52 protein-coding genes and 1 riboswitch (2 of these 53 cut by a window edge) are annotated in these 56218 nt (G+C 71.0%); of the genes, 24 read left to right on the top strand and 28 right to left on the bottom strand.

Annotation, left to right across the window (positions count from 1 at the left end):
• Nucleotides 1-939: the 3' portion of a regulator gene (locus EDD93_RS20260; protein ID WP_123526487.1), read on the top strand. The gene continues 672 nt to the left of window position 1, outside the view; 939 of the gene's 1611 nt are visible here — the last part of the coding sequence; its start codon lies off the left edge, out of view; it ends in the stop codon at nucleotides 937-939.
• A 14-nt stretch (nucleotides 940-953) separates the two neighbouring features.
• On the opposite strand, the gene EDD93_RS20265 is transcribed toward EDD93_RS20260, so the two are convergent.
• On the bottom strand, nucleotides 954-2303 hold the full coding sequence (locus tag EDD93_RS20265; protein WP_123526488.1) for an NAD(P)/FAD-dependent oxidoreductase: 1350 nt from the start codon (nucleotides 2301-2303) through the stop codon (nucleotides 954-956).
• A 261-nt stretch (nucleotides 2304-2564) separates the two neighbouring features.
• On the bottom strand, nucleotides 2565-3464 hold the full coding sequence (locus EDD93_RS20270; protein WP_123526489.1) for a TIGR01777 family oxidoreductase: 900 nt from the start codon (nucleotides 3462-3464) through the stop codon (nucleotides 2565-2567).
• 53 nt (nucleotides 3465-3517) lie between these two features.
• Here EDD93_RS20270 and EDD93_RS20275 point away from each other — a divergent pair, with 53 nt between their 5' ends.
• Entirely contained in the window at nucleotides 3518-4045 is a 528-nt protein-coding gene (locus tag EDD93_RS20275) for a GNAT family N-acetyltransferase (RefSeq protein WP_123526490.1), read from the top strand.
• 18 nt (nucleotides 4046-4063) lie between these two features.
• On the opposite strand, the gene EDD93_RS20280 is transcribed toward EDD93_RS20275, so the two are convergent.
• Nucleotides 4064-4693: a TetR/AcrR family transcriptional regulator gene (locus EDD93_RS20280; protein WP_260255798.1), complete on the bottom strand. Its 630-nt coding sequence runs from the start codon at nucleotides 4691-4693 to the stop codon at nucleotides 4064-4066.
• 139 nt (nucleotides 4694-4832) lie between these two features.
• On the opposite strand from EDD93_RS20280, the gene EDD93_RS20285 reads away from it, so the two are divergent.
• On the top strand, nucleotides 4833-5603 hold the full coding sequence (locus EDD93_RS20285; RefSeq protein ID WP_123526492.1) for an SDR family NAD(P)-dependent oxidoreductase: 771 nt from the start codon (nucleotides 4833-4835) through the stop codon (nucleotides 5601-5603).
• 42 nt (nucleotides 5604-5645) lie between these two features.
• On the opposite strand, the gene EDD93_RS20290 is transcribed toward EDD93_RS20285, so the two are convergent.
• From EDD93_RS20290 to EDD93_RS20325, 7 genes are all read right to left on the bottom strand, one after another.
• Nucleotides 5646-6167, bottom strand: a complete 522-nt coding sequence (locus EDD93_RS20290) for a DUF4240 domain-containing protein (protein ID WP_123526493.1) — start codon at nucleotides 6165-6167, stop codon at nucleotides 5646-5648.
• A 286-nt stretch (nucleotides 6168-6453) separates the two neighbouring features.
• Nucleotides 6454-7434: a YafY family protein gene (locus EDD93_RS20300; RefSeq protein ID WP_123526494.1), complete on the bottom strand. Its 981-nt coding sequence runs from the start codon at nucleotides 7432-7434 to the stop codon at nucleotides 6454-6456.
• A gap of 357 nt (nucleotides 7435-7791) precedes the next feature.
• Nucleotides 7792-10461, bottom strand: coding sequence for a pyruvate dehydrogenase (acetyl-transferring), homodimeric type (gene aceE, locus EDD93_RS20305; protein ID WP_123526495.1), 2670 nt, complete (start codon nucleotides 10459-10461; stop codon nucleotides 7792-7794).
• A 283-nt stretch (nucleotides 10462-10744) separates the two neighbouring features.
• The gene (locus EDD93_RS20310; RefSeq protein ID WP_123526496.1) at nucleotides 10745-11368 is read right to left on the bottom strand and encodes a GntR family transcriptional regulator; all 624 of its coding nucleotides are present in this window, start codon (nucleotides 11366-11368) and stop codon (nucleotides 10745-10747) included.
• Nucleotides 11369-11514: 146 nt separating this feature from the next.
• Nucleotides 11515-13338, bottom strand: a complete 1824-nt coding sequence (sucB, locus tag EDD93_RS20315; RefSeq protein ID WP_123526497.1) for a 2-oxoglutarate dehydrogenase, E2 component, dihydrolipoamide succinyltransferase — start codon at nucleotides 13336-13338, stop codon at nucleotides 11515-11517.
• Between the two features lie 61 nt (nucleotides 13339-13399).
• On the bottom strand, nucleotides 13400-14788 hold the full coding sequence (gene lpdA, locus EDD93_RS20320; protein WP_123526498.1) for a dihydrolipoyl dehydrogenase: 1389 nt from the start codon (nucleotides 14786-14788) through the stop codon (nucleotides 13400-13402).
• Between the two features lie 335 nt (nucleotides 14789-15123).
• Nucleotides 15124-16671 (bottom strand): leucyl aminopeptidase, encoded by a 1548-nt coding sequence (locus EDD93_RS20325; protein ID WP_123526499.1) that lies wholly within the window; start codon nucleotides 16669-16671, stop codon nucleotides 15124-15126.
• Nucleotides 16672-16940: 269 nt separating this feature from the next.
• On the opposite strand from EDD93_RS20325, the gene EDD93_RS20330 reads away from it, so the two are divergent.
• A complete protein-coding gene (locus EDD93_RS20330) occupies nucleotides 16941-17789 on the top strand; it encodes an endo alpha-1,4 polygalactosaminidase (protein WP_123526500.1) in 849 nt (282 codons plus the stop codon).
• A 19-nt stretch (nucleotides 17790-17808) separates the two neighbouring features.
• On the opposite strand, the gene EDD93_RS20335 is transcribed toward EDD93_RS20330, so the two are convergent.
• The gene (locus EDD93_RS20335) at nucleotides 17809-18588 is read right to left on the bottom strand and encodes an adenosylcobinamide-GDP ribazoletransferase (RefSeq protein WP_123526501.1); all 780 of its coding nucleotides are present in this window, start codon (nucleotides 18586-18588) and stop codon (nucleotides 17809-17811) included.
• Between the two features lie 88 nt (nucleotides 18589-18676).
• Between EDD93_RS20335 and EDD93_RS20340 the strand changes: the two genes are divergently transcribed.
• A complete protein-coding gene (locus tag EDD93_RS20340; protein ID WP_123526502.1) occupies nucleotides 18677-19438 on the top strand; it encodes a hypothetical protein in 762 nt (253 codons plus the stop codon).
• On the opposite strand, the gene EDD93_RS20345 is transcribed toward EDD93_RS20340, so the two are convergent.
• The 4 genes from EDD93_RS20345 to EDD93_RS20360 form a co-directional block, all read right to left on the bottom strand.
• The gene (locus EDD93_RS20345) at nucleotides 19381-20109 is read right to left on the bottom strand and encodes a hypothetical protein (RefSeq protein WP_123526503.1); all 729 of its coding nucleotides are present in this window, start codon (nucleotides 20107-20109) and stop codon (nucleotides 19381-19383) included. The two genes, EDD93_RS20340 and EDD93_RS20345, sit on opposite strands and share 58 nt — an antisense overlap.
• Nucleotides 20106-21908, bottom strand: a complete 1803-nt coding sequence (locus EDD93_RS20350) for a phosphatidylglycerol lysyltransferase domain-containing protein (RefSeq protein WP_123526504.1) — start codon at nucleotides 21906-21908, stop codon at nucleotides 20106-20108. Before EDD93_RS20350 ends, EDD93_RS20345 begins: the two co-directional genes overlap by 4 nt.
• A gap of 92 nt (nucleotides 21909-22000) precedes the next feature.
• Complete coding sequence (cobT, locus tag EDD93_RS20355; protein ID WP_123526505.1) at nucleotides 22001-23143, bottom strand: nicotinate-nucleotide--dimethylbenzimidazole phosphoribosyltransferase; 1143 nt, start codon at nucleotides 23141-23143, stop codon at nucleotides 22001-22003.
• Nucleotides 23144-23295: 152 nt separating this feature from the next.
• Entirely contained in the window at nucleotides 23296-24498 is a 1203-nt protein-coding gene (locus EDD93_RS20360) for a bifunctional adenosylcobinamide kinase/adenosylcobinamide-phosphate guanylyltransferase (RefSeq protein ID WP_123526506.1), read from the bottom strand.
• Nucleotides 24499-24626: 128 nt separating this feature from the next.
• Here EDD93_RS20360 and EDD93_RS20365 point away from each other — a divergent pair, with 128 nt between their 5' ends.
• Nucleotides 24627-24872, top strand: a complete 246-nt coding sequence (locus tag EDD93_RS20365; RefSeq protein WP_123526507.1) for a hypothetical protein — start codon at nucleotides 24627-24629, stop codon at nucleotides 24870-24872.
• 70 nt (nucleotides 24873-24942) lie between these two features.
• Here the strand turns inward: EDD93_RS20365 and EDD93_RS20370 are convergent, their stop codons facing one another.
• The 3 genes from EDD93_RS20370 to EDD93_RS20380 all read right to left on the bottom strand — a co-directional run bounded on the left by EDD93_RS20370 (nucleotide 24943) and on the right by EDD93_RS20380 (nucleotide 27575).
• Entirely contained in the window at nucleotides 24943-26034 is a 1092-nt protein-coding gene (locus EDD93_RS20370) for a S1C family serine protease (RefSeq protein ID WP_123526508.1), read from the bottom strand.
• Between the two features lie 99 nt (nucleotides 26035-26133).
• A complete protein-coding gene (locus EDD93_RS20375) occupies nucleotides 26134-26886 on the bottom strand; it encodes a methyltransferase domain-containing protein (protein WP_185092506.1) in 753 nt (250 codons plus the stop codon).
• An 89-nt stretch (nucleotides 26887-26975) separates the two neighbouring features.
• Nucleotides 26976-27575, bottom strand: a complete 600-nt coding sequence (locus EDD93_RS20380) for a DUF3043 domain-containing protein (RefSeq protein WP_123526510.1) — start codon at nucleotides 27573-27575, stop codon at nucleotides 26976-26978.
• A 319-nt stretch (nucleotides 27576-27894) separates the two neighbouring features.
• Between EDD93_RS20380 and EDD93_RS20385 the strand changes: the two genes are divergently transcribed.
• The 5 genes from EDD93_RS20385 to EDD93_RS20405 all read left to right on the top strand — a co-directional run bounded on the left by EDD93_RS20385 (nucleotide 27895) and on the right by EDD93_RS20405 (nucleotide 34393).
• Entirely contained in the window at nucleotides 27895-28680 is a 786-nt protein-coding gene (locus tag EDD93_RS20385; RefSeq protein WP_123526511.1) for a PspA/IM30 family protein, read from the top strand.
• A gap of 9 nt (nucleotides 28681-28689) precedes the next feature.
• A complete protein-coding gene (locus EDD93_RS20390; protein WP_123526512.1) occupies nucleotides 28690-28968 on the top strand; it encodes a PspA-associated protein PspAA in 279 nt (92 codons plus the stop codon).
• Nucleotides 28969-29118: 150 nt separating this feature from the next.
• Nucleotides 29119-30381 carry a sensor histidine kinase gene (locus tag EDD93_RS20395; RefSeq protein WP_123526513.1) on the top strand — a complete coding sequence of 421 codons (1263 nt, stop codon included), beginning with the start codon at nucleotides 29119-29121 and terminating at the stop codon, nucleotides 30379-30381.
• The gene (locus tag EDD93_RS20400) at nucleotides 30378-31073 is read left to right on the top strand and encodes a response regulator transcription factor (RefSeq protein WP_123526514.1); all 696 of its coding nucleotides are present in this window, start codon (nucleotides 30378-30380) and stop codon (nucleotides 31071-31073) included. Before EDD93_RS20395 ends, EDD93_RS20400 begins: the two co-directional genes overlap by 4 nt.
• A 164-nt stretch (nucleotides 31074-31237) precedes the next feature.
• Complete coding sequence (locus tag EDD93_RS20405; RefSeq protein ID WP_123526515.1) at nucleotides 31238-34393, top strand: efflux RND transporter permease subunit; 3156 nt, start codon at nucleotides 31238-31240, stop codon at nucleotides 34391-34393.
• 83 nt (nucleotides 34394-34476) lie between these two features.
• Here EDD93_RS20405 and EDD93_RS20410 read toward each other — a convergent pair whose 3' ends face one another.
• The 3 genes from EDD93_RS20410 to EDD93_RS20420 are packed head-to-tail and all read right to left on the bottom strand — an operon-like array spanning nucleotide 34477 to nucleotide 35748.
• The gene (locus EDD93_RS20410; RefSeq protein WP_123526516.1) at nucleotides 34477-34671 is read right to left on the bottom strand and encodes a DUF397 domain-containing protein; all 195 of its coding nucleotides are present in this window, start codon (nucleotides 34669-34671) and stop codon (nucleotides 34477-34479) included.
• A 58-nt stretch (nucleotides 34672-34729) separates the two neighbouring features.
• Entirely contained in the window at nucleotides 34730-34924 is a 195-nt protein-coding gene (locus EDD93_RS20415) for a DUF397 domain-containing protein (RefSeq protein ID WP_123526517.1), read from the bottom strand.
• Complete coding sequence (locus EDD93_RS20420; protein WP_123526518.1) at nucleotides 34921-35748, bottom strand: helix-turn-helix transcriptional regulator; 828 nt, start codon at nucleotides 35746-35748, stop codon at nucleotides 34921-34923. Before EDD93_RS20420 ends, EDD93_RS20415 begins: the two co-directional genes overlap by 4 nt.
• Before the next feature lie 105 nt (nucleotides 35749-35853).
• Between EDD93_RS20420 and EDD93_RS20425 the strand changes: the two genes are divergently transcribed.
• The gene (locus tag EDD93_RS20425; protein ID WP_398904301.1) at nucleotides 35854-36216 is read left to right on the top strand and encodes a hypothetical protein; all 363 of its coding nucleotides are present in this window, start codon (nucleotides 35854-35856) and stop codon (nucleotides 36214-36216) included.
• Between the two features lie 128 nt (nucleotides 36217-36344).
• Here the strand turns inward: EDD93_RS20425 and nadA are convergent, their stop codons facing one another.
• The gene (gene nadA, locus EDD93_RS20430; protein ID WP_185092387.1) at nucleotides 36345-37541 is read right to left on the bottom strand and encodes a quinolinate synthase NadA; all 1197 of its coding nucleotides are present in this window, start codon (nucleotides 37539-37541) and stop codon (nucleotides 36345-36347) included.
• A 237-nt stretch (nucleotides 37542-37778) separates the two neighbouring features.
• Here nadA and EDD93_RS20435 point away from each other — a divergent pair, with 237 nt between their 5' ends.
• Complete coding sequence (locus tag EDD93_RS20435; protein ID WP_024488899.1) at nucleotides 37779-38135, top strand: iron-sulfur cluster assembly accessory protein; 357 nt, start codon at nucleotides 37779-37781, stop codon at nucleotides 38133-38135.
• Between the two features lie 93 nt (nucleotides 38136-38228).
• Here EDD93_RS20435 and EDD93_RS20440 read toward each other — a convergent pair whose 3' ends face one another.
• Nucleotides 38229-39701: a hypothetical protein gene (locus EDD93_RS20440; RefSeq protein ID WP_123526520.1), complete on the bottom strand. Its 1473-nt coding sequence runs from the start codon at nucleotides 39699-39701 to the stop codon at nucleotides 38229-38231.
• Between the two features lie 183 nt (nucleotides 39702-39884).
• Nucleotides 39885-40082 (bottom strand): hypothetical protein, encoded by a 198-nt coding sequence (locus EDD93_RS20445; RefSeq protein ID WP_123526521.1) that lies wholly within the window; start codon nucleotides 40080-40082, stop codon nucleotides 39885-39887.
• Between the two features lie 154 nt (nucleotides 40083-40236).
• Between EDD93_RS20445 and EDD93_RS20450 the strand changes: the two genes are divergently transcribed.
• Nucleotides 40237-41211 (top strand): carbohydrate kinase family protein, encoded by a 975-nt coding sequence (locus EDD93_RS20450; protein WP_123526522.1) that lies wholly within the window; start codon nucleotides 40237-40239, stop codon nucleotides 41209-41211.
• Nucleotides 41212-41392: 181 nt separating this feature from the next.
• Here EDD93_RS20450 and EDD93_RS20455 read toward each other — a convergent pair whose 3' ends face one another.
• Complete coding sequence (locus EDD93_RS20455) at nucleotides 41393-42775, bottom strand: cysteine desulfurase/sulfurtransferase TusA family protein (protein ID WP_123526523.1); 1383 nt, start codon at nucleotides 42773-42775, stop codon at nucleotides 41393-41395.
• Between the two features lie 270 nt (nucleotides 42776-43045).
• Here EDD93_RS20455 and coxB point away from each other — a divergent pair, with 270 nt between their 5' ends.
• The 4 genes from coxB to EDD93_RS20475 all read left to right on the top strand — a co-directional run bounded on the left by coxB (nucleotide 43046) and on the right by EDD93_RS20475 (nucleotide 47512).
• Nucleotides 43046-44008, top strand: coding sequence for a cytochrome c oxidase subunit II (coxB, locus tag EDD93_RS20460; RefSeq protein ID WP_024488904.1), 963 nt, complete (start codon nucleotides 43046-43048; stop codon nucleotides 44006-44008).
• On the top strand, nucleotides 44005-45741 hold the full coding sequence (ctaD, locus tag EDD93_RS20465) for a cytochrome c oxidase subunit I (RefSeq protein WP_073735590.1): 1737 nt from the start codon (nucleotides 44005-44007) through the stop codon (nucleotides 45739-45741). Before coxB ends, ctaD begins: the two co-directional genes overlap by 4 nt.
• Nucleotides 45738-46136, top strand: a complete 399-nt coding sequence (locus EDD93_RS20470) for a cytochrome c oxidase subunit 4 (protein ID WP_123526524.1) — start codon at nucleotides 45738-45740, stop codon at nucleotides 46134-46136. The genes ctaD and EDD93_RS20470 overlap by 4 nt, the downstream gene beginning before the upstream one ends.
• 122 nt (nucleotides 46137-46258) lie before the next feature.
• Entirely contained in the window at nucleotides 46259-47512 is a 1254-nt protein-coding gene (locus EDD93_RS20475) for an Ig-like domain-containing protein (RefSeq protein WP_123526525.1), read from the top strand.
• 79 nt (nucleotides 47513-47591) lie between these two features.
• Here the strand turns inward: EDD93_RS20475 and EDD93_RS20480 are convergent, their stop codons facing one another.
• Nucleotides 47592-47993 (bottom strand): hypothetical protein, encoded by a 402-nt coding sequence (locus EDD93_RS20480; RefSeq protein WP_123526526.1) that lies wholly within the window; start codon nucleotides 47991-47993, stop codon nucleotides 47592-47594.
• Between the two features lie 202 nt (nucleotides 47994-48195).
• Between EDD93_RS20480 and EDD93_RS20485 the strand changes: the two genes are divergently transcribed.
• From EDD93_RS20485 to EDD93_RS20510, 6 genes are all read left to right on the top strand, one after another.
• Nucleotides 48196-48816 (top strand): heme-copper oxidase subunit III, encoded by a 621-nt coding sequence (locus EDD93_RS20485; protein ID WP_024494183.1) that lies wholly within the window; start codon nucleotides 48196-48198, stop codon nucleotides 48814-48816.
• Nucleotides 48817-48878: 62 nt separating this feature from the next.
• Entirely contained in the window at nucleotides 48879-49688 is an 810-nt protein-coding gene (locus EDD93_RS20490; protein ID WP_123526527.1) for a c-type cytochrome, read from the top strand.
• Nucleotides 49685-50737, top strand: a complete 1053-nt coding sequence (locus EDD93_RS20495) for a ubiquinol-cytochrome c reductase iron-sulfur subunit (RefSeq protein ID WP_123526528.1) — start codon at nucleotides 49685-49687, stop codon at nucleotides 50735-50737. Before EDD93_RS20490 ends, EDD93_RS20495 begins: the two co-directional genes overlap by 4 nt.
• Nucleotides 50734-52359, top strand: coding sequence for a ubiquinol-cytochrome c reductase cytochrome b subunit (locus EDD93_RS20500; protein ID WP_123526529.1), 1626 nt, complete (start codon nucleotides 50734-50736; stop codon nucleotides 52357-52359). The genes EDD93_RS20495 and EDD93_RS20500 overlap by 4 nt, the downstream gene beginning before the upstream one ends.
• Nucleotides 52360-52485: 126 nt before the next feature.
• The gene (gene trpD, locus EDD93_RS20505) at nucleotides 52486-53550 is read left to right on the top strand and encodes an anthranilate phosphoribosyltransferase (RefSeq protein ID WP_123526530.1); all 1065 of its coding nucleotides are present in this window, start codon (nucleotides 52486-52488) and stop codon (nucleotides 53548-53550) included.
• A 110-nt stretch (nucleotides 53551-53660) separates the two neighbouring features.
• A riboswitch (SAM riboswitch) is annotated at nucleotides 53661-53778 on the top strand.
• A gap of 172 nt (nucleotides 53779-53950) precedes the next feature.
• Nucleotides 53951-55327, top strand: coding sequence for an aminotransferase class V-fold PLP-dependent enzyme (locus EDD93_RS20510; RefSeq protein WP_123526531.1), 1377 nt, complete (start codon nucleotides 53951-53953; stop codon nucleotides 55325-55327).
• 73 nt (nucleotides 55328-55400) lie between these two features.
• Here EDD93_RS20510 and EDD93_RS20515 read toward each other — a convergent pair whose 3' ends face one another.
• Both EDD93_RS20515 and EDD93_RS20520 read right to left on the bottom strand, forming a co-directional pair.
• Nucleotides 55401-55682: an Lrp/AsnC family transcriptional regulator gene (locus tag EDD93_RS20515; RefSeq protein ID WP_123526532.1), complete on the bottom strand. Its 282-nt coding sequence runs from the start codon at nucleotides 55680-55682 to the stop codon at nucleotides 55401-55403.
• Nucleotides 55679-56218 carry the 3' portion of a rhomboid family intramembrane serine protease gene (locus EDD93_RS20520; protein ID WP_123526533.1) on the bottom strand. Its footprint extends 198 nt past the window's final position, so the window shows 540 of its 738 coding nt (coding positions 199-738); its start codon lies beyond the right edge, outside the window — the gene reads right to left on this strand; its stop codon occupies nucleotides 55679-55681. The genes EDD93_RS20515 and EDD93_RS20520 overlap by 4 nt, the downstream gene beginning before the upstream one ends.

Here is a 56218-nt window from a genome sequence, read left to right on the forward strand (position 1 = left end):
GTCCCCCGGCAGCGGCAGACCGACCGGGGCTCGGGCCAGAAGGTCAGCAGCGGCGACGTCGCCGCGCTCAGGTCGGTCGCCGAGCTCTTCCGCACCCTGGACAACGCCTACGGCGGCGGCCACGCCCGCCAGGCCCTGGTGCGCTACCTGGAGCACGAGACGGAACCGATGCTGCGCGGCACCTACGGCGAGGCCACCGGCCGGCGGCTGTTCGCCGCCGCCGCCGATCTGACCCGACTCGCGGGCTGGACCTCGTACGACATCGCCGCGCACGGGCTCGCCCAGCGGTACTTCGTGCAGTCCTTACGGCTGGCCCAGGCCGCCGGGGACCGCGCCTACGGCAGCTACGTACTGATCACCATGAGCCGGCAGGCCGTCTACCTCGGGCACGGCCGGGAGGCGGTGCAGCTGGCGCGCGTCGCCCAGCAGGGCATCGGCTCGGCGGCACCGAACGCGGTACTGGCCCTGCTGCACGCGGTCGAGGCGCGCGGCCACGGGGTGCTCGGGGAGGCCAAGGCCTGCGTGGCGTCGCTGGCGCGGGCCGAGCGCGCGCTGGAGGTCTCCCGGCCCGGCGACGAAGTGCCGCACTGGGCGCGCTACTTCGACGAGGCCCAGCTCGCCGACGAGTTCGGGCACTGCCACCGGGACCTCCAGCAGTACCGGGCCGCCGCCCAGCACGCGGAGCGCTCGCTGCAGCTGCGGGCCCCCGCGTACGCCCGCAGCCGGCTGTTCTGCCGGGTGGTGCTGGCCTCCGCGCGGCTCGGGCTCGGAGAGCTCGACCAGGCCTGCCGGCTGGGCGCGGAGGCCGCCCAGCAGGCCGCCGAGATGCGATCGGTGCGCGCCACCGAGTACGTACGGGACTTCGAGCGCCGCCTCGAACCGTTCCGGGACGCCGCCCCGGTGCGCGGGTACCGGGAGCGGGTCGCCGCGCTCGGGTGAGCGCGTCCCGCTCCCTAGGCGGCCTCGGGCAGCGCGGCGGTGCTTCCGTGTCCGGGCCGTACACCCAGGTCGGCGAGGATCGCGTCGGCCGCCCGGCGGGCCGAGGACAGCGCGCCCTGGACCGTGCTCGTGTCGCGGTGGTCGCCGCACACGTACAGCCCCGCGAGCAGCCGGACCTGGCGGTGGGGGTCGTGCGGGGCCGCCATCGCGGGCACCGCCTCCGGGTCGTGGTGGACGGCGAGCAGCTCCCAGTCGTCGGTCGGCGTGCCGTACAGCACGGCGAGGTGGGCCAGGACCGCGCGGTCCAACTCGGGCGGCGGGGTGCCGAGCACCGTCGAGCTGACCAGCGTCCGGCCGTGCGGGGCGCGCGCCGGGTCGACCTCGCTCATCACCGCGGTGTGCGCGACCGGGCCCGAGCGGTCGGCGTCCAGCACCAGTGACGCACCGGTCGGCGGGGGAGCGGGGGCGGTGTGGTGAAGCACCGTCACCGGGTGGAAGGACGGCACCCGCAGACCGGGCAGCAGTTCGGCGGCGGCACCCGCGCCGGTGGCCAGCAGCAGTGAGCGGCAGCCCAGTTCGCCGTGCTCCTTGGTGCGCACCGAGGTGATGTCGGCGGCCGTGACGTGCACGCCCGTGCGCACCGTGCCGGGCGGCAGCGCCGCCGCCAGCAGCTCGGGCAGGGTGCCCGAACCCCCCGACGGTACGCAGAGCCTGCCGCCGGCGTAGTCGCGCAGCGCGAGATCGGCGCACCGGCTGGACGTGGTGAGCGCGGGGTCGCTGAGCAGCGCGGTGAGCAGCGGGCGCACGAAGCCGTTGAGCGTACGGGGGGACAGGCCGCGGCCGGACAGGGCCTCCAGCGCGGTCCGTTCGGGCCTGGCCAGCACGCGGGCCCGGGGGGTGGCGGCGAGCCGGGACAGCGCCGCGCCGAGCCTGGCCTGTTCGATCGCGCCGCCCATGGCCCCGGTGATGGCCCCGCCGAGCGGCGCCCTGGGGGTACTCGCGAGGGCGCGCGCCGCCTTGAGAGCGCCCCGGGCGTTGCGCGCGCCCCGGGTGCTCCGTATCTCGCCGGTGCGCTGGCGGCGGCCCTCGCTGTGGACGAGCACGCCGGGGGAGAAGTTCCGCAGGACGAGCTCGCCGAGCCCGGGTGTCGCGTACAGCTCCGGGTAGGAGGTGTTGAGGAGCGGGCCGATGAGGTCGAGCCGGAATCCGTCCACCTCCTCGGTCATCATCCGGCCGCCGACCCGGGGGCCGGCCTCCAGAACGCTGACGCTCACTCCCGCGCTGGTCAGCTGGTGAGCCGCTGCCAGGCCGGCGATCCCGGCCCCGATGATGACGACGTCCGCGTGGTGTGCCGTGCTGAGCACGTGCCCTCCCCGAGTCGGCGCGATTGGTGGGAGGGTTTTGCCCTCAACAGGCCACCGCAATGCGCGAGTTCGGCATGAGGCTAGAAGCGCGGCCGGTTATCGGCGCAGTCGCGCGCACCGGGGCACCGGTGCACGGGGTCGCACATTCGTCTGAATCGGTCTACGGGTGGGGTCCCTGGCGTCGCTGGGGCTCGCGGGGCCCGGGAACCGCGGCGGCCGGGGCGGCGGCGGGCCCGCCGCCGTGGTTCGCGCGGGGCCGGATCAGCGCAGTGCCGCCCGGATGGCGGCGTCGATCCCCGGGAAGGCGAACGAGAAGCCCGCGTCCAGCAGCCGCCCCGGCAGCACCCGCTGACTGCCCAGCACATCCCCGGCGAAGTCGCCCAGGGCGATCCGCAGCGCCGGCGCGGGCGCGGTGAAGAGCGTCGGCCGGCGCAGCACCCGGCCCATCGCCGCCGTCACCTCGGCGTTGGTGACGGGGTCGGGGCCGGTCAGGTTCACCGCCCCGGACAGCTCCGGGGTGTCGAGGATGTGCCGCATGGCCGCGATGTGGTCGTGCAGCGCGATGAAGCTCCAGTACTGCCGCCCGTTGCCCATCCGCCCGCCGAGTCCCGCCCGGAAGAGCGGGAACAGCCGCCCCCAGGCGCCGCCCTCGCGGGCGACGACCAGTCCGGTGCGGGCGTGCACGGTCCGTACCCCCGCCTCCTCGGCGGCGGCCGTGGCCTCTTCCCACTCCACGCACACCGACGGCAGGAACCCGTCCCCGGGCGGGGCGCTCTCGTCGACCGCCCGGTCGCCGGTGTCGCCGTAGAAGCCGATCGCGGAACCGGCCAGCAGCACCTTCGGCGGGGTGTCCAGCGAGGCGACGGCATCCGCGATCGCGGCGGTGCCGAGCACCCGGCTGTCCCGGATCTCCCGCTTGTACGCCTCGGTCCAGCGGTGGTCGCCCACCCCGGCCCCGGCGAGGTGGACGACCGCGTCGCAGCCCACCAGCCCGGCCACGTCGACGTAGCTGCGCTTCGGGTCCCACTCCACCTCGTCGCCCGACCGGGCCGGGTGCCGGACCAGCCGGACCACCTCGTGCCCGTCGGCCCGCAGGGAGCGCACCAGGGCCGCTCCGATGAGTCCGGTCGATCCGGTGACGGCGATACGGGAGTGCGGCATGGGGCCATCCTGCCGTACCCGAGGCCCGGAAGGGGCGTGGCACAGTGGCCCGCATGTCCGAGATCCACGCCCATCCGGCCCATTCCGTCCGCCCCTCGGCCGCCTCCGACGAGGCCGCCCTCAGCGAACTCGACCGCGCCACCTGGTCGACGCTGCATGCCGTGTCGCCCCGGCCGCAGCCCCCGTACGACCCGTTCTTCGACGACACCCACCGGCCGCCGGACTTCCTGGTGGCCGAGGTGCGGGACGCGGCCGGCGGGATACGGCTGGCCGGGTACACCAGGCTGGTCCCGCCGACCCCGCTGGCCTGCAACGCGCACGTACGCCAGATACAGGGCCTGGCCGTGGCCGACTGGGCCCGCGGCCGGGGGATCGCCAGGGCGCTGCTGCGGGCGGCGATGGCGGCGGCGCGCGAACAGGGCGCGAACCGGATGACCCTGCGGGTGCTCGGGCACAACACGCCCGCGCGTGCGCTGTACGAATCGGAGGGGTTCGCCGTCGAGGGAGTGCTGCCCGGTGAGTTCTACCTGGCCGGCCGCTACGTCGACGACGTGCTGATGGGACGCTCGCTCGCCCCCTGAGCCGGCCGGTGTGCCCGGTCAGCGGTTGAACAGCCGCATTCCGCCGGTGAGTTGGTGCAGGCAGCGCACCGCGAGGTCGGCGGGGGAGCCGGCCCCGGTCGCCGGGGCGTCCGTACCCGCCCACGTCTCCAGGGCCACCCGGACCGCGTCCGTGGCGGCGGCCGCGGCGAGCCGGACCTCCAGGGGGTCCGCCGCGTCGCCCGCCAGTCGGGTCAGCACCGGCAGCAGCCGCTCCTCCGAGTCCTGGTTGACCCGGTACCAGACGGCCCGCAGCGCCGGATCGTCCTGCGCCGCCCGCAGCAGCCCGCGCGTCTGGCCGAGCTGCTCCGCGGCGTACTCGTCGCCCGGACCGAGCGCGTCCGTCACCGCCCGCTCCAGGACCCCGGCGAGCGGGGCGCCCGGCTCCGCCGCTTCGAGCAGCGCCTGCCAGCGCTCGGCGCCGCCGGTGAGCAGCGGCCCCACCGCGTCCTGCTTCGAGCGGAAGTAGCGGTAGAAGGTGCGCAGCGCGACGCCCGCCCGGCGGGCGATGTCCTCGGCCGTGGTGCCGTCGGGCCCGCGCTCGGCGAAGAGCGCGGCGGCGGCCCGTGCGATGTCCAGCTGGGTCGCTGCCTTGCGGCGTTCGGTGAGTGACGGCTGCGGCGGGTTCATTCCCCGCAGTTTACCCCGGCCGGGCCCTCCCTGCATCGATTGGGTACACACAATGCCGTCGTGGCAAAACGTGCCACCTAGGCGTACGGTGGACAGGCAACTGACTGTCACCGGGGGATTCGAGATCGGGAGACCTCATATGAACCGCTACGAAGGCCGACGCGTACTCATCACCGGCGCGGGCTCCGGCATCGGGCAGGCCACCGTCCACCGCGTCCTCGCGGAGGGCGGCCTCGTCGTCGCCGCCGATGTCAGCGAGGCCGGGCTGCGGGCCACGTACGCCACGGCCGAGGCCGACGGCACCGCCGGCCGCCTCACCACCGCCGTCCTCGACATCTCGGACGAGACCGAGGTACGCACCGGTGTCGCCGCCGCGGTGGCCGCCCTCGGCGGGCTGGACGTGCTGGTCAACGCCGCGGGCATCCTGCGCTCGGAGCACACGCACAAGACCTCGCTGGAGTTCTTCAACAAGGTCATCGCGGTCAACCTCACCGGCACCTTCCTGATGATCCGGGAGGCGATACCCGCACTGCTGGCGGGCGACAGGCCGGCCGTCGTGAACTTCTCCTCGACGTCCGCGAGCTTCGCGCACCCCTACATGTCGGCCTACGCCGCGAGCAAGGGCGGCATCCAGTCGATGACCCACGCGCTGGCCGCCGAGTACAGCAAGCAGGGGCTGCGCTTCGCCGCCGTGGCGCCCGGCTCGATCTCCTCCGACATGACCAGTGGCAACGGCCCGGGACTCCCGGCCGACGCCGACATGTCCCTCTTCGTGAAGCTGGCCCCCGCGCTGGGCGAGGGCTTCGCCAGCCCGGACACCGTGGCGGGCGTCGTCGCGATGCTCGGTTCGCAGGACGGCGCGTTCATTACCGGTACGGAGATCCGCATCGACGGCGGCACCCACTACTGACCGGGACGGGGCAGGGGAGCGGGAGCGGTCGCGCGGCGGGGCTCAGACGCCGCCGAACCGCTCCTGCAGCAACGGGAAGCGCTCGGCCAGGGCCGCGTCGTCCTCCAGGCTGAACGCGGTGCCCTCCGGCTCGGCCGGCTGGGGCGGCAGCCCGAGGTCCGGCGCGACCACCCCGGTGAGCTGCTCGTACGCCTCGTCGGCGGCGTAGCCCAGCTCCTCCGCGTCCCCGTCCAGCTCCTCGTCGAAGTCGTCGAGTAGCTCGGCGAGGCTGTCCGGATCGTGCACGGCGCCCTCGAAGACCTCCCGGCCCTGGCCGATGAGCCAGCAGCGGAAGTAGTCGAAGGCGTCGTCGCTCGCCCCGCCGAGCAGTACGGCGGCGGCGCCCCACAGCTCCCAGCGGTAGGCGCGGTTGTAGCGGGCCTCGAAGTGCCGGGCGAAGTCCAGCACGGAATCGGGATCGAGCCGCACCAGCCGTTCGACCAGCAGGTCGGCGTGGTCCTCGGGGTCGCCGTCGGCGGCCTCGCGGGTGCTGTCGACGATCTCCCAGAATTCCGTCTCGTCCATCACGGGTCCAGCATCTGCCTTGGCGGCAGGCGACGCACGCGGAGACACCGAAATGAAGCCTTACGGTCTCCCCGAGAGGGTGAGGGCCGAGGCCTGTCCGCCGGACTGGCCCTGGGGCCTGTCTTCAAACTGCCGTCTGCCGGGCGGCGCCATGCACGCACTCTCGCCGCACCGGCCCCGGACCCCGGTACGTCCAGTACAGGGGCCCGGGGTCGGCATGCCGAGAGCATGCACCTGACGCCGCCCGGCCGCCCTTCGGGCGACGACGGCAGTTTGAAGACAGGCCCTAGCGGGGCCCCCGGTAGAGCGTGTGCAGCCGTTCGGCGGCGGCGGCGAACCGGGACCGCAGCTCGGCAGGGGCCAGGACCTCCAACTCCGGTCCCAGGGCGAGCAACTGGCCGTACGCCACGTCCAGGGACTCGACCGGCAGAGTGACCGTCACCCACCCGTCGGGCTCCGCCGGTCCTGCCGCCTCCAGGGCGTCCAGGGCGGCGACGCGGTCCACGGCGTTCGGCAGCCGGGCGGCGGCCGCCTCCGAGAGGCGCAGCGTCACCTCGGTACGCAGGATCGACCGGGCGAACTGCGCCGCGCGCTCGTCCCAGAACCCCGGCAGGTCGAAGCCCTCGTCCCGGACGAACCGGGTCTCCGACACGGTGACGGCCGTGAACCGGTCGATCCGGTAGACCCGGAAGTCGTCAGCCGCGCGGGCGCACAGGTACCAGATCCCGGCCTTGAGCACGAGTCCGTACGGCGACAGCTCCCGCTCCACCTCGGTCTCCCGGCCGGGCCTGCGGTAACGCGCCAGTACCGTCCGGTCGTCCCACACCGCCTCGGCGACGGCGGGCAGCAGCTCGGGGGTGGCCGGCTCCCGGTACCAGCCGGGCGCGTCCAGGTGGAAGCGCCGGGTGACCCCGGTGGAGGCGTCCCGCAGGGAGGGCAGCAGCGCGGCGGACACCTTCAGCCGCGCGGCCGACCCGGCGTCCGCCAGGCCCATCTCGCGCAGCGCGGAGGGCAGGCCGGAGAGGAAGAGCGCCTCGGCCTCGTCCCGGGCGAGGCCGGTGAGCCCGGTCCGGTAGCCGCCGACGAGCCGGTAGCCGCCGGCCCGCCCCCGCTCCGCGTAGACCGGGACCCCGGCCTCGGAGAGCGCCTGGGCGTCCCGGGTGACGGTCCGCTCCGACACGTCCAGCTCCCGGGCGAGCTCGGCGGCGGTCATGGCGGGGCGGGACTGCAGGAGCAGCACCATTCTGATGAGCCGGGCAGCACGCATGCGGCCATTGTGGCCGCGGTCGGGGGTGGGGGTGGGCGCGGGCCGGGGTGGTGGCCTCAATCGCCGGCCGGGCTTGAAGACGTCCTCAATCGCCGGACGGGCTTGAAGGTGGCCTCAATCGCCGGCCCGGCTTCAAGATGGCCTCAATCGCCGGCCGGGCTGGAGGTGCCTCGGCCGGGCTGGAGGTGCCTCGGCCGGGCTGGAGGTGCCTCGGCCTGGCTTGACGGTGCCTCGGGCTGGCAAATCAAGCCCGTCCGGCGATTGAGGACAAGGCCTGTGCCGGGCACACCAAGCCCGTCCGGCGATTGAGGACAGTGCCTCCCGCCGGACGGGCCTGAGTGCGCGAGGGGGCTGCTGTCAGAGCCCGTACCGCTCGCGGGCATCCTTGACCGCCGACGCCGGTACCTCGCCGCGGCGGGCCAGCTGGGCCAGTGCCGCGACGGTGACCGACTGCGCGTCCACGCCGAAGTGGCGACGGGCCGCCTCGCGGGTGTCGGAGAGGCCGAAACCGTCCGTACCGAGCGAGGACCAGTCCTGCTCCACCCACTGGCTGATCGAGTCCGGCACGGCGCGCATCCAGTCGCTGACCGCGAGGACCGGACCCGGTGCGCCTTCCAGCGCCTGGGTCACGTACGGCACCCGCTGCTCACCGCGGAGCAGCGCCTCGTCGCACTCCAGCGCGTCGCGGCGCAGCTCGCCCCACGAGGTGGCGGACCAGACGTCGGCCGTGACACCCCAGTCCGAGGCCAGCAGCTCCTGGGCCTCCAGGGCCCAGTGGATCGCCGTACCGGAGGCCATCAGCTGAAGGCGCGGCGCGTCCGCCTTCGCGGGCGTGCCCTCCTTGAACCGGTAGAGGCCCTTGACGATGCCCTCCTCGACGCCTTCCGGCATCGCGGGCTGCGGCTTCGGCTCGTTGTAGACCGTCAGGTAGTAGAAGACGTTCTCGGCCTCGGGGCCGTACATCCGGCGCAGACCGTCCTGGACGATCACCGCGATCTCGTACGCGAACGCCGGGTCGTAGTTGAGCGACGCCGGGTTCGTGGACGCGATCAGGTGCGAGTGGCCGTCCGCGTGCTGGAGGCCCTCACCCGTCAGGGTCGTACGGCCCGCCGTGGCACCGACCACGAAACCTCGGCCGAGCTGGTCGCCCAGCTGCCAGAACTGGTCGCCCGTGCGCTGCCAGCCGAACATCGAGTAGAAGATGTAGAACGGGATCATCGGCTCGCCGTGCGTCGCGTACGACGTGGAGGCGGCGATGAAGTCGGCCATGGCGCCGGCCTCGGTGATGCCCTCGTTGAGGACCTGGCCGTCCTTGGCTTCCTTGTAGTACATCAGCTGGTCGCGGTCGACCGGGTCGTACGTCTGGCCCAGCGGCGAGTAGATGCCGGCCGACGGGAACAGCGCCTCCATACCGAAGGTGCGGGCCTCGTCGGGGACGATCGGAACCCAGCGCTTGCCGGTCTCCTTGTCCCGCATCAGGTCCTTGGCGAGCCGGACGAAGGCCATCGTGGTGGCCAGCTCCTGCTTGCCGGAACCCTTCTTCAGCGCGGCGAACGCGCGCTCCTCGGGCTGCGGCAGTGCCACCGCGTGCACCCGGCGGGCCGGGGCGGGACCGCCGAGGGCGGCCCGGCGCTCCTGGAGGTAGCGGACCTCGGGGGAGTCGGCGCCCGGGTGGCCGTAGGGCACCAGGCCCTCGTCCAGCTTGGAGTCCGGGATCGGCAGCTCCAGCAGATCGCGCATCGCGCGGAACTGCTTGCCGTCGAGCTTCTTCATCTGGTGGTTGGCGTTGCGCGACTCGAAGCCGGGGCCGAGCGTGTAGCCCTTCACCGTCTGCGCCAGGATCACGGTCGGAGCACCCTTGTGCTCGACCGCGGCCTTGTACGCCGCGTACACCTTGCGGGCCTCGTGGCCGCCGCGCGAGGTGTGGAAACACTCGGCGATCTTCGCGTCCGTGAGCAGCTTCGCCAGCTCGGCGAGCGCGGGCTCGGCACCGAAGAAGTGCTCGCGGATGTAGGCGACGTCACGGGTGGCGTACGTCTGGAACTGCGCGTCCGGGACCTCCCGGAGCCGGCGCACCAGCGCACCCGTGGTGTCGAGCTGGAACAGCTCGTCCCAGGCGTTGCCCCAGAGCGTCTTGACGACGTTCCAGCCGGCGCCCCGGAACGCGCCCTCCAGCTCCTGGACCACGCGGAAGTTGGCGCGGACCGGACCGTCGAGGCGCTGCAGGTTGCAGTTGATGACGAAGGTCAGGTTGTCGAGCTGCTCACGGGCCGCGAGGGCGAGGGCGGCGGTCGACTCGGGCTCGTCCATCTCGCCGTCACCCAGGAAGGCCCAGACGTGCGAGTTCGACGTGTCCTTGATGTTGCGGTTGCTCAGGTAGCGGTTGAAGCGCGCCTGGTAGACGGCCGAGAGCGGGCCGAGGCCCATCGACACGGTGGGGAACTCCCACAGCCAGGGCAGCCGCCGCGGGTGCGGGTAGGAGGGCAGACCCTCGCCGCCCGCCTCCTGGCGGAAGTTGTCGAGCTGCTGCTCGCTGAGCCGGCCGTCCAGGAAGGCGCGGGCGTATATGCCGGGGGAGGCGTGGCCCTGGATGTAGAGCTGGTCGCCGGAGCCGTCCCCCTCCTTGCCCCGGAAGAAGTGGTTGAAGCCGGTCTCGTACAGCCAGGCTGCCGAGGCGAAGGTGGCGATGTGGCCGCCGACGCCGAACCGGGAGCCACGGGTGACCATCGCGGCCGCGTTCCAGCGGTTCCACGCGGTGATCTTCGACTCCATCTCCAGGTCACCGTCGAAGGCGGGCTCCGCGGCGGTCGGGATGGAGTTGACGTAATCGGTCTCCAGCAGTTTGGGCAGCGCGAGACCGGCGCCCTCGGCATGCTGGAGCGAGCGGCGCATCAGGTATGCGGCGCGGTGCGGGCCTGCGGCCTTGGTGACGGCATCCAGGGAGGCCGCCCATTCGGCGGTCTCCTCGGGGTCGCGGTCCGGGAGCTGGTCGAGCTCGCTCGGAAGCTTTCCAACGGGGTCGGTCATGTTCGCCGCCTTCCGGTGAGGAGGGGGGTGGAGAAAGTCCCTGACTGGCAGGACAGGGCGATGGGGCCGGTGGGCCCGCGAAGTGAACTGTAAGTCGCCGATCGATGATCGATCAAAGGATGAAAGGCAAAACTTCTCGATATGAAGAAAGTGGCATGCGGTGCCGCGAATCGGGGCACGGAGTGACGGGATCTAACGCCTAAAAGGGGCGCCCGACTGCGCATGAGAGCGCCACTCGCGTCACATGCGCAACGCCTCCGGTGCTTCGGGCTCCGATGTCGCTTCAGGCGCGCGGTGCGCAGCCGAGCACATGCGCCTTGACCAGCACGCCGATGTCCGGGTCGTTGCGCAGGAACGCCTCGATGAGCGCCTCGTGCTCCTCGGCGTAGGACTTCTGCACCGTGCCGAGCCAGCGGATCGACAGGGCGGTGAACACCTCGATGCCCAGCCCCTCCCAGGTGTGCAGCAGCACGGCGTTGCCGGCCGCCCGGACCAGCTCGCGGTGGAAGCCGACCGTGTGGCGCACCTGCGCCTCCCCGTCGGCCAGCCGGTCGGCCTCGTACAGGGCCGTGACGTGCGGGGCGAGCCGTGAGCAGTCCACGCCGAGGCCGGGCGCCGCGAGCTCCGCGGCGATCTGCTCCAGGCCGGCCCGGACCGGGTAGCTCTCCTCCAGATCGGCCGCCGTGAGGTTGCGGACCCGCACGCCCTTGTTGGGCGCCGACTCGATCAGCCGGAGCGTCTCCAGCTCCCGCAGCGCCTCGCGCACGGGTGTCTGGCTGACCTCCAGCTCGGTGGCGATGCGACGCTCCACGATCCGCTCGCCCGGCTTCCAGCGCCCGCTGACGATCCCGTCCACGATGTGCTCGCGGATCTGTTCGCGCAGCGAGTGGACGACGGGCGGGGTCATGTGGGGCTCCTTCGGGCAAACCGGTGCTGCCTGCACCAACTCGGCTGCCGGAGCGGCCGGTGGTGTCTAGACAATACGGCGGCGCCCCCGCCCGGGAGTGTTCCGGACGGGGGCGCCGCTGGTGAGGCTGGTTACAACCGTGGTGCTCAGAGGCCGAGCTCGACCTCGAACTCACCGGCCTCCAGGATCGCCTTGACCGAGGTCAGGTAGCGGGCGGCGTCCGCGCCGTCCACCAGACGGTGGTCGTAGGAGAGCGAGAGGTACGTCATGTCGCGGACACCGATCACGGTGCCCTCCTCGGTCTCGATGACCGCGGGACGCTTGACGGTGGCGCCGATGCCCAGGATGGCTGCCTGGTTCGGCGGCACGATGACGGTGTCGAACAGCGCACCGCGCGAACCGGTGTTGCTGATGGTGAAGGTGGCACCGGACATGTCGTCCGGCGTCAGGCCGCCACCGCGGGCCTTGCCGGCCAGCTCGGCGGTCTTCTTCGAGATACCGGCGATGTTGAGGTCGCCCGCACCCTTGATGACCGGGGTCATCAGACCCTTCTCGGCGTCCACGGCGATGCCGATGTTCTCCGAGTCGAAGTACGTGATCGTGCCTTCGTCCTCGTTGATCCGGGCGTTGACGACCGGGTGGGCCTTCAGCGCCTGGGCGGCGGCCTTGACGTAGAACGGCATCGGGGAGAGCTTGACGCCCTCGCGGGCCGCGAAGCCGTCCTTCGCCTTGTTGCGCAGCTTCATCAGCTTGGTGACGTCGACCTCGACGACCGAGGTCAGCTGGGCCTGCGAGTGCAGCGCCTTCATCATGTTCTCGCCGATGACCTTGCGCATGCGGGTCATCTTGACCGTCTGACCGCGCAGCGGGGACGCCTCGAGCTTCGGCGCCTTGGACGCTGCCGGGGCAGCGGCGGCCGGAGCCGGAGCGGCGGCGGCCTTGGCGGCCTCCGCGGCGGCGACGACGTCCTGCTTGCGGATACGGCCACCGACGCCGGTGCCCTTGACCGCGCCCAGGTCGACGCCGTTCTCGGCGGCGAGCTTGCGGACCAGCGGCGTGACGTACGCGCCGTCGTCACCGGAGGTCGCGGCCGGAGCGGCCGGAGCCGCCGGGGTGACCGGAGCCGGAGCCGGAGCCGGAGCAGCGGCGGCGGGCGCCGGAGCGGCCGGAGCCGGAGCTGCGGCGGGTGCCGCAGGAGCCGCCGGGGCCGGAGCCGGGGCGGCCGGAGCCGGGGCGGCCGGAGCCGGGGCTGCTGCGGGTGCCGGGGCGGGAGCTGCCGGGGCAGCCGGGGCGGCGGGCTCCGGGGCAGCTGCGGCCGGAGCCGGAGCAGCGGCCGGAGCGGCGCCGGGGGCACCGATGACGGCGAGCTTGGCGCCGACCTCGGCGGTCTCGTCCTCGGCGACGACGATCTCCAGCAGCACACCGGAAACCGGGGCCGGGATCTCGGTGTCGACCTTGTCCGTGGAGACCTCGAGGAGGGGCTCGTCCTCCGTGACCTCCTCGCCGACCTCCTTCAGCCAGCGGGTGACGGTGCCCTCGGTGACGCTCTCGCCGAGCGCCGGAAGGGTGACGTCGGTGCCGGAGGCACCACCGGCGGGGGCGGCGGCCGGAGCCTCGGCTGCGGGGGCCGGAGCCTCGGCAGGGGCCTCGGCAGGGGCCTCGGCGGCCGGTGCCGGGGCCGGGGCGGCCTCGGGCTCGGCGGCCGGAGCAGCCTCGGCGGCCGGCGCGCCGGTGCCGTCGTCGATGATGGCCAGCTCGGCGCCGACCTCGACGGTCTCGTCCTCGGCGACCTTGATGGAAGCCAGGATGCCGGCGGCGGGAGCCGGGATCTCGGTGTCGACCTTGTCGGTCGATACCTCGAGCAACGGCTCGTCGGCCTCGACGCGCTCGCCCTCGGCCTTCAGCCAACGGGTGACAGTGCCCTCGGTGACGCTCTCGCCGAGCGCCGGAAGGGTTACGGAAACCGACATGGTTTCAGTTGCTCCTTACGAAAATGCGGAAGTGGTCGGTCGTCGCGCCCGTTCGACTGGATCAGTCGTGGGAGTGCAGGGGCTTGCCGGCGAGGGCCAGGTGGGCCTCGCCCATCGCCTCGTTCTGCGTGGGGTGCGCGTGGATGAGCTGCGCGACCTCGGCCGGCAGCGCCTCCCAGTTGTAGATCAGCTGGGCTTCGCCGACCTGCTCGCCCATACGGTCACCGACCATGTGGACGCCGACCACGGCACCGTCCTTGACCTGGACGAGCTTGATCTCGCCCGCGGTCTTGAGGATCTTGCTCTTGCCGTTGCCCGCGAGGTTGTACTTGAGGGCGACGACCTTGTCCGCTCCGTAGAGCTCCTTGGCCTTGGCCTCGGTGATGCCGACGGAGGCGACCTCGGGGTGGCAGTACGTCACCTTCGGGACACCGTCGTAGTCGATCGGGACGGTCTTCAGACCGGCCAGCCGCTCCGCGACGAGGATGCCCTCGGCGAAGCCGACGTGCGCGAGCTGGAGCGTCGGGGCGAGGTCGCCCACGGCGGAGATGGTCTCGACGTTCGTCCGCATGTACTCGTCGACGAGGACGTAGCCGCGGTCCATCGCGACACCGGCCTCCTCGTACCCGAGGCCCTGCGAGACGGGGCCGCGGCCGATGGCGACCAGCAGCACCTCGGCGTCGAAGGTCTTGCCGTCGGCGAGGGTCACCCGGACGCCGTCCTGGGTGTACTCGACACCCTGGAAGAACGTGCCCAGGTTGAACTTGATGCCGCGCTTGCGGAACGCGCGCTCAAGAAGCTTCGAGCTGTTCTCGTCCTCGACCGGGACCAGGTGCTTCAGGCCCTCGACGATGGTGACGTCGGTGCCGAAGGACTTCCACGCCGAGGCGAACTCGACGCCGATGACGCCGCCGCCCAGCACGATCGCGGACTTCGGGACCCGGTCCAGCTTCAGTGCGTGGTCCGAGGAGATGACGCGGTTGCCGTCGATCTCCAGGCCCGGGAGCGACTTCGGCACGGAGCCGGTCGCCAGGAGCACGTGGCGGCCCTGGATGCGCTGGCCGTTCACGTCCACCGAGGTGGGGGAGGAGAGCCGTCCCTCACCCTCGATGTAGTGCACCTTGCGGGAGGCGATGAGACCCTGCAGACCCTTGTACAGGCCCGAGATCACGTCGTCCTTGTACTTGTGGACGGCCTCCATGTCGATGCCCTCGAAGGTGGCCTTGACACCGAACTGGTCGGCCTCGCGCGCCTGGTCCGCGATCTCACCGGCGTGCAGCAGGGCCTTCGTGGGGATACAGCCGTTGTGCAGGCAGGTGCCGCCGACCTTGCCCTTCTCGATCAGAGCGACGTCCAGGCCCAGCTGCGCTCCGCGCAGGGCCGCGGCGTAACCGCCGCTGCCACCGCCGAGGATCACTAGGTCGAAAACGGTGCTGGCGTCGTTCGCCACGTCACGTCCTCCATGCATGTGCGCCGTACGCCGGGCCCCTTCATCGGGGTGTGACCGGCCGGTCGGCTGGTGTGCGGCCGCTTTTGTCATTCGGCCCTGTGGTGGGGGCCCTGTCCTGCCGAGAACCCATCTTCGCACTTGTTGACGGTGGGCGGGACGCGGGGCCCGGGTCTGGGACGGACGATCGTCCGTCCCAGCGGGTCACCGCTGCGTGGGAGGGGCTGATTTCGTCGAGTTTCGTCGAGAGCGAAACCCGCCCGGACCCGGCCGCGGTGCCGTGGGTGGAACACGGACGGCCCCGGACGTATGCCCGGGGCCGACCAGCGATGACGACCTCAGCCCAGGTCTCCGGCCGCGGTGCGCTCGGCGAGCTTGACCAGGGTGCGGACCGCGGATCCGGTGCCGCCCTTGGGCGTGTAGCCGTACGGGGCGCCCTCGTGGAAGGCGGGGCCCGCGATGTCCAGGTGCGCCCAGGCGATGCCCTCGCCGACGAACTCCTTCAGGAACAGACCGGCCACCAGGCCGCCGCCCATCCGCTCGCCCATGTTGGCGATGTCGGCGGTCGGGGAGTCCATGCCCTTGCGCAGGTCGGCGGGGAGCGGCATCGGCCAGGAGGCCTCACCGACCTCGTCGGCGATCTCGTGGATCGAGGTGCGGAAGGCGTCGTCGTTGGCCATGATGCCGAAAGTGCGGTTGCCCAGGGCCAGCACCATCGCGCCGGTCAGGGTCGCCACGTCGACGATCGCGTCCGGCTTCTCCTCGGAGGCGCGGGTCAGCGCGTCGGCCAGGACGAGACGGCCCTCGGCGTCCGTGTTGAGGACCTCGACGGTCTTGCCGCTGTACATGTTCAGCACGTCACCGGGGCGGGTGGCGCTGCCCGAGGGCATGTTCTCGGCCAGCGCGAGCCAGCCGGTGACGTTGACGCGCAGGCCCAGACGGGCGGCCGCGACGACGGAGGCGAACACGGCGGCGGCGCCGGCCATGTCGCACTTCATCGTCTCGTTGTGGCCGGCCGGCTTCAGCGAGATGCCGCCCGAGTCGTAGGTGATGCCCTTGCCCACGAGGGCCAGGGTCTTCTCCGCCTTCGGGTGCGTGTAGGCGAGCTTCACCAGGCGCGGGCCGCGGGCCGCGCCCTGGCCGACGCCGAGGAGGCCGCCGTAGCCGCCCTTGACCAGGGCCTTCTCGTCGAGCACCTGCACCTTGATGCCGTGCTCCTTGCCGGCGGCGGTGGCCACGGCGGCGAAGGACTCGGGGTACAGGTCGTTCGGCGGGGTGTTGATCAGGTCGCGGGCGCGGTTGATCTCCTCGACCAGCGCGACGGCGCGCTCCGCGGCGGCCTTGAACGCCTTGTCGCGGGGCTTGGCGCCGAGCACGGCCACCTCGGCGAGCGGCTGCTTCGCGCCACTGGATGCCTTGGGGGCCAGCTTGTTCTCACCGCGCTGGTAGGCGGTGAAGGCGTATGCGCCCAGCAGGGCGCCCTCCGCGACGGCCTCGGCGTCCTCGACGGAACCGACGGGCAGCGCGAAGCCGGCCTTCTTCGAGCCGGCGAGCGAGCGGGCGGCGGAGCCCGCGGCCCGGCGCAGCGCCTCGGCGTCGTAGGCGCCGTCCTTCTCCGGGGCCGGGCCGAGTCCGGCCGCGATGACGACCGGGACCTTCAGACCGTCGGGCGCGGGGAGCTTGGTCAGTTCGCCCTCGGCACCACTGGCGCCCAGGGTCTCCAGGACGGCGGCGAGCTTTCCGCCGAACGCCTTGTCCACGGCCTCGGCGCCCGGTGCGAGGACCAGGTCGCCGGCCTTGGATCCGGCGCCCTTGGCGACGCCGACGACGAGTGCGTCGGCGCGCAGCGTCGCCGCACCGGAGGTGCTGAGAGTGAGAGCAGTCACGGTGGTGAAATCTCGCTTCCGTAGAGTTCTGTGCCGGTCTGTGTTGGCCTGTGCTGGCCGAGAGGGCGGGTCGACCGGGCCCGGCGCATCGTAGGCGTCGCCGCAATGTGCCGGGAATGAGCCTACGCGCGCCCTTGGTGCCGGATCACGGCGGCGGGGCGGGTATGCGTCCGGGGAGTCGTACGGTTGTCCTGCCGGGACGATCTTCCCGGGGGGAACGGGGCGTGACCGGAGCGGTGTTGGCCGCACGCCGGTGAGCAGGGAGAACGATGCGCGAGCGGCTGGCCGCAAGAGTGACCGGGGGGCCGGCGGTGCTGCCGGTCACCGTACTGATTCTGCTGGCGGTGCTGGCCGGCTGCACCTCGGCGCCGGAATCCGCCGGGGCCGCCGCCCCGTCCGCCGGGGACCGCTGGCAGCCCGAACCGGGCACCGACTGGCAGTGGCAGCTGTCCGGCCGGCTGGACACCACCGTGGACGCCCCGGTGTACGACATCGACGGCTTCGACCACGACGCGGACCAGGTGGCCGGCCTGCACCGCAAGGGGCGCAAGGTGATCTGCTACCTCTCCACCGGCGCCTGGGAGGAGTTCCGCCCGGACGCGGACGACTTCCCGGCGGCGGTCCTCGGCAAAAGCAACGGCTGGGCGGGGGAGCGGTGGCTCGACATCCGCCGCACCGACGTGCTGGAGCCGCTGATGGAGACCCGGATCGCGATGTGCGCGAAGAAGGGCTTCGACGCGGTGGAACCCGACAACATGGACGGCTACCGCAACCGGTCCGGCTTCCCGCTCACCGCCGCCGACCAGCTGCGCTACAACCGGATCGTCGCCCGCACCGCGCACCGCCACGGCCTCGCCGTCGGCCTGAAGAACGACCTCCCGCAGATTCCCCAGCTGGTGGGGGACTTCGACTTCGCGGTGAACGAGCAGTGCGCCCAGTACGAGGAGTGCGAGGAGCTCACCCCGTTCGTGAAGGCGGGCAAGGCGGTCTTCCACGTGGAGTACGAGTTGCCCGTGGCACGGTTCTGCGCGGACTCCCGGCGGCTGGGGCTCAGCTCGCTGCTCAAGAAGTACGAGCTCGGCGTCTGGCGCCGGGGGTGCCCGGCGGCCGGGGCCTGACCGGGCGGCCGGTCCTCGCTCAGCCGAGCGCCAGCCCCACCAGCGTCACGGTCGCCGCCGTCTCGGCCAGTGCCCCGAACACGTCGCCGGTCACCCCGCCGAAGCGCCGCACGCAGTGCCGCAGGAGCAGCTGGGCGACCGCGAGAGCGGCCAGGGCGGCCAGACCGTACCGCAGCGCCCCGTACCCGCCGAACGACGCTCCCGCGCCCGCGCACGCCGCCACCGTCACCAACGCGGCCGCCACCGCGCCCCGGACCGGGACCGTGCCGGCCACCGCGGCGCCCAGCCCCTCCGGGCGGGCCGCCGGGACCCCGCGTCGGGAGGCCAGCGTGAGGGCGAGCCGGGCGACGACGGCGGCCACGGCGGCGGCGGCCGCGCCCCGTACCCAGCTCTGCGCGTACAGCTGCTGAAGGACCGCCACCTGCGCGAGGAGCACGAACAGCAGGGTGATCACACCGAATGGCCCAATGTCGGACTGCTTCATGATCCGCAGCGCGTCCTCGGCCGGTTTCCCGCTCCCGAGCCCGTCGGCCGTGTCCGCGAGACCGTCCAGGTGCAGCCCCCTGGTCAGGGCGGCCGGCACCGCCGCGCTGGCCACGGCGGCGAGCAGCGCCCCCGAGCCGCACAGCAGCAGCAGGCTGCCCGGCACCGCCGCGAGGACCCCCACGGCCAGACCGGCCAGCGGGGCGCACAGCATCCCCGTCCGCGCCGCCTCGCGGTCCCAGCGGGTGACGCGGACGGGGATGACGGTGAGGGTGCCGAAGGCGAAACGTATGCCGTGGCTGTTCAGGGAGGTCACGGCGCGCAGGCTAATCGGTGGACGCGGCCGATAGATTGTGCAAAACGTCACGGAGCGGGGCGAAAGCGGTTTATCGGGAGTGGGTGGCATGGGTCACTGGTTCGATCAGAACGTCGTCGAGCCGGGGAAGCTGCCCCTGCTCCTGGCGCTGGCCTCCTTCGTGCTGACCTTCGGGATCACCCGGGTCATCACCCGCATGATCCGTGCCGGGAAGGGCCCCTTCGGCAACTTCACCCCCGGCGGGGTCCATGTCCACCACGTGGTGCCCGGGGTGGTGCTGAGCGTGGTCGGCGGCTTCGGCGCGGTCGCCAGCGACCGGCACGGTGTCACCGCCGGGATCTGCGCGGTGGTGTTCGGCATGGGCGCGGGGCTGGTGCTGGACGAGTTCGCGCTGATCCTGCACCTGGACGACGTGTACTGGACCGAGGAGGGCCGCCAGAGCGTGGAGGTCGTGGTGCTCACCGCGGCTCTGGTGCTGCTCGTGCTGGGCGGGTTCTCGCCGCTCGGCGTGAACGACCTGAGCGACGATCAGCAGCAGGGCCGCCTCAGCGCCGTGCTCACGGTCGTCATCAACTTCTGCTTCGTGCTGATCGCGCTGTTCAAGGGCAAGGCGCGGATGGCGGTGGTGGGCACTCTCGTCCCGTTCGTCGCCCTCATCGGGGCGATCCGCCTCGCCCGGCCCACCTCCACGTGGGCGAAGCGGTTCTACCGCAACCGGCACCGGGCCCGCTCCCGCGCGGTGCTGCGCGCCTACCACCACGACGTCCGCTGGGCCGGCCCGCGCCGCAGGTTTCAGGACCTGATCGGCGGCGCGCCCGACCGGGTCCCGGCGCCCACGCCCAAACCCTGACGGCGGCGCAGCCTGCGCCGGTCCCGGCGGCCCGAGACCGCGCACAGGAGGAGGGCCGCCACGATGGCCGCCAGATGCTCCTTGCCCGCCAGGTTGTCCTTGACGGCCACCTCGGCCACCATCGCCGCGATCACCACCGCTCCGGTGAACCGGGCGCGGTGGACGTGGCAGAGGTAGACCGCGAGGGCGACCACCGCCGCCGAGGGGCCGGTGTCCACGACCAGGGCGTCGGAGGCGGGCAGCCCGAGGAACCCGTCGGGGCCGACCGCGACCCCGATCCGCGCGTACAGCGTCCCGGCCAGCGTCGCGACGTACGCGATCAGCAGCGTCCGCCACCGGCCCAGGCAGATCTCGGCGATCCCGAACACCAGCAGCAACTGCGCCAGCGCGCCCCAGACCGGCAGATCGAGCGCGGGCACGAACAGCGACAGCGGGGTACGCAGCAGAGCCACCCAGAGCGGATCCTCGGCCCGCACCGAACCGAGCGTCTGCACCGGGCCGAAGCCCCAGGACCGGTTCTGCACCACCTGGAGCACCGCGGTGAGACCGACCGCCGTCAGTGTCATCGGGACGGCCCGCAGCCGGTCGGCGGCGAGTGCGGCCCGTACGGTCGCCCACAGCGGACCCCACTCCCGGCGGGCGGCCCGGCCCAGGGCGCGCACGGGTCTCATCCACGCGGTCCGAGGTGCGAGCGGTGCAGCCACTTGGGCAGACCGGGCGCCTCCAGGAACCCTTCGGCGCGTCCCGCGGCGATGCCGATGCGCAGCAGGTCGGAGCTCTTCTCGAAGAGCATGAAGCGCGGTTCCCAGATCGGCCGGTACTTGGCGTTGGCGCGGTAGAGCGATTCGATCTGCCACCAGCGCGAGAAGAAGCTGAGCAGGGACCGCCAGAGTCTGAGCACCGGCCCGGCGCCGAGCCGGGAGCCGCGCTCGAAGACCGAGCGGAACATCGCGAAGTTCAGCGAGACCTGGGTGACGCCGATCTCCTCGGCCCGCTGCAGGAGTTCGATGACCATGAACTCCATCAGGCCGTTCTCGGCGTCCCGGTCACGGCGCATCAGGTCGAGCGAGAGGCCGTTCGGGCCCCAGGGGACGAAGCTCAGCACGGCGCGCAGCTCGCCCCGCCCGCCCTCCTCGGGAGCCGTGTCGCGGCATTCGAGCATCACGCAGCGGCCGTCGGCCGGGTCGCCGAGGCGGCCGAGCGCCATCGAGAAGCCGCGTTCGGTGGCCCCGTCGCGCCAGTCGTCGGCCCGGCGCACCAGCTCGGCCATCTCGTCCTCGGGGATCTCCTGGTGCCGGCGTACCGTCACGTCGTAGCCGGCCCGTTTGACCCGGTTGTACGCCTGGCGGACGGTGCGCATCGCCCGTCCCTCCAGGGTGAACTCGGCGGTCTCCACGATCGCTTCGTCCCCGAGCTCCAGGGCGTCGAGCCCGTGCCGGGCGTAGACGGTGCCGCCCTCCTCGCTCACGCCCATCGCGGCCGGGGTCCAGCCGTGCTCGCGGGCCTCGGCCAGCCAGGGGCCGATCGCCCCGGGCCAGGCCTCCGGATCGCCGATCGGGTCACCGGAGGCCAGCGAGACCCCGCCGACGACCCGGTAGGTGACGGCCGCCTTCCCGGTCGGGGACCAGATGACGCTCTTCTCGCGGCGCAGCGCGAAGTACCCGAGCGAGTCCCGGTCGCCGTGCTTGTCGAGCAGGACGCGCAGCGCCTCCTCGTCCTGCGGGCTGATCGGGTCGACGGCCCGGCGGGAGCGGAAGGCGGCGTAGACGACGGCGATCAGCAGCAGCGTGGACATGATGTTGATCACGACGTTGACCCAGCCGGGCGTGGTGATGCCGGGGAACCGGGTGTCGTTGTCCGCGACGGACACCAGCCGCAGCGCCCCGTAGCGCCAGCGGTCCAGGAACGTCGAACGGGACTCGTCGTGCGCGGTGTTGGTGGCGGCGACCAGGGCCGCCGCGATGAGCGAGGTGACCAGCAGCCCGACGACCGCGACCAGCGCGGCCAGCTTCGGATTGGACCGGTCGCCCTTGGCGTAGAACTCGCGCCGGCCGAGGGCCAGCGCGAGGACGAAGGAGGCGGTCAGCGCCAGCGAGATCCAGTTCTGCGGGTACCGGCGGATCTCCGGGAAGCCGATCACCGCGGCGAAGAGCAGCAGCGTGAGCCCGCTCAGCACCATGTTGACGATCCACGCGGCGCGTTTGCGCCGCCGCATGGTGACCGCGAGGAAGAGCGCCACCACCCCGGACGAGAAGCCCGCGGTGAGCAGGTAGGGCGTGAAGTAGTTCTCGGTGTTGTGGCGCCGGAGGTCCTGTCCGAAGGTGACCCAGGCGGCGCTCAGGAAGTTGATGAACGACACGACACGCAGGTACCAGATGGCGAAGGCCGCGCTGCGTCGTGACCGGACCGTGCTCTGTGCCGGAACGGCGCCCCGCCCGGATTCCTCGCTGGCCAATCTGACCTCTCCCATGAAAAGCGATCATATGGGGCATCGCACTTCATAAGAGGCCACGTCGCGGCCGGTGTCCGGCGGCCGCAGCCGGGCCGGCCGGCTGCTTCCCGTCAGTTCCCGGCCGGTTCGCTCTCGTTGGCCCCTTCGCCGACGGCCGCCTTCCCGTCGTCGTCCCCGTCCCCCAGCTCTTCCTTCTCGTCGTCCTCGTCGGCGGCCGGTGCGCGCTCGGGCAGTTCCGCCGCCAGCGCGGCGGCAGCCTGCACGAACGGAAGTGCGAGCAATGCCCCGCTTCCTTCCCCGACCATGACGCCGTGGTCGAGCACCGGGTTGAGCGCCATCCGGTCCAGCGCCTTCGCCTGGGCCGGCTCCCCGCTGACGTGACCCGCCAGCCACCAGTCCGGCGCCCGGAACGCGGCCCGCTGGCCGACCAGGGCCGCGGCCGCCGAGACCACGCCGTCCAGGATCACCGGCAGCCGGCGCACCGCGCACTGCAGCAGGAAGCCGGTCATCGCCGCCAGGTCCGCGCCGCCCACCGCGGCCAGCAGCTCCAGCTGGTCGCCCAGGACCGGCCGGGCCCGGCGCAGCGCGTCCCGGACCGCCGCGCACTTGCGCATCCAGGCCAGGTCGTCGATGCCCGCGCCGCCGCGCCCGGTGACCACCGAGGCGTCGGTGCCGCACAGCGCCGCGATCAGGGTGGCCGCGGCCGTCGTGCCGCCCACGCTCAGATCGCCGAGCACCACCAGGTCCGTGCCCGAGTCGGCCTCCTCGTCGGCGATCGCCATACCGAGGCGCACCGCCCGTTCGGCCTCCTCGGCCGTCAGCGCGTCCTCGATGTCGATCCGGCCGCTGCCCCGCCGCACCCGGGTCCGCACCACGTGCTCCGGCAGCAGCTCCGGGTCGCAGTCCAGGCCGGCGTCGACGATCCGCACCGGTACGGAGAACCGGCGGGCCAGCACGGCGCCCGGCGTCGCACCGTCGAGTGCGGCCCGCACCAGCTCGTGCGCGCTGCCGGCCGCCCGGCCGGAGACGCCCAGCGCCGCCACCCCGTGATCACCGGCGAACAGCACCACACGCGGCTGCCCGATCGGCCTGACCGGAACGGCCTGCTGGGCGGCCGAGAGCCATTCACCCAGCTCGTCGAGGCGGCCGAGGGCGCCCGGCGGCACGGCGAAGCGCTCCCGGCGCTCCTCGGCGTCTCGCCGTACACCCCCGTCGGGGCGTTCGATCAGGTCGGAGAAGTCGTCCAGATTCACGGGGGTCTGCCTCGCGGGTCGATACGTCGTGTGGGCCGGGGAGCCCGGCCACAGCCCCTCAGAGCATGCCGGGTGACCTCCCCCTGCGGAACAGTACCCGCCACGATTTCCGGGCCCCTGCCGGTGCGCCGCCCCCGGCGCCGGCCGGATCCTCAGCCGCGCAGGGTCAGCGACTGCCCCGCCACCACCAGCAGCACCTGCTCGCACTCGGCGGCCACCGCCGCGTTCAGCCGGCCGAGCTCGTCCCTGAAGCGCCGCCCCGCGGCCGACGCGGGCACCACCCCGGAACCGGTCTCGTTGGTGACCGCGACGACGGTGCGCCGCGTCCCCCGGACGGCGGCCACGAGCTCCGCCGTCCGCTTGCGCAGGGTGCTCCGCCCGCCGCCCGCCCACGCCGTGTCGTCCCAGGCGTCCACCCGGTCCATCGCGTCCGTCAGCCAGAGCGAGAGGCAGTCGATCAGCAGCGGGGGCCCGTCCGAGGCCAGCAGTTCCGCCAGCTCGCAGGTCTCCTCGGTGCGCCAGGCCGCCGGTCTGCGCTCCCGGTGCAGCCCGATCCGCTCCGCCCACTCCGCGTCGCCGTCGCGGGAGCCGCCGGTCGCCACGTACACGACCTCCGGATAGGTCTCCAGGCGCCGCTCGGCCTCCACCGACTTCCCGGACCGCGCGCCGCCGGTGATCAGGGTGCGCCGGGGGATGTCCGGTGCCGCGCGGTAGCCGCCGACCGGGAGCGTCGTCCCGTCCGGCACGGCCCGCGCGCCGGCTGCCGCGAGCCTGCGGTCGAGCTCGGGGCCGGGCGGCGCGTCATGGTCCAGATGGACGGCGATCACCTCGGTGGCCGGCCCGATCGCGGCGACGGCCCGCAGCCGGGCCACCGCGTCGGGGCGCCCCACGACATCGCAGGCCACCAGATCGTACGGCTCCGCCATCCGGTCGGCGAGACCGGCCGGGGCGGCGCGCGGCGGCAGGTACAGCAGCCGCTCGCCCTCCGGCGCCGTCACCTCGTACCCGGTGCCCGGCGCGTCCATCGGCACGGCCCGCACCCGGTGCCCGCTGATCAGGGTCAGCTCCCGCCCGTCCGGCACCCGGCCCGCCGCGGGCAGCCCGGCGGGCAGCTCGACGGCGGGGCCGTCGTGCGGATGGGTGAGCAGCACCTGGCGTACGCCGCTGAGCGAGTGCCCCGCGCGGGCGGCGGCGAACACCGCCCCGGGGGTCAGGTCGAGCAGCAGCGCGTCGTCGACCAGCAGGGCGGTCGCCGCCCGGCTGCGCGTCCCCCGGGCGGTGGCGCAGGCGGCGCAGGGGCATTCGGGCCGAGGCAGCCCGTCGGGGGCTCCGGTGCCGAGCAGAGTCAGTTCCACGGTCCGATCCTCCCGCGTACCCGCGCCGGGTGCGCGACGTGGGGGTGACCGGAGGTGCCGGGGCCCCTTCCCGCGCTGGTCGTAAGCACTAGGCTGCCGTACGGAACAAATGGACCCAGGAGGCGGACATGGCGTGGACGTGGCGGTTCGAGAAGTCCGACGGCACGGAGACGGAGCCGGCCCTGCAGCCGGAGGAATTCACGACGCAGGGCGACGCGGAGTCCTGGATCGGTGAGTACTGGAAGGAACTCCTGGACGGCGGGGCGGCCCAGGTGACGCTCTTCGACGACGGAACGAAGATCTACGGCCCGATGAGCCTCCAGGCCGAGCAGCCCGAACCGGCCGAACAGCCCGAGCAGGCCGAGCAGAGCTGAGCCGGACGGCCGCCGCGCGCGCCCCTCGGGACGTGCCCGGCGGCCGCGCGGCCGCCGCGCGCGCCGCCTCTCAGATCTCGCCCAGGGTGACCTGCGCGGTCTTCTCCGCCTCGCTGCGCTGATACGTCACGGTCACCTTCTGGCCCGGCTTGTCCGAGGCCAGCGCCTCCGACAGGGACGTGATCGTGGTGACCGGCGTGCTCCCGATCTTGGTGATGATGTCCCCGGCCCGCAGACCGGCCTTGTCGGCCGCGCCGCCCTTCGAGACGCTGACGAGCGCGACCCCGGCCGGCTTGTAGCTGTTGTCGACGACCGTGCGGCCGGTGATGTCCAGCGCCGCCCGGCCCGAGTCGGTGACCTTGCCGCTCTTGATGATCTGGTCCGCGACCGTCTTCACCATCGAGACCGGGATCGCGAACCCGATGCCGGGCGCCGCGCTCCCGCCCAGCTGCGGATCGGTCGCCGCCAGCGTCGGGATGCCGACGACCTCGCTGTTCAGGTTGACCAGCGCGCCCCCGCTGTTGCCCGGGTTGATCGCGGCGGAGGTCTGCACCATGTTCGCGATGGTGGCCCCGGTGCCGCCGCCCGCGCTGCTCTCGCTGACGGTCCGGCCGAGCGCCGAGACGATGCCCTGGGTGACGCTGCTGGACAGTCCGAGCGGCGAGCCCATCGCCAGCACGATCTGCCCCACCGCGACCTTCTCCGAGTCGCCGAACTTCGCGGCCTTCAGCCCCTTGGGCACGTTGTCGAGCTTGATGACGGCGAGGTCCTGCTCGGGGTAGGCGGCGACCAGCGAGGCGCTCAGCACCTTCTCGCCGGTGGCCGAGCTGACCTTGAAGGTCTTCTCCTTGCCGACGACGTGGGCGTTGGTGACGATATGGCCCTTGGTGTCGTAGACGATGCCGGAGCCCAGGCTGTCCGACGCGTCGATCTGCACCACCGAGGGCAGCACGTTCTCGATGACCGACTGGTATTCGGCCTGGAGGTCGCCGGTGGCCTTGGAGGCCGAGCCCTGCTGGACCGTGCCGGACTTCGTCGCGTCGGGCGCGGAGGAGTTCGAGTTCGAGTCGGAGCAACCGCCGGCCAGCGCGATCGCACAGACACCTGCGGTCAGAGGCAGCAGCAGCCGGCGCGCACGGCTGCGGGAGTGAGTGGAATCCATGTCCGGATTATCACTTTTGGCCCCATTGGTGGCTCGTTGAGCGCACCCGATCAGTGGCTCGTCGAGCGCGCCCGCCCGAGCGCGGCCGGGGCGCGTTCTTCAGCCCCGTACTCCGCACAGGTGCAGCAGGGCCGCCACCCGGCGGTAGGGGTCCGTCCGGCCCGCCCGGTCCTCCGCCGCGAGCACCCGCTCCAGCTCGGCGGCCGGCGGCAGCGCCACGTCGTTGCGCACGTTGTCCGTGAAGACACGCACCCCGTACCAGGCATGCAGCGGCGCCGCGATCCCGGCGAGCGTCGCGGTGAGGGCGTCGAGCCGGTCCGCGCGTACGGACACCCCGAGCCGGTTGGTGTACCGGTCGGTGTCGAACGAGGCCAGCGCGGTGTCCCAGTCCCCGGCGGTCCCGGCCCGCATCGCCAGCGCGTCCGCGTTCCGTACGAGGAGGGACAGCAGGCCGCCGGGCGCGAGCATCCGGGCGAGCCCGGCCACCATGGCGTCGGGTGCCTGGACATACATCAGCACGCCGTGGCAGAGCACCACGTCGAAGCTGCCGGGCAGGAAGTGCACCCCGGTGTCCTGGCCGTTGCCCTCGATCAGCCGGACCCGCTCGCGGATTCCCTCGGGCTCGCCGGCGAGTGCCTCACGGGCGGTCCGCAGCATCCCGGCGTCCGACTCGAGCCCGGTCACGGTGTGGCCGGCCCGCGCGAGGCGCAGCGCCTGGGTGCCCTGGCCCGTGCCGACGTCCAGGATCCGCAGCCGCTGCCCGACCGGGAAGCGGGCCGCGATCTGCTCGTCCAGCTGCCGGGCGACCAGCTCCTGGCGCACGGTGTTGCGCAGGCCGCCGAGCCCCTCCAGCCAGGCCGACGCGGCCCCGGAGAACCCGGACGCGGCATCACCCGGCCGGCCGGCGGACGCACCGCCGGCCGCGCCGAAGAGATCCGTACTCAGGGCCGCTCTCCGCGCTTGACCTGCGGCTTGGGCAGTCGCAGTCGTCGCATCTGGAGCGTGCGCATCAGGCCGTAGGCGACCGCGCCGCGCTTGGGCGTATCGGGGAAGCGCTCGTTCAGCTGCTTGCGCAGCCGGAACGTCAGCCCGATCGAGTCGACGACGATCAGCACGATGACGCCGAGCCAGAGCAGCAGCGAGATGTTCTGGATGCCCCGCACCTGGATCACACTGAGAATCAGGATGATCACGGCGAGCGGCAGGAAGAACTCCGCGATGCAGAAGCGCGAGTCCACGAAGTCACGGACGAAGCGCCGCACCGGGCCCTTGTCGCGGGCCGGCAGATAGCGCTCGTCACCACTGGCGAGCGCCTCACGCTGCTTGGCCATGTCCACGCGGCGCGCCTCGCGCTGGCGCTTCATGGCCTCCTTGCGGTCGGTCGGCGCTCCACTGGAGGCACGACGGCGCTGCGTTTGGGCATCGCTGCGCTTGGGGGTGGGGCGACCTTTGGGGGCCTGCGGGTCGCGGGGCGTCTTGGAGAGGTCCGCCGTCACCTTGCCGGTGGGGGCCTTCTCTTCCTTGGAGCGGCTACGGAACACAAGGCCCAAGGGTACGGGGTCGATCGCGACGACCCCAGACCGGCCGGGAACGATCCGGCAACGGCCTGCGTCCCCAGCAGTGTGCGAGCGGGACGATTCGGGCGTTGTCAGCGGGGCGGCAGGGCCGTCGTCAACGGATTCCCCGACCTTCACCTACTCCCTGCGCCGGAGTGCCGGGCGGTGTCAGTCGTCCTTGGGGAGGACCACATCCTTGCTCGAACAGTGCGGTAATAGAGACAGGGCCCGTACTGTGGGTTCTGTTGGAGTGCTGGAGACCGGTTAAGTCAGAAGGGGGCGCGCGAAGCCCATGAGCGGTGTCATGAAGCGTATGGGGATGATCTTCCGCGCGAAGGCGAACAAGGCTCTTGACAGGGCCGAGGACCCGCGCGAGACCCTCGATTACTCGTACCAGAAGCAGCTGGAGCTGCTTCAGAAGGTGCGCCGCGGTGTCGCCGATGTGGCGACGTCGCGCAAGCGTCTGGAGCTGCAGCTGAACCAGCTGCAGGGCCAGACCTCGAAGCTGGAGGACCAGGGCCGCAAGGCGCTCGCGCTCGGTCGCGAGGACCTGGCCCGCGAGGCGCTGTCGCGCCGGGCGGCACTCCAGCAGCAGGTCACCGACCTGGAGACGCAGCACACCACGCTGCAGGGTGAGGAGGAGAAGCTCACCCTCGCGGCCCAGCGGCTGCAGGCCAAGGTCGACGCCTTCCGTACCAAGAAGGAGACGATCAAGGCCACCTACACGGCGGCCCAGGCGCAGACCCGGATCGGGGAGGCCTTCTCGGGCATCTCCGAGGAGATGGGCGATGTCGGCCTGGCGATCCAGCGGGCCGAGGACAAGACCCAGCAGCTCCAGGCCCGCGCCGGCGCGATCGACGAGCTGCTCGCCTCCGGCGCCCTGGACGACCCGACCGGCACGGCGAAGGACGACCTCACCGCCGAGCTGGACCGGATCTCCGGTGGTTCGGACGTGGAGCTGGAGCTGCAGCGCATGAAGGCCGAACTGGCCGGCGGCTCCTCCTCGCAGCAGGCCATCGAGGGCGGCCCGCAGGATGCCGCCCAGCAACAGCAGCAGGACCGGTCCCCGAACAAATTCGACAAGAACTAAGGCAGCGTCATGATCGTACGGATCATGGGGGAGGGCCAGGTACTCCTGGCCGACAGTCATCTCGCCGAGCTCAACGAGCTCGACAACGAACTGCTCGCCGAAATGGAGAGCGGCGACGGCCCCGGCTTCCGCTCCACTCTCCACGCGCTCCTCGCCAGGGTGCGCGAACTCGGCACGCCGTTGCCGGACGACTCCCTGGAGCCGTCCGAGCTGATCCTGCCGTCACCCGAGGCGACCCTCGAAGAGGTACGCGCCATGCTCCGCGACGACGGTCTGATTCCCGGCTGACTACCGGCAACTCCAGCACCCGCACCGACAGTGCCCCGCGCCCGGTCCGCCGGACGCGGGGCACAGTCGTGCGTACGCCCGTCACCCCGGCGCCCCTGCTCGGCGCAGGCCGGACGGATTTCCGCGCGACACGCCGTAACGTTGCTTGACGTGACCACCCTCGGAACCGGCGTGCTGCGCGTCCGGCACTGGCTGCGCGACCACCCGCTCGCGCCGGACGGAGCGCTCGCCCTGTGCGTGCTCACGTCCATGATCATCGGATCGTTCGCTGATCCGGGCTCGCACAACGGACCCACCTTCGGCACCCGCACGCCCGCCGCGAGCAGCGTGCTGCTGATGGTGCTGAGCGCCCTCGCCCTGGTGTGGCGCCGCCGCCATCCGATGGCGGTGCTCGTCGCCACCGGCGGACTGACGGTCGTCGAACTGGTGCTGGTGGACCCGCCCGCCCCGGTGGTGATGAGCGTGGTCATCGCCCTCTACACCATCGCCTCCCGCACCGACCGCCCCACCACCTGGCGGGCCGGGCTGCTCACGATGACCGCGCTCACCGCCGCCGCGATGCTCTTCGGGTCGGCGCCCTGGTACAGCCAGGAGAACTTCGGCGTCTTCGCCTGGACCGGAATGGCCGGCGCCGCGGGCGACGCGGTGCGCTCCAGGCGGGCGTTCGTCGACGCGATCCGGGAGCGCGCCGAACGGGCCGAGCGGACCCGCGAGGAAGAGGCCAGGCGCAGGGTGGCCGAGGAACGGCTGCGGATCGCCCGCGACCTCCACGACGTCGTCGCCCACCACATCGCCCTGGTCAACGTGCAGGCCGGGGTAGCGGCCCACGTCATGGACAAGCGCCCCGACCAGGCCAAGCAGGCGCTCGCCCACGTCCGCGAGGCGAGCCGCTCCGCGCTCAACGAACTCCGGGTCACCGTCGGGCTGCTGCGCCAGTCCGGCGACCCCGAGGCGCCGACCGAACCCGCCCCCGGCCTCGCGGTCCTGGACGAGCTGGTGAAGACCGTGCGCCGGGCCGGGCTGCCCGTCGAGGTGGCCTGCGCGGCCGACGGGAACCCGCCGCTGCCCGCCGCCGTGGACCTGGCCGCGTACCGGGTCATCCAGGAGGCGCTGACGAACGTCCGCAAGCACGCGGGTCCCGGTGCCAAGGCCGAGGTGAGCGTCGTACGGGTCGGGGCCACCGCCGAGGTCATGGTGCTCGACAACGGCCGCGGAAATCCGGACGGCAGGGACGACGGGGGCGGCCACGGCCTGCTCGGCATGCGGGAACGGGTCACGGCCCTGGGCGGCACCCTCAGCGCCGGACCCCGTTACGGCGGCGGATTCCGCGTCCATGCGATCCTGCCCGTCAAGGCCCTCCCCCAGCAGCCGGATCAACCGGACATGGCGGGCCGGACGGGGGAGAACGCATGACACCGGCCATCAAGGTCCTGCTCGCCGACGACCAGGCGCTGCTGCGCAGCGCGTTCCGGGTACTGGTCGACTCGGAGCCCGACATGACGGTGGTCGGTGAGGCCGCGGACGGTGCGCAGGCGGTGGAGCTGGCCCGCTCGACGCGTGCCGACGTGGTGCTGATGGACATCAGGATGCCCGGCACGGACGGGCTCACCGCGACCCGGATGATCAGCGCCGACCCGGATCTCGCGGACGTACGCGTGGTCATGCTCACCACCTTCGAGGTGGACGAGTACGTGGTCCAGTCGCTGCGGGCCGGCGCCTCGGGCTTCCTGGGCAAGGGGGCGGAGCCGGAGGAACTCCTCAACGCCATCCGGATCGCGGCGGGGGGCGAGGCGCTTCTCTCGCCGGCCGCGACCAAGGGGCTGATCGCCACGTTCCTCGCGCAGGGCGGCGGTTCGGCCGACGGGGGGCCGGGCGCGGCGGAGTACTCCGAGCGCCTTGCGGCCCTCACCACGCGGGAGCGCGAGGTGCTGGTCCTGGTCGCGGCCGGGCTCTCCAACGACGAGATCGCGGAGCGCCTGGTGGTCAGCCCGCTGACCGTCAAGACCCATGTGAACAGGGCGATGGCGAAGCTCGGTGCCAGGGACCGGGCCCAATTGGTGGTAATAGCCTACGAATCGGGCCTTGTCCGCCCCAGGGTGGAGTGAGGGTGCAGCCGCGGCGTACTCCAGCTGCGGTATGCGGGGGATAAGAAAGCGACCTGCGATTGACGCTTTGAGTCCCTGCGGTGGGCGATCGTATAAGTGGGCCGGGTCTGTCCCCGAGTTACCCGCCCACCTGCCGCGTAAGCCACAGAAGAGAGACCCAACCCATGTCCTGGCTGTCCAGATTCAGCCTCGCGCAAAGGGCCCTGATCGGGCTGATCTCGATCGTTGCGCTCGTGTTCGGAGCGATCGCGATCCCGCAGCTCAAGCAGCAGCTGCTGCCCACCATCGAACTCCCGATGGTGTCGGTGCTCGCCCCGTACCAGGGCGCGTCCCCCGATGTGGTCGAGAAGCAGGTCGTCGAACCGCTCGAGAACTCGATCAAAGCCGTCGACGGCGTCACCGGAATCACCTCCACCGCCAGCGAGGGCAACGCCGTCATCATGGCGTCCTTCGACTTCGGCGACGAGGGCACCAAGCAGCTCGTCGCGGACATCCAGCAGGCCGTGAACCGCGCCCGCGTCCAACTGCCCGACAGCGTCGACCCGCAGGTCATCGCCGGTTCGACGGACGACATCCCGACCGTCGTCCTCGCCGTCACCTCGGGCAAGGACCAGCAGGCCCTCGCCGACCAGCTGGACCGCACCGTCGTGCCCGCACTGGAGGACATCGACGGTGTCGGCCAGGTGTCCGTCGACGGTGTGCGGGACCTCCAGATCTCCGTCACCCCCGACGACAAGAAGCTCGCGGAAGCCGGTCTGAACGCGGGCTCGCTCTCCCAGGCACTCCAGTCCGGCGGCGCGACCGTCCCGGCCGGTTCCTTCTCCGAGTCGGGCAAGAGCCGCACCGTCCAGGTCGGCGGCGCCTTCACCTCGCTGAAGCAGATCGAGGACCTGCGGGTCATCGGCCAGGACCCGGCGACGGGCAAGCCCGGCCAGCCGGTCCGGGTCGGTGACATCGCGACGGTGAAGCAGGAGCCCGCCGCCGCGGACTCCATCACCCGTACCAACGGCAAGCCGAGCCTCGCCGTCATGGCCACGATGGACAAGGACGGCAGCGCCGTCGCCATCTCGGACGCGGTCAAGGACAAGCTCCCCGACCTGCGCAAGGACCTCGGCGCCGGCGCCGAGCTGACCGTCGTCTCCGACCAGGGGCCCGCGGTCTCCAAGGCGATCTCGGGCCTGACCACCGAGGGCGCGCTCGGCCTGGTCTTCGCGATCATCGTGATCCTGGTCTTCCTGGCCTCGCTGCGCTCGACCCTGGTCACCGCGGTCTCCATCCCGCTCTCCGTGGTCCTCGCGCTGATCGTGCTCTGGACCCGTGACCTCTCGCTCAACATGCTCACCCTGGGCGCGCTGACCATCGCGATCGGCCGGGTCGTCGACGACTCGATCGTCGTCCTGGAGAACATCAAGCGCCACCTCAGCTACGGGGAGGAGCGCCAGTCGGCGATCCTCGCCGCGGTGAAGGAAGTCGCCGGCGCGGTCACCGCCTCGACCCTCACCACGGTCGCCGTCTTCCTGCCGATCGGTCTGGTCGGCGGCATGGTCGGTGAGCTGTTCGGCTCGTTCTCGCTGACCATCACCGCGGCCCTGCTGGCCTCCCTGCTGGTCTCGCTGACGGTCGTCCCGGTGCTCTCGTTCTGGTTCCTGCGCGCCCCCAAGGGCAGCGCCGAGGACCCGGAGGCGGCCCGCCGCAAGGCCGAGGAGAAGGAAGCCCGCAGCAAGCTCCAGCGGATGTACGTCCGGGTGCTGGGCTTCGCCACCCGGCGCCGCATCGTCAGTGTGGTCATCGCCGTCGTCGTGCTCATCGGCACCTTCGGCATGGCTCCGCTGCTGAAGACCACCCTCTTCGACCAGGGCGAGCAGGAAGTCCTCTCGATCAACCAGGAGCTGCCCCCGGGCACCAGCCTGGCGGCCGCCGACGAGGCGTCCAAGAAGGTCGAGAAGCTCCTCGCCGCAGACAAGGGCATCAAGGCCTACCAGGTCACCGTCGGCTCATCAGGCTTCATGGCGGCCTTCGGCGGCGGCACGGGTGCCAACCAGGCCACCTACCAGGTCACGCTGAAGGACCCGGCCGAGTACGACGCCACCTCGAAGCGCCTCGACGAGGCCCTCGGCAAGCTCGACGGCGTCGGTGACACGACCATCGCGGAGGCGGGCGGCTTCGGCAGCCAGGACCTGAGCGTCGTGGTCAAGGCCGCCGACGCGGACGTCCTGGCCAAGTCCTCCGAGCAGGTGCGCAAGGCGGTGGCGGGCCTCAAGGACGTCTCCGACGTCCAGAGCGACCTGTCGCAGAGCATCCCGAGGATCTCGGTCACGGCCAACTCCAAGGCCGCCGACGCCGGCTTCAGCCAGGCCACCCTGGGCGCGGCCGTCGCCGGCGCGGTGAAGGGCACCCCCTCCGGCAAGGCGACCATGGACGACACCGAGCGCGACGTCGTCATCAAGTCCGCCCACCCGGCCGCCACGATGGCCGAACTGAAGGCCCTCCCGCTCGGCCCGGTCAAGCTCGGCACCATCGCCGACGTGAAGCTGGTCCCCGGACCGGTCTCCATGACGCGGATCGACGGCCAGCGCGCCGCGACGATCACCGCCAAGCCCGTCGGTGACGACACCGGCAGCGTCAGCACGGCCCTCCAGAAGAAGGTCGACTCGCTGAACCTCCCGGAGGGCGCCACCGCCACCATCGGCGGCGTCTCCCAGGACCAGAGCGACGCCTTCGTCAAGCTGGCCCTGGCCATGCTGGCGGCCGTCGCGATCGTCTTCATGCTGCTGGTCGCCACCTTCCGGTCGCTCATCCAGCCGCTGATCCTGCTGGTCTCCATCCCGTTCGCCGCCACCGGCGCGATCGGGCTGCTCCTCATCACCGGCACCCCGATGGGCGTCGCGGCGATGATCGGCATGCTGATGCTGATCGGCATCGTGGTGACCAACGCGATCGTGCTGATCGACCTGATCAACCAGTACCGCCAGCAGGGCATGGGCGTCGTCGAGGCGGTCATCGAGGGCGGCCGTCACCGGCTGCGCCCGATCCTGATGACGGCGCTGGCGACCATCTTCGCCCTTCTCCCGATGGCGCTCGGCGTCACCGGCGAGGGCGGCTTCATCTCGCAGCCGCTGGCCGTCGTGGTCATCGGCGGTCTGGTCACCTCGACGCTGCTGACGCTGCTCCTGGTGCCGACGCTCTACGCGATGGTGGAGCTCCGCAAGGAGCGCCGCGCGAAGAAGAAGGCCGACAAGCGCGCCGCGAAGGCGGGCGTCCCGGCCCAGGCCGAGTCCGAGTCCGACGAGGCCCGGGAGACCGAGCCCGCGAAGGCCTGACGAAACGGAGAGGGGCCCCGTCCCACGCGACTGCGTGGGACGGGGCCCCTCTCCGTTTCCTGCGGCGCCCGCTATGCACGTGGTTACTTGAGCGAGGAGACGAACGCACCCCAGGCCGAGGCCTCGACGACGATCGCGGGTCCGGCGGCGTTCTTGCTGTCGCGTACGGGGACGACGCCGGGGAAGTCGTCGCTGATCTCGATGCATTCGCCCCCGTTGGTGTTGCTGTAGCTGCTGCTGCGCCAGCGGGCGGTGCTCAGCTCGGGGGAGTGGTTCATGGTCGGTAGCCCTCCATCGCGGTCCGGATCAGTTCCGCCGACTCGGCTTGAGCCCTCGCTACTTGAGCGAGGAGACGAACGCACCCCAGGCCGAGGCCTCGACGACGATCGCGGGTCCGGCGGCGTTCTTGCTGTCGCGTACGGGGACGACGCCGGGGAAGTCGTCGCTGATCTCGATGCATTCGCCCCCGTTGGAATTGCTGTAGCTGCTGCTGCGCCAGCGGGCGGTGCTCAGCTCGGGGGAGTGGTTCATGGTCGGTAGCCCTCCATCGCGGTCCGGATCAGTTCCGCCGACTCGGCCAGTGAGGAGGAATTGGCGCGCAGCACCTCGTACTGCCGCCGCCACTTCTTCACCACGGCCGGATCCTCGTAGAGATGACCGGCCGCAATGCCTTCCTCGTACGCCACCGAAGTACCGTCGGAGAGGGCCAGCAGAGTCAGCGCGCCGCCCAGCAGCGAGTGGAGCCCCGTACTGAATGGCATCACCTGAACCTTACTGTTCGGAGTGTCCACCTGCTCCAGCAGCGAAGCCAGTTGCTCGTGCATGCAGGCCCGACTGCCCATCTGCCGCCGCAGCACGCTCTCGTCGATGATCGCCCACCGGAAGGGCGCGCTCTGCGAATGCTGCCGCTCCTGACGGGACATGCGTGCGGTGACGCGTTCCTCGACCTGTTCGCAGGTCAGGTCCTCCTGGCAGCGCAGGAACGTGCGGGCGTACTCCTCGGTCTGGAACAGGCCCGGCAGCGCCTGAGCGCCGTACTGCTCTATCACCTCGGACCGCGCCTCGAAGTCCATGTACCGCTTGTACTGGTCGGGATGGATCTCGCGCCGGGCCAGCTCGTAGAGCCCGTGGAAACGGTCGTCCGTCCCGAAGGCGACGTCCAGCCGGCTGGGGATGTCCGGTGGCGGCATCAGGTCGGCCGTCTCGATCCGGGCCAGCGTGCTCTTGCTGGAGTTCACGATCTCCGCGAGCTGTACGAGCGACAGCCCCGCCCGCTCGCGGTGGCGGCGCTGCTCGGAACCGAAGTAGTGGCGGGCGGACAGGTACGGGGTGAGGGCCTGGGGTGTGAACGTCACGGTGTGCCTTTCGTGTGTCCCGTTCCCAAGACCGGGACAGCGGCGCCCTGTTGGAGTGAGGTTTCACAGGGCGACGATTGCGGCACACACCGTAACCGTCCTCTCGTGCGGCGCACCAGAGGGCCTTCTCCGAAGGTGGCGATCGACATGATGTTCGACGCGCAGGGCCGGGCCATGCGGCTGCTCCCGTGGACCAACGAGCAGGGCGGGCCGTGCTGGCTCAGTACGGCGGACCCCGACAGCCGCGTCTCCCGGATGGCCGACGAACTCGAATCCGACCTGATCGCCTCGGCCGAGTACGTACTGGAGGAGGCCCGGGAGGTGCTGGCGGAGACCGTGGTGGGGGAGCGGGAGCTGCGGTTCGCGGGCATCCGGCTCGCCGAGTCACTCGGGGACACCCTGCGGATCGCGGAGAGCCGGGGCGGGCGGCTGGCGAACGGCGAGGGCGGTGGCCGGCGGGAGAGCTGACCGGGGCGGGGAGGGGAGCGGCCATGGGCATCAGCGCCGCAGGGCCCCGGAAGCGCCCGAAGGCGGCCCCGGGGCCTTTGCGCGGCGTGCGCTACGGCAGCGCGAGCCATCCTGCTCCGGTGCGGGCGCTACGGCAGCGCCAGCATCCGCTCTAGCGCGAGCTTGGCGTACTTCTCGGTCTCCGGGTCGACCTCGATCCGGTTGACGAGGTTGCCCTCGGCCAGCGACTCCAGCGTCCACACCAGGTGCGGCAGGTCGATCCGGTTCATCGTCGAGCAGAAGCAGACCGTCTTGTCGAGGAAGACGATCTCCTTGTCCTCTGCCGCGAACCGGTTCGCCAGGCGCCGCACCAGGTTCAGCTCGGTGCCGATGGCCCACTTGGAACCGGCCGGAGCCGCCTCCAGCGCCTTGATGATGTACTCCGTCGAGCCGACGTAGTCCGCCGCCGCCACGACCTCGTGCTTGCACTCCGGGTGCACCAGCACGTTGACGCCGGGTATCCGGGCGCGCACGTCGTTGACCGACTCGACCGAGAACCGGCCGTGCACCGAACAGTGTCCGCGCCACAGGATCATCTTCGCGTCGCGCAGCTGCTGGGCGGTCAGGCCGCCGTTCGGCTTGTGCGGGTTGTAGAGGACGCAGTCCTCCAGGGTCATCCCCATGTCCCGGACGGCGGTGTTGCGGCCCAGGTGCTGGTCGGGCAGGAACAGGACCTTCTGGCCCTGTTCGAAGGCCCACTCCAGGGCGCGCTTCGCGTTCGACGAGGTGCAGATCGTGCCGCCGTGGCGGCCGGTGAAGGCCTTGATGTCGGCGGAGGAGTTCATGTACGAGACGGGCACGACCTGATCGGCGACGCCGGCCTCGGTCAGCACGTCCCAGCACTCGGCGACCTGTTCGGCGGTGGCCATGTCGGCCATCGAGCAGCCCGCCGCCAGGTCCGGCAGCACGACCTTCTGGTCGGCGGTGGTCAGGATGTCCGCGGACTCGGCCATGAAGTGCACCCCGCAGAAGACGATGTACTCGGCCTCCGGACGCGCCGCGGCGTCGCGCGCCAGCTTGAAGGAGTCACCGGTGACGTCCGCGAACTGGATGACCTCGTCGCGCTGGTAGTGGTGGCCGAGGACGAAGACCTTCTCGCCCAGCTTCTCCTTGGCCGCGCGGGCGCGCTCCACCAGGTCAGGGTCGGACGGGGAGGGCAGGTCGCCGGGGCATTCGACGCCGCGCTCGCTCCTGGGGTCGGCGTCGCGGCCCAGCAGGAGCAGGGCGAGGGGCGACGGCTGGACGTCGAGTTCCTGGACGGGGTGGGCCGTGGTCACGTCACGCACCCTTTCTTCTCTGCGAGGAGCTTCTCTGAGAGGAGCCTTTTCGTCGAATTGACGTTATCTATCATATCCGGTTCACGTCACTTTGACGATGCCGATAGCGTCAATGTGACGCACCCGCTCGTGGGCCCGGTGTGCGAGCATGAATGGAACAGGCAAGCGCGCGGCCCGGAATGAATCCGCGGTTCCGGCGGTTGCAACGTCGGCAAGCAGACTCCGTACAACCCGGGAGAGAAGCAGATGTCCGTATCGGACGAGACCACCACCGTGAGCGACGGCATCCTCCTGTCCGACGCCGCCGCAGCCAAGGTCAAGGGCCTGCTGGAGCAGGAAGGCCGTGACGATCTGGCGCTGCGCGTCGCCGTCCAGCCCGGCGGCTGCTCGGGCCTGCGGTACCAGCTCTTCTTCGACGAGCGTTCGCTCGACGGCGATGTCGTGAAGGACTTCGGCGGCGTCAAGGTCGTCACCGACCGGATGAGCGCCCCGTACCTGGGCGGCGCCTCCGTCGACTTCGTCGACACCATCGAGAAGCAGGGCTTCACGATCGACAACCCGAACGCCACGGGCTCCTGCGCCTGCGGAGACTCCTTCAGCTAGGCGCGACAGGCACAGCGGTACGGCGGCGGCCCCGGGGAGTGAATCCCCGGGGCCGCCGCCGTACCGCTGTGTGCCCGCAGAGCGGGTCTCAGGTCACTTCTGCGGCACCGCGCCGCCCGACCCCGCGTCGACCACCTTCCGGTCGCCCAGCGGCTGGTCCAGGGTGACCGTACGGGTCAGCTCCTTGGCGATCATGATGCAGGCCTTGTCCGGGTCCGGCTTCGACTCCGCCACGTGCACCCGCACCGTGTCGCCGTCCTCCTTCGCGCTCACCTTGTACGTACTGCACGCGCCGCCCCAGAAGGTCACCGAGAGCGTCCGTCCGTCGGCGCTGTACGACTGGGCCGTGCCACCGGCCCGCGTCGTGCCGCCGCCGTCCGGGGTCTTCTCCGACGGGGCGTCCTTCGTCAGGTACGCCGGATCCACGGCGACCTGCGTGACGGTGTTGCCCGCCCCGCCCGCCGCCGGCCGGACCGTGAAGATCCAGGACGGGACGAGCAGCTGCTTCCCGTCCACGAACTGCGCCGCCAGGCCGAAGACGGCCTTGTCGACCGTCACCGTCGTCGTGGGCGGCTCGGCGCCGGTCCGCGCGCCGCAGGACTCCCCGGACGGCTTCCGGTCACCGCCCAGGGGCGCCACCGTCGCGCACCCGCCGATGTTCTTGCGGCCGTCCGACGGCTGCGCGGCGTTCAGCTGCTTCAGCGCGTCGGCCGCGCCGACCACCGGGTACTCGGCGCCCTTCTCCAGGCCCTTCAACTGCCCGCCGCCGCCGATCACCTGCCCGTCCGTGCCGACCTGGACGCCGGTCGCCCAGCCGTACGTGGGCAGCCCGTCCACCACCGTATCCGCGTTCACCACACGGGCCGAGCCCATCAGCTGGCGGGCGTCGAGGGCGGCGCCGTCCTGGCCGGCCGCCTTCAGCACGGGCACCGCCGCCGCCTTGGCGTCCTTCTCGCTCACCGGTGATCCCGAGCCGCCCGGCGCCACGTGCCCGCTCGAACAGGTCGCCTTGTGCCCGCAGTTGTCCGTGCCGCCGGAGCCGTACCGGGCGAACGTCCAGGTGCCCGGTGCCTGCTTGCCGACCCGCAGCACCGGTCCCGAGCCGTCGCCGTCGGGGCCCACCTTCCAGGAGGTGCCCTCGGCCCGCGGCGTGCCGTCGAGGCCGAGCGCCTTCGCCAGCCGGGCCACCTCGGCCGCGGAGACGGTTCCGCTCGTGCGCTGGACGGCGGCCTTCGCCGGGCCGTCCGGCAGCGCTCCGGCCGCGCGGTAGACCAGCCGTCCGCCGTGCGGATCGGGCTCGCCCGGCGCGATGCCCTTCGGTGGGGCCGACGCGCCGGGGGAGTCCGCCGCCGGACCGCCCGTCCCCTCGTCCAGGGAGAGCGGCGGGGGAGTGGTGCCGGAACCGTCCGAGGCGGTGTACTCGCCGCCGCCGTGGCCGTCCGCGGTGGCGGCCCAGTACGCGCCGCCGCCACCGGCCAGCAGTACGGCTGCCGCCACCGAGGCCACGGCGAGCGGCGAACGCCGCTGGGGGCCGGTCACGTCGTTGTCGGGTCGCTCGGTGCTCACCGGATCGCTCCTTCGCCTGCATTGGCGTCATGTGCCTGGCCGGCACATGGCCCGCCCCTCGGGTGCGGACACCGATGGGACGGGGCGCGGGAGCGCACGGTTCCCCCGTGGGGCGGCAGTTGCGGCGGGAGGGAGGTCGGGGAGGGGCCGGCGCGACGTCTGGAGCGCCGTACTCCGGCCCTGTCAGTCGCCGTACTCCGACATCGAGTCGATCAGCCTCGCCGAGGCGGGAGGCACGGTCACCCCGTGAATCCGGGACGGCTCCACAGGGGTCGCGGCGATCTTTGTGGGTACCACCCAGTGCGGAGCCATCCGTGCGCAGTCTCCGCGCAGCTCAGCCAGACCGGACTCGGACTCGGGCGGGGCGATGTTGTTCGACATATCCGCACCGTAAGCACCCCCGAGCTCAGGAGGAAAGCCCTACTATCGGGTAGTTTTTCCGCTTCGCCTGGTTGCCCGAACCGGTAGCGTTAACTGTCACGCCGACCCGGGAACGCGGACACCGTTCCCTCGACCTCCGCAGGAGCAGTCTCCCGTGCGTATCGCAGTCACCGGCTCCATCGCCACCGACCACCTCATGACCTTCCCCGGCCGATTCGCGGACCAGCTGGTCGCGGACCAGCTGCACACGGTCTCGCTCTCCTTCCTGGTCGACAACCTGGACGTGCGCCGCGGAGGTGTCGCCGCGAACATCTGCTTCGGCATGGGCCTGCTCGGCACCGCCCCGATCCTGGTCGGCGCCGCCGGCGCCGACTTCGACGAGTACCGCGCCTGGCTCGACCGCCACGGCGTCGACACCGGATCGGTGCGGATCTCCGAGGTCCTGCACACCGCCCGCTTCGTCTGCACGACCGACGCCGACCACAACCAGATCGGCTCCTTCTACACCGGCGCCATGAGCGAGGCCCGGCTGATCGAGCTGAAGGCCGTCGCCGACCGGGTGGGCGGCCTGGATCTCGTCTCCATCGGCGCCGACGACCCCGAGGGCATGCTCCGCCACACGGAGGAGTGCCGCTCCCGCGGAATCCCGTTCGCCGCGGACTTCTCGCAGCAGATCGCCCGGATGGACGGCGACGAGATCCGCATCCTGCTCGACGGGGCCACGTACCTCTTCTCCAACGAGTACGAGAAGGGGCTCATCGAGTCGAAGACCGGCTGGACCGACGAGGAGATCCTCTCCAAGGTCGGCCACCGCGTCACCACCCTCGGCGCCCAGGGCGTACGCATCGAGCGCGCCGGCGAGGAGCCGATCGAGGTCGGCTGCGCCGAGGAGAAGAGCAAGACCGACCCGACCGGCGTCGGCGACGCCTTCCGCGCCGGATTCCTCTCCGGCCTCGCCTGGGGCGTCGGCCTGGAGCGGGCCGCCCAGGTCGGCTGCATGCTCGCCACCCTGGTCATCGAGACGGTCGGCACCCAGGAGTACACCCTGCACCGCACCCACTTCATGGACCGCTTCACCAAGGCCTATGGCCACGAGGCCGCCGACGAGGTCCGCACGCACCTCGCCTAGGCGTGTTTTGAAAGTAGCGTCGTCCGCCCGGAGGGCGGGCCGGCGGCGTCCGGTGCGTGCGATCGCAAGGCGCGGACATGGTCTCGTAGCGGAGCTACCAGGGCATTTCCGCAACGCCGCGAGCGTGCGTGCCAGACGCCGCCGGGCAGACGGGACTTTCACAACACGCACTAGGAACGAGTCAGGACAGCCGGCGGACCACATAGGCCGAGCCCCGGTCCGCCGGCTCCTCACCCACGTACTCCTGCTCGCGCATCGCACACCAGGCCGGAATGTCGAGCCTGGCCGCCTCGTCGTCGGACAGGACGGTCACCGTCCCGCCCACCGGTACCCCTCCGATCACCTTTGCGAGCTCGATCACCGGAATGGGGCAGCGCCTGCCGAGCGCGTCGACGACCAGGGAGGCCGCCGGGCCGGGCGAGGGCGCGGCCGCAGCGGGCGCCCCCAGCTGCTCGCGCACCCCGGCCACCGCCCCCGGAAGCACGTCGAGGAAGCGGTCGACGTCCTCCTCGGTGGTGCCCGGCGGCAGCGACACGCGGACGTTGCCCTCCGACAGCACCCCCATCGCCCTCAGCACATGGCTCGGGGTCAGCGTGCTGCTCGTGCAGGACGAGCCCGACGACACGGAGAAGCCCGCCCGGTCCAGCTCCAGGAGCAGCGTCTCCCCGTCGACATAGAGACAGGAGAACGTGACCAGGTGCGGCAGCCGCCGTACCGGGTCACCGACGACCTCCACATCGGGCACCAGTACGGGCACCCGGCTCCGGATCCGGTCCACCAGGGCCCGCAGCCGCGCCGACTCGGCTGCCGCCTCCGCCCGCACCGCCCGCAGCGAGGCCGCCGCGGCCACGATCGCCGGAATGTCCTCGAAGCCCGCGGCTCGCCCCGACTCCCGCTCGTCGGCCGGACCCTGGACCGCGAACCGGACGCCCTTGCGCACCGCCAGCAGCCCGACCCCGGGCGGCCCGCCCCATTTGTGCGCGCTCGCCGCGAGCAGCGACCAGCCGCCCGGCACCGGTGCCAGGCCCAGCGACTGGGCGGCGTCCACCAGCAGCGGCACCCCCGCCTCCCGGCAGAGCCCGGCGACCTCGGCCACCGGCTGCTCGGTGCCGACCTCGTGGTTGGCGGACTGCAGGCAGGCCAGCGCGGTGTCCTCGCGCAGCGCCGCCGCGTACCCCTGCGGGCTCACCGCCCCCGACCGGTCCACCGGCACCTCGGTGACCGATCCGCCGCGGCCCTCGTGGTCGGCGGCCGAATGGAGCACGGACGAGTGTTCGACGGCCGACACCACCAGATGGCGGCCGACACGCCGACGCCCGGCGAGAGCCCCGGAAATTCCTGAGTGCACCGCCCGGGTGCCCGAGGAGGTGAAAGTGAGCTCGTCGGGGCGGCAGCCGACCGCCTCTGCGGCCGCCTCCCTGGCCGCGTCCAGCAGCAGCCGGGCCCGGCGCCCCTCCCGGTGGAGCCGGGCCGGATCGGCCCAGCCCTCGTCCAGCGCGGCAAGCAGCGCCTGGCGGGCGACGGGGTGGAGGGGGGCGGCGGACGCGGCGTCGAAGTAGGGCACCCGGCCACGCTAGCCGGGTCCGGGGACCGGCTCGGGACCGCCCGCCCGCAGGGGTAGGAGAGGGGGCGTCAGATGGCGGCCGGTGGCGCGGATTCCACCCCTTCGGGGAGTCGGACGGCGCGTTGGGCACCCTCCCCGCGCGACCCCAAATAGCGTCCAGTAGGGTTTGGTCCGCATAAACATCCAAACCCCTGCCCGCGTCAGGGGCGGCGACCGACAAACGAGACGGGCGCGCCGACCGTGCGGGCGAGACTCTCGGGAAGGCGCTACGTGAGTCCCAACGGCTCCGACCGCTCGTCGCGGCGCCCGATGCGGCGGAAGCTGCCGCAGGTGCTGACTGCGGGCCTGATCCTGGCGACCGCAACCGGTTGCACATACAAGGATTTCCCCCGCCTTGGTATGCCTACACCGGTAACGGAAGAGGCCCCACGGATCCTTTCCCTCTGGCAGGGCTCGTGGGCGGCAGCGCTCGCCACGGGTGTGCTGGTCTGGGGCCTGATCCTGTGGAGCGTCATCTTCCACCGGCGCAGCCGCACCAAGGTGGAGGTTCCTCCGCAGACCCGGTACAACATGCCGATCGAGGCGTTGTACACCGTGGTCCCTCTGATCATCGTCTCGGTGTTGTTCTACTTCACCGCGCGCGACGAATCGAAGATCCTCGAGCTCTCCCCGAAGCCCGCCCACACGGTCAACGTGGTCGGCTACCAGTGGAGCTGGGGTTTCAACTACATCGAGAACGTGGACGGCTCGGCCGCCACGGGCAACGAGGTCCCCAAGGAGCTCGACGCCATCCCGGACCGGTTCCGCAAGGACTTCCCCAAGGGTGCTGACGGCGTCTACGACGTCGGCGTCCCGGGAACCCGGAACCCGCAGAACGGCAACCCGGGTCCGACCCTGTGGCTGGCCAAGGGGGAGAAGGTCCGCTTCATCCTGACTTCGCGTGACGTCATCCACTCCTTCTGGGTGGTGCCGTTCCTCATGAAGCAGGACGTCATTCCGGGCCACACCAACTCCTTCGAGGTGACTCCCAACCAGGAGGGCACCTTCATGGGCAAGTGCGCCGAGCTCTGTGGCGCCGACCACTCCCGCATGCTCTTCAACGTCAAGGTCGTCTCCCCGGAGCGCTACCAGGCGCACCTCAAGGAGCTGGCGAAGAAGGGCAACACGGGCTACGTGCCGGCCGGCATCGAGCAGACTGACCCGGCCAGGAATGCGGAGACGAACAAACTGTGAGCATCCTCAACGAACCTCAGGGTGCCGCGGCAGCAGACGACTCGTACGAGGACGAGCTGCCGGTCCGGCGCAAGCAGCCGGGAAACGTCGTCATCAAGTGGATGACCACCACTGACCACAAGACGATCGGCACGATGTACCTGGTCACATCGTTCGCCTTCTTCTGCATCGGCGGTCTGCTCGCGCTCTTCATGCGCGCCGAGCTGGCCCGTCCGGGCACGCAGATCATGTCGAACGAGCAGTTCAACCAGGCGTTCACGATGCACGGCACGATCATGCTGCTGATGTTCGCGACGCCGCTGTTCGCCGGATTCGCGAACTGGATCATGCCGCTGCAGATCGGCGCGCCCGACGTGGCGTTCCCGCGGCTGAACATGTTCGCCTACTGGCTCTACCTCTTCGGCTCGATCATCGCGGTGGCCGGCTTCCTCACCCCGCAGGGTGCGGCCGACTTCGGCTGGTTCGCCTACTCCCCGCTCTCGGACGCGGTCCGTTCGCCGGGCGTCGGCGCCGATATGTGGATCATGGGTCTGGCCTTCTCCGGATTCGGCACGATCCTCGGTTCGGTCAACTTCATCACCACGATCATCTGCATGCGCGCACCCGGCATGACGATGTTCCGCATGCCGATCTTCGTCTGGAACGTCCTGCTGACCGGTGTTCTGGTCCTGCTGGCCTTCCCGGTCCTCGCCGCGGCGCTCTTCGCGCTCGAGGCGGACCGAAAATTCGGGGCGCATGTATTCGACGCGGCCAATGGCGGCGCATTGCTGTGGCAACACCTGTTCTGGTTCTTCGGGCATCCAGAGGTGTACATCATCGCTTTGCCCTTCTTCGGGATCGTCTCCGAAGTGATCCCGGTGTTCAGTCGAAAGCCGATGTTCGGATACATCGGCCTGATCGGCGCGACGATCGCCATCGCGGGTCTGTCCGTGACCGTGTGGGCCCACCACATGTACGTCACCGGCGGTGTGCTGTTGCCGTTCTTCTCGTTCATGACGTTCCTCATCGCGGTCCCGACCGGGGTGAAGTTCTTCAACTGGATCGGCACGATGTGGAAGGGCTCACTGTCCTTCGAGACACCGATGCTCTGGGCCGTCGGCTTCCTGATCACCTTCGCCTTCGGTGGTCTGACCGGCGTCATCCTCGCCTCGCCCCCGATGGACTTCCACGTCTCGGACTCGTACTTCGTGGTGGCGCACTTCCACTACGTGGTGTTCGGCACCGTCGTCTTCGCGATGTTCTCCGGATTCCACTTCTGGTGGCCGAAGTTCACCGGCAAGATGCTGGACGAGCGGCTCGGCAAGATCACCTTCTGGACGCTGTTCGTGGGCTTCCACGGCACGTTCCTGGTACAGCACTGGCTGGGCGCCGAGGGCATGCCGCGCCGCTACGCGGACTACCTCGCGGCGGACGGCTTCACCGCCCTGAACACGATCTCCACGATCTGTTCGTTCCTGCTCGGCCTGTCGATCCTGCCGTTCTTCTACAACGTCTGGAAGACGGCCAAGTACGGCAAGAAGATCGAGGTCGACGACCCGTGGGGTTACGGCCGTTCGCTGGAGTGGGCGACCTCCTGCCCGCCGCCCCGGCACAACTTCATCACCCTGCCGCGGATCCGTTCCGAATCCCCGGCGTTCGACCTGCACCACCCGGAAATCACGGCGCTGGAGCAGCTGGAGCACCACTCCGAGGGTGACAAGGCCCTCGCCGGCGGCAAGGAGGCTGGCAAGTGAAGATCCAGGGCAAGCTGTTCATCTGGCTATCGGTCTTCATCCTCGCCATGGCCGTCACGTACGGCGTGTGGTCCAAGGAGCCGGCGGGTACGACCGCGCTCGTCCTGGCCTTCGGCCTGAGCATCATGATCGGCTTCTACCTGGCCTTCACGGCCCGGCGGGTCGACGCGCTTGCGCAGGACAACAAGGAAGCCGACGTGGCGGACGAGGCCGGCGACGTGGGGTTCTTCTCCCCGCACAGCTGGCAGCCGCTCTCGCTGGCGGTCGGCGGCGCACTCGCCTTCATGGGAGTCATCTTCGGCTGGTGGCTGCTCTACTTCTCGCTCCCGGTGATCCTGGTCGGCCTGTTCGGCTGGGTCTTCGAGTACTACCGGGGCGAGAACCGCACCCAGTGACACCGCTCCACCCGTGAAACCGCTCCACCTGACGGGGGGCCCGCACTTCCACGAGAAGTGCGGGCCCCCCGTTTGCAGTCACCCCGCGCGCTGAAACGGATGAATCTTCTTAGCGTGGGTTCATGAACCACACGCCGCGCATCCGTCCCGTAGTGAGCTGCACTCTGCTGGTCGTGACCCTGGTCGCAGGGATGACCGCCTGTGGGGCGTCCGACAGTCATCCGCTCGCGGCGAAGCCGTACGACGCGGCGGATGAGATCTCCTCCAACACGCCCGACGGCGGCGAGAAGGTCGACCCGGACAAGCCCCTCGAAGTCAGCGTGGACGGTGACGACGGCCGGATCACCGACGTGACGGCCGTGGACGCCGAAGGACGCCATCTGGCGGGCGAGCTCGACGCCGACGGGCACCGCTGGCACTCCACCGCCCCGCTCGCCGCAGGCACCCGGTACACCGTCAAGGTCAGCATGGAGGACGACGACGGCGCCCCAGGCAGCCGCACGCTGTCTTTCGGGACCGCGGCGGCCAAGAGGTTCCTGAAGGTCACCTTCGGCCCTCAGGCGGGCACCTACGGCGTCGGACAGCCCATTACGGCGCAACTCAGCGCCCCGATCGCCGACAAGGCCTCCCGCGCCACCGTGGAACGCGCGCTGACCGTGCGCTCCACCCCCGCCGTGACCGGCTCCTGGTACTGGGTGGACGACAAGACGCTGCACTACCGGCCGAAGGAGTACTGGCCGGCCAAGGCCTCCATCGAGGTCAGCAGCGGCCTGACCGGCATCAAGGTGGCCAACGCGCTGTACGGGGCACCCACGAAAGCGTTGAAGATCACCACCGGCGACCGCATCGAGGCCGTCACCGACGCCTCGGAGCACTCCATGACGGTCAAGCGCAACGGCGAAGTGATCAACACCATTCCGGTGACCACGGGCAAGCCCGGCTTCTCCACCCGCAACGGCGTCAAGGTCGTGCTGGGCAAGGAGTACTACGTACGTATGCGCGGGGAGACCATCGGCATCGCGGAGGGCTCGTCCGACTCGTACGACCTGCCGGTCTACTACGCGACCCGGGTCACCTGGAGCGGCGAGTACGTGCACGCGGCGCCCTGGTCCACCGGCTCACAGGGTGTCGCCAACGTCAGCCACGGCTGCACCGGGATGAGCACCAGCGAGGCGGAGTGGTTCTACAACACCGTCCGTGAGGGTGACGTCGTCAGCGTCGTCGGCAGCGAGGGCGAGACCATGACGCCGTTCGACAACGGGTACGGCGACTGGAACCTCTCCTGGGCGAAATGGCAGAAGGGCAGCGCACTGCAGAACGACACGCCCGACCGGATGGACACGGTTCAGGCGGCGCGGCTGCGCCCCGAGGTCTGACCGGGGAGTGCGCTGCCCCCCGGAGGGACCAGCGGCAGGAGGAGGGGCCGGCAGCGGCCCCCCGGGCTCCCAGGGGCCCTCAGGCGCCCACGGAGAGCCTGCTGCGCAGCAGGGCGGCCAGGGAGTCCGCGAACCCGACCGGCTCGACCGGAAGGGTCACCGCGGCGTCCGCACGGCTCCACGTGGCCAGCCAGGCGTCCTGCGGGCGCCCCATGAGCAGCAGCACCGGCGGGCAGCGGAAGACCTCGTCCTTGATCTGCCGGCAGACGCCCATGCCGCCGGCCGGGGCCGTCTCACCGTCCAACACGCAGACGTCGACGCCTCCCTGCTCCAGGGCGTCCAGGACGGCGGGCAGGGTGGCGCACTCCAGGAACTCCACCGGCGGCACGTCCGCAGCGGGCCTGCGCCCTGCTGCCAGCCTCACCTGCTCACGGGTGTGTGCGTTGTCGCTGTAGACCAGGACCGTGGCGGTCGGCTGCATTGTTCCTCCGTGACATCCGTGTCTTCGGGGCTTTCGGGGCACTCGGTTCGTGAGGGCTGTCCGATGCGCGGATCGTACTCCGCCCGACAGCCTGTCAGCACCGGCCGGGACAGCGGATTCATGGGCCGTTCGGGGAGGACACACCCCTCTGACACACCGAACGGCACCCCCCGGAGTGAGGGCGGGATAAGCGACCGACATAATGTCGGTCGTGGCGACAGCAACGACAGTAGAAACCGGGCACGCGCACCCGTCGGTCAATCGGCCGAACCTCACCAGCGTCGGAACCATCATCTGGTTGAGTTCCGAGCTGATGTTCTTCGCGGCCCTCTTCGCGATGTACTTCACCCTGCGATCGGTGACCGGACCAGATCACTGGAAGGAAATGGCGTCGTCCCTGAACGTTCCGTTCTCGGCGACGAACACCACCATCCTGGTGCTCTCATCACTCACCTGCCAGCTCGGCGTCTTCGCCGCGGAGCGGGGCGATGTGAAGAAGCTCCGCGCCTGGTTCGTGATCACGTTCGTGATGGGTGCGATCTTCATCGGAGGCCAGATCTTCGAGTACACCGAGCTGGTGAAGAAGGACGGCCTCTCGCTGTCCTCGGATCCGTACGGCTCGGTGTTCTACCTGACCACTGGCTTCCATGGTCTGCATGTGACAGGCGGTCTGATCGCCTTCCTGTTCGTTCTGGGCAGGACATACGCAGCCAAGAGGTTCACCCATGAACAGGCGACCGCTGCCATCGTCGTGTCCTATTACTGGCACTTCGTCGATGTTGTGTGGATCGGCCTCTTTGCCACGATCTACTTGATCAAGTAACCGGGCCAGAGCCCGAACCACATCCAGCATCGACGCAGAAGATCCTGACACCGGGGTAATCCGTGAAAAAGCTCTCCGCACGACGACGCCATCCGTTGGCGGCGGTCGTCGTACTACTCCTCGCGCTTGCGGCTACCGGGGGGCTGTACGCCGCGTTTGCGCCCGCGAGTAAGGCGCAGGCCGACGAAACCGCCCAGTCCCTCGCCATCGACGAGGGCAAGAAGCTGTACTCCGTCGGTTGCGCCAGCTGCCACGGAACCGGCGGTGAGGGAACCACCGACGGTCCCCAGCTTGTCGGCGTGGGCTCCGCAGCCGTGGACTTCCAGGTCGGTACCGGCCGTATGCCCGCGCAGCAGCCGGGTGCCCAGGTACCGAAGAAGAAGGTCATTTACAACCAGGCCGAGATCGACCAGCTCGCGGCGTACGTCGCGTCGCTCGGCGCCGGCCCGATCGTCCCCACCAAGAGCCAGGTCAGCCCCGAGGGCGCCGACGTGGCCAAGGGCGGCGACCTGTTCCGTACCAACTGCGCCCAGTGCCACAACTTCACCGGCGAGGGCGGTGCCCTGACGAAGGGCAAGTTCGCTCCCAGCCTTGAGGGCGTGGACCCGAAGCACATGTACGAGGCCATGCAGACCGGGCCTCAGAGCATGCCGTCCTTCCCGGACACGACGATGCCCGAGCAGCAGAAGAAGGACATCATCGCGTACGTCCAGACCGTGAACAGCGCGCAGGCTGAGAGCCCCGGTGGCCTCAAGCTGGGCGGTCTCGGTCCGGTCAGCGAGGGTCTGTTCGGCTGGATCTTCGGGCTCGGCGCACTGATCGCAGTTGCCATCTGGGTCGCGGCCCACACCGCTAAGGCCAAGAAGTCATGAGTAGCCAAGAGATTCCAGAAGAGAACCTGCCCGCAGAGCAGGTCCCCGCGCACGGCGCGGTAGAGGGCGCGGACGACCCGTTCGCGGACCCGGGGCTGCCGGCCCACAAGCCGCGCATCCAGGACATCGACGAACGGGCCGCGGACCGGTCGGAGCGCGTGGTCGCGTTCCTGTTCACGCTGTCCATGCTGGCGACGGTCGGCTTCATCGCCTCCTACGTCATCTTCCCGGTCGACCAGATCGTCTACATCTTCCCGTTCGGTCATGTGAGCGCGCTCAACTTCTCCCTGGGTCTGACCCTGGGCGTGGCGCTCTTCACGATCGGCGCGGGCGCCGTCCACTGGGCGCGCACCCTGATGTCCGACGTCGAGGTCCCGGCCGAGCGGCACCCGATCGCGGCCGAGCCCGCGGTCAGGGCGCAGGTCCTCGCGGACTTCGCCGCCGGTGCCGAGGAGTCCGTGCTCGGCCGGCGCAAGCTGATCCGGAACACCATGTTCGGCGCGCTGGCCCTGGTGCCGCTCGCCGGTGTGGTGCTGCTGCGCGACCTCGGTCCGCTGCCGGAGAAGAAGCTGCGCTCCACCCTGTGGGCCAAGGGCAAGCAGCTCATCAACATGAACACGAACGAGCCGCTCCGTCCCGAGGACGTGGCCGTGGGTTCGCTGACCTTCGCCATGCCCGAGGGCCTGGAGGAGGACGCTCACGACTTCCAGACGCAGATCGCCAAGGCTGCGCTGATGATCATTCGCATCGAGCCGTCCAACATCAAGGACAAGCGCGAGCGCGAGTGGGCCCACGAGGGCATCGTGGCCTTCTCGAAGATCTGCACCCACGTCGGCTGCCCGATCAGCCTGTACGAGCAGCAGACGCACCACGTGCTCTGCCCGTGCCACCAGTCAACCTTCGACCTCTCCGACGGCGCCCGCGTCATCTTCGGTCCGGCCGGTCACGCTCTCCCGCAGCTGCGGATCGGCGTGAACAGCGAGGGCAACCTCGAGGCGCTCGGTGACTTCGAAGAGCCCGTCGGTCCTGCATTCTGGGAGCGCGGATGAGTACTGCGACCGATACGAAGCGCAAGGCGCCCGCCGGTGAGAAGATGGCCGACTGGGCGGACGGCCGGCTCGGGATCTACTCCCTGGCCAAGGCCAACATGCGCAAGATCTTCCCGGACCACTGGTCCTTCATGCTCGGTGAGATCTGCCTCTACAGCTTCATCATCATCATCCTCACGGGTGTGTACCTGACGCTGTTCTTCCACCCGAGCATGGCCGAGACCGTCTACCACGGTCCGTACGAGCCCATGCAGGGCATCCGGATGTCCGAGGCCTACGCCTCGACGCTGAACATCAGCTTCGACGTCCGCGGTGGTCTGCTGGTCCGGCAGATCCACCACTGGGCCGCGCTGATCTTCCTGGCCGGCATGTTCGTGCACATGATGCGCGTGTTCTTCACGGGCGCGTTCCGCAAGCCGCGTGAGATCAACTGGCTGTTCGGCTTCCTGCTGTTCGTGCTCGGTATGTTCACCGGCTTCACCGGCTACTCGCTCCCGGACGACCTGCTCTCCGGTACGGGTGTCCGCTTCACCCAGGGCGCGATCCTGTCGATGCCGATCGTCGGCACCTACATCTCGATGTTCCTGTTCGGCGGGGAGTTCCCGGGCGGCGACTTCGTCGCGCGGTTCTACTCGGTGCACATCCTGCTGCTGCCGGGCATCATGCTCGGGCTTCTGGTGGGCCACCTGATCCTGGTCTTCTACCACAAGCACACCCAGTTCGCGGGTCCCGGCCGGACCAACAAGAACGTCGTGGGCATGCCGCTGCTGCCGGTGTACATGGCCAAGGCCGGAGGCTTCTTCTTCCTGGTCTTCGGTGTCATCGCCGTCATCGCGGGCATCGCCTCGATCAACCCGATCTGGGCCATCGGCCCGTACCGCCCGGACCAGGTGTCCACCGGCGCCCAGCCCGACTGGTACATGGGCTTCGCAGAGGGTCTCGTCCGAGTGATGCCTGGCTGGGAGATCAACCTCTGGGGTCACACGCTCGTCCTGGGCGTGCTCATCCCACTGGTGCTCTTCGGGCTGATCCTGGGTGCGATCGCGATGTACCCGTTCATCGAGTCCTGGGTCACCGGGGACAAGCGCGAGCACCACATCCTGGACCGCCCGCGCAACGCCCCGACCCGTACGGCCTTCGGTGTCGCGTGGATCACGGTGTACTTCATCGGTCTGGTGGGCGGCGGTAACGACCTCTGGGCGACGCACTTCCACCTGTCGCTGAACTCGATCTCGTGGTTCGTCCGGATCTTCTTCTTCGTCGGACCGGTCATCGCGTTCGTCGCCACCAAGCGGATCTGCCTCGGCCTCCAGCGCCGGGACAGGGAGAAGGTGCTGCACGGGCGTGAGTCCGGGCTCATCAAGCGCCTGCCGCACGGTGAGTTCGTCGAGGTCCACGAGCCGCTGTCGCAGGGCCAGCTGCACACCCTCACCGCGCACGAGCAGTACGCGCCGGTCGAACTCGGCCCGCTGGTCGACGAGAACGGCGTCAAGCGCAAGGTGTCGCCGGTGGAGAAGGTGCGCGCCAGGCTCAGCAAGAGCTTCTACGGCGAGAACAACCAGATCCCCAAGGCGTCCCCCGAGGAGTACAAGGAGATCACCGAGGGCCACGGCCACCACTGATCACCTGAGCTGATCGCCACAGCGGGAGCCCCGTCCATCCATACGATGGACGGGGCTCTTCGCTGTCCCCGGCGCTCGATAGGGTGGTCGCATCCCTTTATCGGCTGTGGACCCCAGGAGCGGACCATGAACGTTGTGACCCCGGTCGGCGGCGACAGCGTGGCGGCTCGTACCTGGCCCGGCGTGCTGACCCCGCTGCTGCGCGGCGAGGACCTGAGCGCGGACGACACCGCGTGGGCGATGGACCGCATCATGAGCGGCGAGGCGACCGACGTGCAGATCGCCGGCTTCGCGGTGGCCCTGCGCGCCAAGGGCGAGACCGTCACGGAGGTGACCGGCCTGGTCCGCGCGATGTACGAGCACGCCACCACGATCCACGTGCCCGGCCGCACGGTCGACATCGTCGGCACCGGCGGCGACATGGCCAAGACGGTCAACATCTCCACCATGTCCGCGATCGTCCTGGCCGGGGCGGGCGCCAAGGTCGTCAAGCACGGCAACCGCGCCTCCTCCTCGGCCAGCGGCTCCTCGGACGTACTGGGCAAGCTCGGCGTCAACCTGGACCTGCCCCCGCAGCGCGTCGTCGAGGTGGCCGAGGAAGCGGGCATCACCTTCTGCTTCGCGGTGAAGTTCCACCCCGCCCTGCGGTACGCGGCGAAGGCCCGCGCGGAGCTGGGCGCCCCGACCACCTTCAACATCCTGGGTCCGCTCACCAACCCGGCCCAGGTGCGCTCCCAGGCCATCGGTGTCGCCGACCTGCGGATGGCGCCCATCGTCGCGGGCGTGCTCGCCGAACGCGGCAACTCGGCGCTGGTCTTCCGGGGCGACGACGGTCTGGACGAGCTGACCACCACCGCGACCTCCCGGGTCTGGGTGGCCCGCGACGGTGTGGTGCGCGAGCAGGCCTTCGACCCGCGCGACGTCGGCCTGGAGCTGGTGCCGGTGGAGGCGCTGCGCGGCGCCGACGCCTCGTACAACGCCGATGTGGCCCGTCGGCTGCTGGCCGGTGAAACGGGGCCCGTACGGGACGCCGTCCTGCTCAACGCGGCGGCGGCGCTGGTCGCGCTCGACCCGGGCGACGGCACGCTCGACGAGCAGCTCGCCGCCGGTATGGCGAAGGCCGCCGAGTCCATCGACTCCGGATCCGCGGGGCGCGCGCTGGAGAGATGGGTCGCGGCCAGCAACGCCTGAGCCCACGGCCCTGAGCCCACGGCCCTGACGCACGGAACACGGAGCGAGGCGCAGTCCAGATCATGGACTGCGCCTTGCGCGTTCTCCCACGTATGGCAAGATGCTGCGCAGGTCATGAGTGACAGCGACTACGGCCCCGGCCCGCTGTCCGGCAACCCTCCGTCCGTGGCGGGGTGCCCCGGGTGAAGACCAGGCCGTAGGCAGCGAGGTCTGCGGCAAGCGCGGACCCCTCGACGTCGCAAGGCGTCCACCCGTGGGGTCCTGGTCCTCAGGGAGCCTCTGTGAGCAAGCGAATGCGATAGGGCTTTTCGGCCCTCCTCCGCACACCCTCTTTTCTTCCTTCCGTGCTGCCGCGTACCCGCAGGCGCCGGAATTCGCCTGCCTGTTACGGGAGTTCGTCATGTCTGTCTTCACCGCTGCCGCCGACCAGTCCATTTGTACCCCGCTGCCCGTTCTGGGCAAGGATGTGACGGTTCCGCTGGTGACCGGCGGTGAGGTCACGTACGCCGCACTGGACTACGCCGCCAGCGCCCCGGCCCTGCAGCGCGTGTGGGACGACGTCGCCGCGTACGCGCCGTACTACGGCAGCGTCCACCGAGGCGCCGGCTACCTCTCGCAGCTCTCCACGGACCTCTTCGAGTCCAGCCGCGTGACCGTCGCGGAGTTCCTCGGCTGCCGCGCCGACGACCAGGTGATCTTCACCCGGTCGACCACCGACTCGCTCAACCTGCTCGCGGCGGCGGTCCCCGCCGACTGCCAGGTGTTCGTCTTCGAGACCGAGCACCACGCCTCGCTGCTGCCCTGGCGCGATGCCCGGGTGACCTACCTGAACGCCCCGCGCACCCCTGCCCAGGCCGTCGCCACGCTGGAGCGGGCCCTCGCGGACCGCGACCCCTACGGCCCCGCGCTCGTCTGCGTCACCGGAGCCTCCAACGTCACCGGTGAGCTGTGGCCCGTCAAGGAGCTCGCTGCCGCCGCGCACGCCCACGGCGCCCGGATCGTCCTCGACGCGGCCCAGCTCGCCCCGCACCACCCCGTCGACATCAGCGAGCTGGACGTCGACTGGGTCGCCTTCTCCGGCCACAAGCTGTACGCGCCCTTCGGCTCCGGCGTGCTGGCCGGCCGCTCCGACTGGCTGCGCGACGCCGAGCCCTACCTGGCCGGCGGCGGCGCCTCCCGCAAGGTCGCCCGGCGCGCCGACGGCGGGGTGGACGTCGAGTGGCACACCACCGCCGCCCGCCACGAGGCCGGTTCGCCCAACGTCATCGGCGTCTACTCCATCGCCTCCGCCTGCAAGGCGCTCACCGAGGCCGGTTTCGACAGCCTGGTCGCCCGCGAGCAGCAGCTGGTCTCCGAGGTCCGCGCCGGACTCGCGGAGGTCCCCGAGGTCAAGGTGCTCTCACTGTTCGGTGACGACGCGCCCCGGGTCGGCGTCATCTCCTTCGTGGTGGAGGGCTGGAACAGCTCGCACTTCGCCGCCGCGCTCTCGGCCGAGTACGGCATCGGGGTGCGCGACGGACTGTTCTGCGCCCACCCGCTGGTGCGCACCCTGCTCGGCAGCGACCCGCAGGACGTCGGCGAGTGCGGCGCGCCGGAGGCCGAGCCGGGCGAGCGGTCGCTCAACGCGATCCGGGTCAGCTTCGGTGCCGGTACGCCGGACGAGCACATCGAGCGCTTCGTGCGGGCCGTCAAGGAGCTGGTGAGCGAGGGCGCCCAGTGGAAGTACCGCACCGAGGACGGCCGTTGCGTCCCGGACCGGGGCACCGCCCAGCACTGAGCCGTGAAACGCGTCCGGCCGGGTACGGGGCAGCTGCCCCGTACCCGGCCGGACGCGTTCAGCCGGACAGGCCCTAGCCGTCCAGGCCGATGGCGAAGGCCGCCTCCAGGTCGTGCTGCGAGTACGTACGGAACGCCACGTGGGTGTCGGTCCCCTCGACGCCGGGGATCTTGCTGATCCGGCCGGGGATGACCTCGGCCAGATCGTCGTGCTTGGCCACCCGGACCATGGCGATCAGGTCGTACGTGCCGGTGACCGAGAAGACCTCGCTGACGCTGTCCAGCGCCGCGACGGCCTCGGCGATCTCGGGGATCCGGTCCACGCTGGTTTTGATGAGCACGATCGCGGTGATCACGGCTGGCTTTCTCCCTCGGTGGCCGTGGCTGGAGACTTCACTCTAGCCCCACGCCCATAGCGCCCCCACGCGTAGAGGAAGCCGACGGCGAAGCCGACCACATGGGCGAGATAGGCCACGCCGGGGCCGCTGCCCGCGCCCTCCGCGGCCAGCCACTGGAGCACGAACCAGAAGATCAGCACGATCCAGGCGGGGAAGCGCAGCGGCAGGAAGAGCAGGAACGGGAACACGCTGGTGACCCTGGCCCTGGGGAAGAGGTAGAGGAAGGCGCCCAGCACCGCCGAGATCGCCCCCGAGGCGCCGACGAGCGTCTGGTCGGACGTGGCGTGCGCGGCCGCGTAGGCGAGCAGGGCGAGGTAGCCGCAGCCGAGGTAGAAGAACGCGAACTCGGTGTGGCCCATCCGCTCCTCGGCCATCGCTCCGAACACGTACAGGAACAGCACGTTGCCCAGGAGATGCAGCCAGCTGCCGTGCACGAAGAGCGCGGTGAGCGGGGTGAGCAGGGCGTGCGCGGAGCCGTCCCACAGTTCGCTCGG

Source organism: Streptomyces sp. 840.1 (assembly GCF_003751445.1).
Classification (GTDB): domain Bacteria; phylum Actinomycetota; class Actinomycetes; order Streptomycetales; family Streptomycetaceae; genus Streptomyces.

Excerpts from the sequence above, each read along its gene's own strand:
- EDD93_RS20275 (WP_123526490.1), top strand. The coding sequence starts at position 3,518 with ATGTCCGAGATCCACGCCCATCCGGCCCATTCCGTCCGCCCCTCGGCC.
- EDD93_RS20510 (WP_123526531.1), top strand. The coding sequence starts at position 53,951 with ATGTCTGTCTTCACCGCTGCCGCCGACCAGTCCATTTGTACCCCGCTG.
- sucB (WP_123526497.1), bottom strand. The coding sequence starts at position 13,338 with ATGTCGGTTTCCGTAACCCTTCCGGCGCTCGGCGAGAGCGTCACCGAG.
- EDD93_RS20445 (WP_123526521.1), bottom strand. The coding sequence starts at position 40,082 with ATGTCGAACAACATCGCCCCGCCCGAGTCCGAGTCCGGTCTGGCTGAG.
- EDD93_RS20400 (WP_123526514.1), top strand. The coding sequence starts at position 30,378 with ATGACACCGGCCATCAAGGTCCTGCTCGCCGACGACCAGGCGCTGCTG.
- EDD93_RS20310 (WP_123526496.1), bottom strand. The coding sequence starts at position 11,368 with ATGACCCCGCCCGTCGTCCACTCGCTGCGCGAACAGATCCGCGAGCAC.
- EDD93_RS20285 (WP_123526492.1), top strand. The coding sequence starts at position 4,833 with ATGAACCGCTACGAAGGCCGACGCGTACTCATCACCGGCGCGGGCTCC.
- EDD93_RS20365 (WP_123526507.1), top strand. The coding sequence starts at position 24,627 with ATGGCGTGGACGTGGCGGTTCGAGAAGTCCGACGGCACGGAGACGGAG.
- EDD93_RS20500 (WP_123526529.1), top strand. The coding sequence starts at position 50,734 with ATGAGTACTGCGACCGATACGAAGCGCAAGGCGCCCGCCGGTGAGAAG.
- EDD93_RS20480 (WP_123526526.1), bottom strand. The coding sequence starts at position 47,993 with ATGCAGCCGACCGCCACGGTCCTGGTCTACAGCGACAACGCACACACC.
- EDD93_RS20475 (WP_123526525.1), top strand. The coding sequence starts at position 46,259 with ATGAACCACACGCCGCGCATCCGTCCCGTAGTGAGCTGCACTCTGCTG.
- trpD (WP_123526530.1), top strand. The coding sequence starts at position 52,486 with ATGAACGTTGTGACCCCGGTCGGCGGCGACAGCGTGGCGGCTCGTACC.
- aceE (WP_123526495.1), bottom strand. The coding sequence starts at position 10,461 with ATGACCGACCCCGTTGGAAAGCTTCCGAGCGAGCTCGACCAGCTCCCG.
- EDD93_RS20385 (WP_123526511.1), top strand. The coding sequence starts at position 27,895 with ATGAAGCGTATGGGGATGATCTTCCGCGCGAAGGCGAACAAGGCTCTT.
- EDD93_RS20270 (WP_123526489.1), bottom strand. The coding sequence starts at position 3,464 with ATGCCGCACTCCCGTATCGCCGTCACCGGATCGACCGGACTCATCGGA.
- EDD93_RS20330 (WP_123526500.1), top strand. The coding sequence starts at position 16,941 with ATGCGCGAGCGGCTGGCCGCAAGAGTGACCGGGGGGCCGGCGGTGCTG.
- EDD93_RS20370 (WP_123526508.1), bottom strand. The coding sequence starts at position 26,034 with ATGGATTCCACTCACTCCCGCAGCCGTGCGCGCCGGCTGCTGCTGCCT.
- EDD93_RS20345 (WP_123526503.1), bottom strand. The coding sequence starts at position 20,109 with ATGAGACCCGTGCGCGCCCTGGGCCGGGCCGCCCGCCGGGAGTGGGGT.
- EDD93_RS20390 (WP_123526512.1), top strand. The coding sequence starts at position 28,690 with ATGATCGTACGGATCATGGGGGAGGGCCAGGTACTCCTGGCCGACAGT.
- EDD93_RS20405 (WP_123526515.1), top strand. The coding sequence starts at position 31,238 with ATGTCCTGGCTGTCCAGATTCAGCCTCGCGCAAAGGGCCCTGATCGGG.
- EDD93_RS20410 (WP_123526516.1), bottom strand. The coding sequence starts at position 34,671 with ATGAACCACTCCCCCGAGCTGAGCACCGCCCGCTGGCGCAGCAGCAGC.
- EDD93_RS20435 (WP_024488899.1), top strand. The coding sequence starts at position 37,779 with ATGTCCGTATCGGACGAGACCACCACCGTGAGCGACGGCATCCTCCTG.
- EDD93_RS20350 (WP_123526504.1), bottom strand. The coding sequence starts at position 21,908 with ATGGGAGAGGTCAGATTGGCCAGCGAGGAATCCGGGCGGGGCGCCGTT.
- EDD93_RS20415 (WP_123526517.1), bottom strand. The coding sequence starts at position 34,924 with ATGAACCACTCCCCCGAGCTGAGCACCGCCCGCTGGCGCAGCAGCAGC.
- EDD93_RS20340 (WP_123526502.1), top strand. The coding sequence starts at position 18,677 with ATGGGTCACTGGTTCGATCAGAACGTCGTCGAGCCGGGGAAGCTGCCC.
- EDD93_RS20495 (WP_123526528.1), top strand. The coding sequence starts at position 49,685 with ATGAGTAGCCAAGAGATTCCAGAAGAGAACCTGCCCGCAGAGCAGGTC.
- EDD93_RS20300 (WP_123526494.1), bottom strand. The coding sequence starts at position 7,434 with ATGCGTGCTGCCCGGCTCATCAGAATGGTGCTGCTCCTGCAGTCCCGC.
- EDD93_RS20280 (WP_260255798.1), bottom strand. The coding sequence starts at position 4,693 with ATGAACCCGCCGCAGCCGTCACTCACCGAACGCCGCAAGGCAGCGACC.
- EDD93_RS20485 (WP_024494183.1), top strand. The coding sequence starts at position 48,196 with ATGTCGGTCGTGGCGACAGCAACGACAGTAGAAACCGGGCACGCGCAC.
- EDD93_RS20290 (WP_123526493.1), bottom strand. The coding sequence starts at position 6,167 with ATGGACGAGACGGAATTCTGGGAGATCGTCGACAGCACCCGCGAGGCC.